The sequence below is a fragment of the Methylobacterium nonmethylotrophicum genome, assembly GCF_004745635.1.
GTDB classification, from domain to species: domain Bacteria; phylum Pseudomonadota; class Alphaproteobacteria; order Rhizobiales; family Beijerinckiaceae; genus Methylobacterium; species Methylobacterium nonmethylotrophicum.
In genome coordinates this window covers 57672-113936 of the sequence record NZ_SRLB01000009.1, presented here as the reverse complement: position 1 = coordinate 113936, position 56265 = coordinate 57672, and the positions used below count along the sequence as shown (strand labels likewise).

Genomic DNA, 56265 nt, shown 5'->3' with positions numbered 1-56265 from the left:
GACGTAGTAGTAGGGGATCGCCGCCTTCTTGGCCGAGCCCTCGGTGGCGTTGAGGCGCATGATGAAGCGCATCGCCTCGCTGGTCTGGGGCGAGAGCACCTGCGTGGCCTTCTCGCGCGCCTCGGCCTCGCTGCGCTTGAGGAAGGTCGGCGTCATCAGGAAGCCGCCGTTCGCGATCGCCGCCACCGCCGCGGAGGCCTGGAGCGGCGCCACCGCGAGGCCGTGGCCGAACGCGATCGTGATCGTGTTGATCTCGGTCCAGCGCGGCGGGATGATCGGCTCGGCGCTCTCCGGCAATTCGGTGCGCAGGCGATCGAGCAGGCCCATCTTCTTCAGGAAGGCCTTGTGGCCGGGCACGCCGATGCCGAGCGCCATCTTGGCCGAGCCGATGTTGGAGGAGTGGGTGAACACCTCCGGCATCGTGATGACCCGGTTGGTGCCGTGATACTCGTGGATCTTCTGGCGGCCCCAGTGCAGCACGCCGCCGCGGGTGTCGAAGGTCGAGTTGACGGTGAACTTGCCCGAGTCGAGCGCCATGGCGAGGGTCATCGCCTTGAAGGTCGAGCCCATCTCGTAGACGCCGACATTCATCCGGTTGATCCGGTCGGGATCGAGGGCGTCCTTCGGCTCGTTGGGGTCGAAGTCGGGCAGGGAGGCGAGCGCGATCACCTCGCCGGTGGTGACGTCGAGGATGAGGCCGGCCGCCGCCTTGGCGCGGTAATGCTCCATGCCCCAGGCCAGCTCGTCGCGCACGGCGTGCTGGGCGCGCAGGTCGATCGAGAGCTGGACCGGCGCGAGGTCCGCCGCCTTCTCGACGAAGCCGAGGCTGTTGAGGTCGCGCAGGCCCTGGCGGTCGATGTACTTCTCGATGCCGGCGATGCCGACATTGTCGAGGTTGGTCACGCCCAGGATGTGGGCGGCCGCCGTGCCGTTGGGATAGACCCGCTTGTGGTCGGGCAGGAAGCCGACGCCCGGGATGCCGAGACGGTGCACCTCGGCCTGCTGGCGCGGGGTGATCTCGCGCTTGACCCAGACGAAGCCCTTCTTCGAAGAGAGCTTCTCGCGCAGGTCGCGGGCGTTGATCTCCGGCAGGACCGCGGTGAGGAGCTCGACCGCCTCGTCCTTGTCGTAGATGTTCTTCGGCTCGGCGAAGACCGAGACGGTGCGGATGTCGGTGGCCAGGATCTCGCCGTTGCGGTCGATGATGTCGGGCCGGATCTGGGTCGTGCCGCCGGCCTCGGCCCGGCGGGCGGAGGCGGTGCCCGGATCGTCCGGCACCACGGCGAAGCTGACGAGGCGGCCGATCAGGGCCAGGAACACCCCGCCGAAGACCAGGCTGACGAGGCCGACGCGGGCGGCGCTGCGCTCCACCGAGAGGCGGAACATCGCCAGGACGCCGCCGCGCAGCAGGGCCGCGAGGCCGCGCCGCGGCGCCGGGACGGGCTCGTCCATGGCCTCGGCCGCCGGGCCCTCGGTGCCGGCTTCCGGTCCTGGAGCCTGGTGACGCGGGGTGTCGTGAGCCTGGAAGTCCTTGTCCTGGGTCACGGCGCCTACCTCTTGGCGGTCGGGGTGCGGGTGGAGGTGGAGCCGGTGGTGCGGGGCTCCTCGGCGCGGCCGGCCGTGGTCGAGGGCGCGCGCTCCTTGGCGGCCGGGGTCGCGGTGGCGCCGAGCCCCAGCGCCTCAAGCTTGCGGGCGATCTCGTCGCCGCGGTCGGCGCGGGCCGGCAGGTCGGCGAGCCGCCCGAGATGGGCCGTGCCGATCGGCTCAAGGGTCAGGTACTTGTCGACCGCGCCCTGCAGCCGGTCGGGCCGGGTGAGCAGCTGCCACTCGGCGCGCAGGACCGCGATCGCGTCGCGCTCCTTGCGCAGGCGGGTCTTCAGCTTGGCGACCTGCTCGGCCTGGTAGAGCGTGTCGTACTTGATCGAGTAGGCGTAGATGGCCGAGGCGATCAGCCCGGCGATCGCCGCGAGGTGCAGGAGGCGGATCACCGGCGCCCTCCCCGCGTCTGGGTCTCGGGCAGCGAGGCCAGGGCCTCGAGCGCCGTCAGGGGCGGCGGCGGGGGTGCGTCGGTGCGCTCGCCGGCCCGGAGCTTGGCCGAGCGGGCGCGGGGATTGGCCCGGCACTCCGCCTCGCCGGCGGCGACCGGCCCCTTGGTGGCGAGGGCGAAGCTGCGGGGCGCGGGCTGCGCGGCCATCGGCAGGTGGCGCGAGGCCGCCACCGCCCGGCCGCTGCGGGCCGAGAGGAACTGCTTGACGATGCGGTCCTCCAGCGAATGGAAGGTGACCACCGCGAGGCGGCCGCCCGGCCGCAGGGTCCGCTCGGCGGCGTGCAGCGCCCGCTGCAGCTCGCCCAGCTCGTCGTTGACCGCGATGCGCAGGGCCTGGAAGGTGCGCGTGGCCGGGTGGATGCCGCTGCCGGGCTCGGCCCGCACCACCCCGGCGACGATCTCGGCGAGCGCCGCCGTGGTCTCGATGCGGCCGCGCCGGCGCGCCTCGACCAGCGCGCGCGCCACGGCGCGGGCCCGGCGCTCCTCGCCGTAATGGTAGACGATGTCGGCGAGCGCGGCCTCGGAGGCCTCGTTGACGAGGTCGGCGGCGCTCTCGCCGTCGCGCTCCATCCGCATGTCGAGGGGGCCGTCGTGGCGGAACGAGAAGCCCCGCTCCGGCCGGTCGAGCTGCATCGACGACACGCCGATATCGAGCACGACGCCGTCGGCGTCGGAGAAGCCGTGGTCGCGGGCGATCGCGTCGAGGTCGCCGAAGCGGCCCTGGACCAGGGTCAGGCGCCCCTCCGCCTCCGTCACAAGGGCCTGGCCGGCCGCGATGGCGGTCGGGTCGCGATCGATGGCGAGCACGCGGTTGCGGGGATCGGCCGCCAGGATGGCCCGCGTGTAGCCGCCGGCCCCGAAGGTGCCGTCGATCACCGCCGCCGGCGCGTCCCCGAGGCGCAACGCCGCCAGGACCTCGTCCAGCAGGACCGGGATGTGCGGAGCGTCGGTCACGGCCGGCTCCTCAAGACGGCTGGGACGACGGCCCAGCTCCCGCGGCGGGCGCGCAGGGGCGCGTGACGATCCCGGGCGCGCAGGGGCGCGTGACGATCCATGGTGCTCCGCTGTCCGCACGAGCCGGGCCGAAGCCGGCCGGGTTCGACGCCAGGGCGCCGCGTTGCCCACGCCAGACATCGACGCGCGACCGGCACGCCCGCTCCCGCGGGGTGCGGCCGCCGAGGCTGGAATCGCCGTGGACGGGGTGGCTCGGGGTATCATGGGCCTCTGGGGTCGTCAACGCGAGGGCACACGCGGCGGGCAGCACCCGCCCCGGTGCCATCAGAGACCAGCAAGGTTAACGAAGGCTTGTGCCCGACGCAGCGACCACCGGAAAGTCGAGGCCTACCCGCCTGTTCGGATGCGGGACGGGGCTCTACGTCGAGATTGCCTCGCGCCCGCTGGATTCCCGCGAGAGCTGCCCTATGGCGACTGGCCGGAAATTGGGGATCAGCCGGCCTGTAAGCCGGGTTCTGTATGGCCCGAGGAATCCGCGAGGATCCTTCGGACGTGGCGGCCATTCCTCTGGGACGGCCGTTGCCGGCCGCCTCGAGCAACCAACCCGGGCGACGGGCCTGAAGAAGGCCGTGCGCGATTCCTCGCGCGTGCCGCCCCTATTCGGTTTTGCTCCCGGTGGGGTTTGCCGTGCCGTCCGCGTTGCCGCGTCCGCGGTGCGCTCTTACCGCACCCTTTCACCCTGACCGGTACGGGTCCTGCGGACCCGCCCGGCGGTCTGCTCTCTGTGGCACTGTCCCTGGGGTCGCCCCCGCCGGACGTTATCCGGCACCGTCTCTTCATGGAGCCCGGACTTTCCTCCCCGGCCCCGCGCGCGGGAGACCCGCGCGACGAGAACCGGAGCGGCCGCCCGGCCGGCTGACGGCGCCGATGTGCGACGGCAAGGGGCATGCCGTCAAGGCGGCGGCACCACGGCGGGTGCGGCTTGCCGCGCCGCCGCCACTCCCTACCTGCCGGTTCCAAGGCCGCCGCGAGCGGCCGCGAGAACGGAGGCAACCCTGATGAGCGAGACCAACGAGGCGGGCTGGACGCTCGAGACCGTGCAGCAGCTCAAGGCGATGGCGCGGGACGGCGTCTCGGCTTCGGTCATGAGCCTGAAGCTCAAGCGCCCGCTCACGGCGATCCACGCCAAGCTGGCCGAGCTCGGCATCACGCCGGCCGCCGAGGCCTGAAGGTTCGTGAGCGGGCGGGCCGTTCCCGGCCCGCCCGCCGGTCCTCACCAGCTGCCGGTGTTCTGCATCGAGGCCCAGGGCTCCTGCGGCGGCTTGGCCCCGCCCTTCTGCAGGATCTCGATCGAGATGCCGTCGGGCGAGCGCACGAAGGCCATGTGACCGTCCCGCGGCGGGCGGTTGATGGTCACGCCGGCCTCCTGCAACTTCTGGCAGGTCGCGTAGATGTCGTCGACCTGGTAGGCCAGGTGGCCGAAGTTGCGCCCGCCGGTATACTCCTCTGGATCCCAGTTGTAGGTGAGCTCGAGCAGCGGCGACTTGGTGTCCTTGGCCCGTGCTGCGTCGCCCGGGGCGGCCAGGAACACCAGGGTGTAGCGGCCCTTCTCGCTCTCGGTGCGGCGCACCTCCTGCAGGCCGAACTTGTTGCAGTAGAAGTCGAGCGCCTTGTCGAGGTCGGCGACGCGGACCATCGTGTGCAGGTATTCCATGACGCTTCGTCCTTCGTTCCGGGCCTGCGGCCCTGCCGTCGTGTCGGGCCCGCGGCCCCTGTCCGCCGCGCTAGCTAGGGCACTCCCGGCCGGAAGGGGAGGCCTCGATCGCGCGTTGCGCTGCGGCCGGCGCCGGTGCAAAGGCTCATCCTTTCCGCCGCCCGCGTGACCGAAGCCGGACCGCCGAGGGACACTCCATGCAGACGATCGTTCGCCTCGCCGATTATCGCCCGAGCGACTACCTGATCGACCGCGTCGACCTCGACCTGCGCCTGCATCCGACCGAGACCCGGATCACCGCGACGCTGGCCCTGCGGCCGAACCCCGCCGGCGCGCCCGGCGCCCCCCTCGTCCTCGACGGCGACGAACTGACCCTGCTGGCGATCGCCCTCGACGGCCAGCCGACCGGCCCCGGCGCGATCGCGGTCACGCCGCGGTCCCTCACCCTGCACCAGCCGCCGCAGCGCCCCTTCTTGCTCGCGATCGAGACGCAGGTGAACCCGAGCGCCAACACCAAGCTGATGGGCCTCTACCGCTCGAACGGCGTCTACTGCACCCAGTGCGAGGCCGATGGCTTCCGGCGCATCACCTACTTCCTCGACCGGCCGGACGTGATGGCGGTCTACACCACCCGGATCGAGGCCGATCGCGACGAGGCGCCGGTGCTGCTCGGCAACGGCAACCCGGTCGAGCAGGGCGAGGCGGGTCCGGGCCGGCACTACGCGGTCTGGCACGACCCTCACCCGAAGCCCGCCTACCTGTTCGCCCTCGTGGGCGGCCGTCTCGGCCGCGTGGCTTCGCGCTTCACCACCATGGAGGGGCGCGACGTCGAGATCGCCGTCTATGTCGAGCCCGGCAAGGAGGGCCGCGCCGGTTTCGCCCTCGACGCCGTCGCCCGCTCGATGGCCTGGGACGAGCGCAGCTTCGGCCGCGCCTACGACCTCGACGTCTTCAACGTCGTCGCGGTCTCCGACTTCAACATGGGCGCGATGGAGAACAAGGGTCTCAACATCTTCAACGACAAGTACGTGCTGGCGAGCCCCGACACCGCGACCGACGCGGACTATGCCAACATCGAGGCGATCATCGCGCACGAGTACTTCCACAACTGGTCCGGCAACCGGGTGACCTGCCGCGACTGGTTCCAGCTCTGCCTCAAGGAGGGCCTGACCGTCTTCCGCGACCAGGAATTCTCCTCCGACGAGCGCTCGCGCCCGGTCCACCGCATCGCCGAGGTGCGGACCTTGCGCGCGCGCCAGTTCCCGGAGGATGCCGGCCCCCTCGCCCACCCGGTACGGCCCCGGGCCTACCGCGAGATCAACAACTTCTACACCGCGACGGTCTACGAGAAGGGCGCCGAGATCGTCCGGATGCTGCGCACCCTGCTCGGCGCCGAGACGTTTCGGCGCGGCATGGACCGCTACTTCGCGACCTGCGACGGCACGGCCGCCACGGTCGAGGATTTTCTGGCCGCCTTCGCGGCCGAGAGCGGGCGCGACCTCGCCCACTTCGCCCGCTGGTACGAGCAGGCGGGCACGCCGACCGTCGCGGTCGCGGGCGCCTACGACCCGGAGGGTAAGACCTACACCCTGTCGTTCCGCCAGAGCCTGCCGGTGGTGGCGACGGAGGCCACCGCGGGCGCGACGCCCGAGCCCCTGGTGATCCCGGTCGCCCTCGGCCTCGTCACCCCGGAGGGTGGGACGGTCGAGGCCGCGAGCGAGCGGGTCCGGGACGGCGTGTTCGTGCTCGACCGGGCCGAGGACAGCCTCGTCTTCACCGGGGTCGCGGCGGCGCCGGTGCCGTCCCTGTTTCGCGGCTTCTCGGCGCCCGTGAAGGTCGAGCACGCGCTGAGCCATGGCGACCGCCTGACCCTGCTCGCCCATGACGGCGACGCGTTCAACCGCTGGCAGGCGGCCCAGAGCCTCGCCATGGAGGTGGTGGTCGGCCGCGCCCGCGCCGGCGCGCCGCTCGGGCCCGAGGCCGGGCCGGAGGGCGCCGGCCTGACCGCCGCGCTCGCGACCTTCCTCGACCGGGAGGCCCTTGACGGGGGCACCCTTGCCGATCCCGCCTTCGCGGCCCTGGTGCTGACGCTGCCGGGCGAGCAGGAGGTGGCGCAGGCGATCGGCGCCGGGGTCGACCCCGACGCGATCTGGCGCGCCCGCCAGACGCTCCGGGTGCAGCTCGGCCGCGACCTCGGGCCCCGGCTCCTCGCCCTGCGCGATGCGCTGGCCGAGCCGCGCGGGGCGCCGTTCAGCCCGGACGCCGCCAGCGCCGGCCGCCGGGCCCTGCGCAACGCCGCCCTCGACCTCGTCGCGGCAGCCGACCCGGAGGCCGGCACGGCGCTGGCAGTCGACCAGCTCGAGGCCGCCGCCACCATGACCGACCGCCTCGCGGCCTTGGCGGTCCTGAGCCTCGTCCCGGGCGAGGCCCGTGAGGCGGCGCTCGCGCGCTTCGGCGAGGCTTATCGCGGCGAGCCCCTGGTGCTCGACAAGTGGTTCGCCCTGCAGGCGATGATCCCGGAGGCCGCGACGCTCGACCGGGTCCGCGGGCTGATGCGCCACCCCGCCTTCTCGCTCGGCAACCCGAATCGGGTCCGCTCGCTGATCGCCAGCTTCAGCCTCAACAATCCGACGCAGTTCCACCGGCCGGACGGGGCCGGCTACGACCTGACCGCCGAAGTGGTGCTGGCCCTCGACCGCAAAAACCCCCAAGTCGCGGCGCGGCTGCTAACTGCTTTCAATACTTGGCGTATGGTCGAGGACGGACGCCGCCGGCACGCCGAGGACGCCCTGCGGCGGGTGGCCGGGACGCCCGGACTCTCCCCTGACGTCAGCGATATCGCGGGCCGATCGCTCGCGCCGCTCGGGTGATGTCCAAACCACTGAAAAGTCGGAGAGAATCAGCACGCGCCGGAATTTCCCGCCGCCACGCGCTCACAGGTTAACATTTCATTTCTGAGCCCGGAGCGCTGGACAAATTGCTTGTGGAAATGCCAGATTGAGCCTCGATTCGGAGGCTTGGCGGGAACCTCCGCGGTATCTTCTCTCTGTTCCGTTGGGGGTTTGGGTATGCTGGAGGCGGATCCCGCCCCCTTCTCTGCGCGTGCCGCCACGATCCTCGGGATCAGCCGGGCTTCGAAGGCCGCGCACCAGCGCCTCGCCCACGCGGAATCCTGGCTCCGGTTCGCCGTTCCGGCGATGCTCGCGGCCTTCCTGGTCTGCCTGGCGGCCGTCACGGCCCTGCAGCTCTCCGGGCACCGCGAGGAGGTGGTCGGCGACGCGCGGCGCGACATCGATCTCGTCGCCCGCCTGATGGCCGGGACCCTGCCGGCCGCCCTCGCCCAGCTCACCGGCCAAGCCAGCGGTCAGGTCACCAGCCAAGTCACCGGCGCCGCGCCGACGGAGGCGCCGGTGCAGGCGGCCCTGCTGCGCGAGCGGCTGGTGCGCCTCCTGCCGCCCGGCGGCCTGCCGGCCGGCCGCAGCGTGCTGCTGATCGGTCCCGACGACGCCATCCTGGCCGCGGTGCCGGAGCAGACCGGCCTGCCCCGCAGCTTCACCGAACTCGTCGGCGAGGTCCAGGTGCTCGGCATCATGGGCGAGCGCGCCGGCGTGCTGCCGGTCGTGCTCGGCAGCGGCGAGCGGGCGCTCGCGACGGTGCGGGGGGTGCCGGGCGGGGCCGGGATCGCGCAGGTCGCGGTGGTGCAGACCCTCGACTCGGTCACGGCGCTCTGGGCCGGGCGGGCGCGCATCGCCGCGGTGCTGGTCGGCGCCGTGACGCTCGTGGTCGTCTGCATCGGCCTCGCCTACGCGCTCCAGGCCGACCGGGCCCGCGCCGTCGACCGGGTCTGCGAGCAGGTGCGCCAGCGCCTCGACACCGCCCTCAGCCGCGGCCGCTGCGGCCTGTGGGACTGGGACATCCCGCGGGGCCGGATCTACTGGTCGGACTCGATGTACCAGCTCCTCGGCTACGGGCGGGAGCAGGAATTCCTCTCCTTCGGCGACGTCAACGCCCTCGTCCATCCGGACGACACCGACCTCTACGGGCTGGCCCGCCAGCTCGCGGCCCGCGACGCCACGGTCGACCACGAGTTCCGCATCCGGGCGGCGGGCGGCGAGTGGGTCTGGCTCAAGGCCCGGGCCGAGATCGTGCAGGACCTTGAGGACAATGGCCGCCATCTGGTGGGCATCGTCATCGACATCTCGGAGCAGCGGCGGCTGGCCGAATCGACCGCCACCGCCGACATGCGCCTGCGCGACGCCGTCGAGGCGGTGTCCGAGGCCTTCGTGCTCTGGGACGCCCAGAACCGCCTCGTCCTGTGCAATTCGAAGTTCCGGCGCCTGCACGCGCTGACGGCCGACGAGGCCCAGCCCGGCCGGCGCTACGACGCCATCATGGGGCGCGCCGCCCTGCCGACCGTGCGGCGCGAGATCCCCGCCGGCGAGTTCCCGGAAGCGGGAGCCCGCACCTTCGAGGCCGAGCTCGCCGACGGGCGCTGGCTGCAGATCAGCGAGCGCCGCACCAAGGATGGCGGCTACGTCTCGGTCGGCACCGACATCACGGCCCTGAAACGGCACCAGGAGCGGCTCGTGGAATCGGAACGCCAGCTCATCGCCACCATCGCGGACCTCAAGCGCTCGCGCCGGACCCTCGAGATCCAGACCCAGCAGCTCGCCGACCTCGCGGAGCGCTACCTCGACCAGAAAGCCCAGGCCGAGAGCGCCAACCGCTCCAAGTCCGAGTTCCTGGCCAACATGAGCCACGAGCTGCGCACCCCCCTCAACGCCATCCTGGGCTTCGCCGAGGTGATGGAGAGCGAGGTCTTCGGGTCCCTCGGCTCGGAGAAGTACCGCGAGTATTGCCGCGACATCCGATCGAGCGGGCACTACCTGCTCTCGGTCATCGACGACATCCTCGACATGTCGCGGATCGACGCGCGGCGGGTGAAGCTCGTCAAGCAGCCGGTGGCGGTGAGCGAGGCCCTCGAGCGCGCCCTCAAGCTGATCGCCGAGCCGGCCCGGACCAAGGGCCTGACCGTCAGCATCGAGATGAGCGCCGACACCCTGGTGATGGCCGACGAGCGGGCCCTGCACCAGATCCTGGTCAACCTCCTGCAGAACGCCGTGAAGTTCACCCCCGAGGCCGGCCGTGTGGCGGTGCGCACGCGCCGCGCGATCGACGCCGTGCACATCTTCGTCGAGGACAGCGGCATCGGCATCCCGAAGGCGGCCCTGCCGAAGCTCGGCTATCCGTTCGAGCAGGTCGAGACCAACTTCGCCCGCAGCTACAAGGGCTCGGGCCTGGGGCTCGCCATCGCCCGCTCGCTCGCCGAGCTGCATGGGGGCGGGCTTCGCATCCGCTCCGAGGAGGGCACCGGCACGATCGTGCTGGTCCGCCTCCCCCGCCCCGGCCTCACCCTCGCGGCCCAGACGGACGCCGCCGACCTCCACGCCTGACCGATCCGCGCGGGGGATGGAAGGTGGGCGGCGGCGCGCCTCAGGCGGCCCGCACCGTCGCGAGGAAGCGGGCGACCTCGCTCCCGAGATGCTCGGACTGGCGCGACAGCTCGGTCGCCGAGGCGAGAACCTGGGTCGCGGCGGCGCCCGTCTCCTCGGCCGCGCCGGCGACGCCCGCGATGTTGCCGGTGACCTCGCCGGTGCCGGTCGCGGCCTGGCTGACGTTGCGGACGATCTCCTGCGTCGCGACGCCCTGCTCCTCGACCGCGGCGGCGATGGCCACCGTCACCGCGTCGATCTCGCGGATCCGCGCCGTGATCGCGGCGATCGCCGAGACCGTCTCGCCGGTGGCGTCCTGCACCGCCGCGATCTGCTGGCCGATCTCGTCCGTCGCCCGGGCGGTCTGGGCCGCCAGCTCCTTGACCTCCGCCGCCACCACGGCGAACCCCTTGCCGGCGGCCCCGGCCCGGGCCGCCTCGATCGTCGCGTTGAGCGCGAGCAGGTTGGTCTGGCTGGCGATCGACGAGATCAGGCCGGCGACGTCGCCGATCCTGCCGACGATCCGGCTCAACGCCTGCACCCGGGCCCCGGTCTGGTCCGCCTCGGAGACCGCCTGACGGGCGAGCCCGGCGGAGCCGGCGACCTGGCGGCCGATCTCCTGCACGGAGGCGCCGAGTTCCTCCGCGGCGGCCGCCACCGTGCCGACATTCGAGGCGGCCTCCTCGGCCGCCGCCGCCACAGCGGCGGACTGGCTCGCGGTCTCGGTCGCCGTCCCGCTCATCTGGCCGGCGGTCGCCTGCAGCTCGGCGGCCGAGGCCGAGACCTGGCCGACGATGCCGCCGACCGCCTGCTCGAAGCCGTCCGCCAGCGCCACCATGGTGCGCCGGCGCTCCTCGGCCGCCGCCGCATCGGCGATCCGCCTGATCTCGGCCTGCTCGGCGGCCTTCTGGGCGACCATCGTCTTGATGCCCTCGACGGCGCGGCCGATGGCGCCGATCTCGTCGCCGCGGCGCGCCTCCCGGATCTCGGCGTCGATCTCGCCCCGGGCCATCCGCTCGAGCACCCCGACGAGCCGGCCGATCGGCCGCGTCACCCCGAGCACCGCCACGAGGGCGACCGCCGCGAGCCCCAGGAGCATCCCGAGGGCGGTCACCGCGACCAGCTGAAGGCGGGTGGCGTTGGTCGCAGCGGTCAGGGCGTCCGAGTTGGTCTCGACGTAGCTCTGGATGTCATTGCCGAGGTTGGTCGATTCCTGGATCAGGCCGCCCAGCACCGGATCGACGCTGCGGTGGAACAATGCCAGCGCGTCGGCATTGCGGTGGGCCATGCCGAGCTTGCGCACCTCACCGAGCTTCACGGCGAGATCGTCGATAGCGCGGGCGAGCGCATCGATGCGGCCCACGAAGGTCGGCGCCTGCCGGCGCATCTCGGTGGCTGTCGCCGTCATCATCGACAGGCCTTCGTCGAAATCGGCGCTGGCCCGGCGCATCTGCACCTCGTCCGTCTCGGCGATGATGCGGAACACCGCATAGTTCAGGGTGTAGAGCGTGCGGTTGAGGCGGCGGGCATTCGCCGGCGCCTGCGCCTCGCGGGCGATGAACAGGCTGTAGCCGTCGTCGATCGTGGTCATGCGCGCCTGAGCGTACCAGACGCAGCCGCCCACCAGGGCGGCGATCAGCAGGACGGCGGCGGTGAGCTTGTGGAGAATCTTGACTCTGGCGAGCACGGTCCCGCTCCATCGAGGAAATTTAGCGCGCCGGTTATGAAGCCAACTATCTTAATTTGATATGAAACACTATGCGGTCCCAGAGTAATCATTTAACTGTCTAATAAAATCGGATACGTCACCAAGAATTGGCGATAATATATTTAAGACCATAGGCATTTATTCCGCGCACCCGGGGATTGCGCGGAAACTCACCACAATGCAGCAGGTCGCGATCGGGCAGCAGCGGGACGGGCCTCGGCTGCCGCCGTCTCGTCAAGAAGCCGGGATCCCGCGGGATGTCCCACAAGGGCCGGGCAACCGTGCCGCCTCCCTCGACGGAGGGCGGGCGGGGCGTGACCTCACCCCCGGATTACCTCGCCAGGATGACCTCGAAGGCCTCCCGCACGCCGGCCCGGGTCTCGGCGAGCTGCGCCGTCAGCGCCGCCTCGTCGGGCTGGCCCATCGCGGCGGCGAGCCGCGCGCGGGCAGCGGGCGGGGCGGTACGGGCGAAATCGCCCTCGACCATCAGGCGCTGCCAGTGATGGACGTCGTCGAGGAGCCGGTAGGCGGTGACGAGGCGGCCGGAAAGCCCGGTCTCGATCAGGCCGTGGGCGCCGGCGCGCTCCAGCACCCCCGGCGCGTCGAGGCCGACGAGGTCGGGATGCGTGGCGGCGTGGGACAGGACCAGGGCCTGGCTCAGGAAATCGAGGTCGAGGAGACCGCCGGGGGCGAGCTTCAGGTCGAGGGGGCCGTGGTCGCCCTTCTCCCGCGCGACGAGGGCGCGCATCGCCCTCACCTCCCCGGCGACGAACCCGGCGTCGCGGGGCTGGCGCAGGACCGTGGCGACGGCGGCGCCGGCCTCGCGCATCAGCCCCGCGTCGCCGGCGAGGGCGCGAGCGCGGGTGAGCGCCATGTGCTCCCACAAGGCCGCCTCCTCGCGCCAATAGGGCAGGAAGCGGTGCCACTGGTTGGCGATCGGCCCCTGGCCGCCGCTCGGGCGCAGGCGCAGATCCACCTCGTAGAGCCGGCCGCGCCTCGTCGGGACGGTGAGCGCCCCGACGAGGCGCTGGGTGAGGCGGTTGTAGTAGACCGCGGCGTCGAGGGGGCGCGGGCCGTCGCTCTCGCGCCGCTCCTGGTCGAAATCGTACAGGACCACGAGGTCGAGGTCGGAATCCGCCGTGAGCTGGCGCGAGCCGAGGCGCCCGAGGCCCAGAACCGCGACGCGGCCCCCCGGCACCCGTCCGTGCTCCGCCGCGAAGGCCGCCTCCACGGCGTGAAGGGCCGCCGCGACGGCCGCCTCGGCGATGCCCGCATAGGCCCGGCCGGCGCCCGCCGGCGGCAGGATGCCGGAGAGGAGCCGCGCCCCGGTGACGAAGCGCAATTGCCGGGCGGCGTCGCGGCTGCGGTCGAGGACGTCCTCGAGGTCGCGGGGCTGGCCGAGGCTCAGGCGGAACTGCCCGGAGAGCGCGTCGGCCTCCGTCACCGGCGCCACGAAGGCCGGGTCGATCACCGTGTCGAGGACGTGGGGGCTGAACGCCACCGTGTCGGCGAGCCGCGGCACGGTGCCGAGGAGGTCGGCGAACAGGAGCCGCAGCCGCTCGTGCGAGCGCAGGATGGTGAGGAGCTCGACCGAAGCGGGCATCCGCGCGAAGGCGCGGTCGAGGGCGGCGAGCGCCCCGTCCGGGTCGGCGGTGCCGGCGAGCGCCTGGATCAGGGCCGGGACCAGCTCGGTCAGGACCTCGCGGGCGCGCGGGCTCGTCACCGCCGCGCGGCGGCCGAAATGCCAGCCCCGCACCGTCTCGGTCGCCTGTTCGGGGTTGCGGAAGCCGAGGCGGCGCAGGGTGGCCAGCGTCTCCGGATCGTCCTCCGAGCCGGTGAAGACGAGGTCGCCGACCTCCGCCGCGAGGTCCGGCTCGGCCTCGAACAGGAGCGCGTAATGCCCCTGCACCCGGCGCGCCTCGGCGGTGAGCGCCGCCCCGAAGGCGGCCTCGTCCGGGTAGCCGAGGAAGCGGGAAAAGCGCGCGAGCCGGCCCGGCTCCTCCGGCAGGCGCTGGGTCTGCTCGTCGGCCACCATCTGCAGCCGGTGCTCGACGGTGCGCAGGAAGCGGTAGGCGGCGCGCAGCTCGTCGCGGGCCTCACCGGTGATCCAGCCCTCGTCGTGGAGCGCCCCCAGCATCTCGAGGGTGCGCCGGCCGCGCAAGGAAGGGCGGCGGCCGCCGAAGACGAGCTGCTGGGTCTGGACGAAGAACTCGACCTCGCGGATGCCTCCGCGCCCGAGCTTGATGTCGTGGCCGGCGACCGCGATGGCGCCGTGGCCGCGCACGGCGTGGATCTGCCGCTTCATCGCGTGGACGTCGGCGATCGAGGCGAAGTCGAAGTATTTTCGCCAGATGAACGGGCGCAGCTCGGCCAGGAAGGCGTCGGCCCGCGCCCGGTCGCCGGCCACCGGCCGCGCCTTGATGAAGGCGGCGCGCTCCCAGTTCTGGCCCAGCGTCTCGTAGTAGGTATAGGCGGAAGGAAGCGAAAGGGCGGTCGGGGTCGATCCCGGATCGGGCCGCAGGCGGTAATCGACCCGGTGGACGTAGCCGTCGGCGGTGCGCTCCTGCAGGAGCTTGGCCACGCTTTGCGCGATCCGGCTGAAGAACGGCGTCGCCTCGACGCCCTCGCGCAGGGGCGCGGCGTCGGGATCGAACAGCACGATCAGGTCGACATCGCTCGAATAGTTCAGCTCGCCCGCCCCGAGCTTGCCCATGCCGAGCACGATCAGGCCCGAGCCCTCCTGCGGCCGGCCGGGATCGGCCAGGCGGAAACGGCCGGTGCCGGCAGCCTGGATCAAAGCCGCGTCGACGGCGGCGTTCACCGAGGCGTCGGCGAAGTCCGAGAGCGCCGCCGTCACCTCCTCCAGCGACCAGGCGCCGCCGATATCGGCGAGCGCCACCAGGAGGGCGTGGGCGGCGCGGTTGCGGCGCAAGGCCCGGGCGACGTCGCCGCCGGCAAGGCCGGCCCGGCGCTGGTCGGCCAGGATCGCGGCGTTCGCGTCTTCCGGCGATCGCTGAAGCAGGCCGGCGAGCCGCGCGGGGTCGCGGGCGGCAAGGCCCCACAGGAACGGCGAATGATCGGCGAGGCCGAGGAAGAGGTCGCGGGCCGGGCCGCCCTCGCCGACGAGGGGGGCGAGTTCGGGCGCCTCGGCCAGGAGGTCGCCGAGGCGGGCGCGGGCCCGCTCGGGCTCGGCGAGGCGGGGCGCCAGGGTCAGGCGCGCGGCGAGCGAGGCGGTCATGCCGACGGTCCCCGCAAGGCCGGCAGCCGGAGCGTCGCGCGCAGGCCCGGGGCGTTGTCATCGAGGGAGAAGCTGCCCTGATGCAGGCGGGCGACCGCGTTGACGAGGCTCAGGCCCAGGCCGAAGCCCGGGCGCGAGCGGGCGGTCTCGAGGCGCACGAAGCGTTCCAGGACCCGGCCGCGCTCGGCCTCCGGGATGCCCTCGCCGCGATCGGCGACCGACAGGACGACGCTGCCGTCCTCCCGCCGCGCCGTCACGCAGACCACCGACGCGCCGCCGCCCGCATCCCGGGCGTCGGACCCGCATTTCAGGGCCCCGTATTTCAGGGCATTGTCGATCAGGTTCGCCATCGCCTGTCCGATCAGCTCGCGGCTGCCGTGCAGGACGAGGCCGTCCTCGACCTCGGTCCGCAAGCCCACGCCGCGTTCCTCCGCCACCGCTTCGTACAGCTCCGCGACCTCGCGGGCGACCGCCCCGGCGTCGAATTCCGCCAAGCCCTCGCGGGCATTGCCGGCCTCGAGCCGGGCGATCATCAGCAGGGCGTTGAACACCCGGATCAGGTTGTCGCTCTCCTCGATGTTGGCCTCGAGCGCCGCCCGTAGGGAGTCCGGGTCGCTTCCCGCGCGGAGCGCCGCGTCGGCCTTGTTGCGCAGGCGGGTGAGCGGGGTCTTGAGGTCGTGAGCAATATTGTCCGAGACCTCGCGCATGCCGCGCATCAATTCGCCGATACGGTCGAGCATCGCGTTGAGGTTGCTCGCCAGCCGGTCGAGCTCGTCGCCGGTGCCGGCGAGCGTCAGCCGCCCGTCGAGGTCGCCCGCCATGATGCCGCGGGTGATCTCCGTCATGTGGTCGACGCGCTTGAGGACGCGCTGGGCGATGAACCAGCTGCCGAGGAAGCCGAGCCCGACCACCAGCATCAGGGACCAGCCGAAGGCGCGCCCGATCACCGCCCGCAGGCGGTCGCGCTCCTCGACGTCGCGGCCGACGAGGAGCCGGAAGCCCCCCGGCAGGGTGAAGATGCGCACGATCGCCCGGTGGTCGAGGCGGTCGCCGTCGGTGCCGCGGCCATACGCCGTCTCGGTCTGGCCGGGCTCGTTCAGCACGCCCGGGGGCAGCGCCTCGACATTGCCGACGACGTGCTCGCCCGCCGGCGTGGTGACGAGGTAGAGCGAGGCGCCGGGCTCGCGCGAGCGGCGCTCGACCACGCCGACGAGGCGACGGATGCCGCCCGAGGCGTACTGGTCGGACAGGCCGTTGATCTCCGCCTCGATCGTCGAGACGATCTGGTCGTCGAGGACGCGCCGGGCGTTCCAGGCGACGTAGCCGAGGGCGAAGAACGCGAAGGCGGCGAAGACCAGGAGGTAGGCGAGGGAGAGCTTGAAGGCGGTGGTGCGACACAGCGCGCCGAGCCGCGCCAGCACGCCGTCCTGCCCCGCCGGGGCGGAGGCCAGCGTCGGCGCGCTCACGTCTCGCCGCCGGCCCGGACCATGTAGCCGGCGCCCCGCACGGTGTGGATCATCGGGCGGTCGAAGCCCTTGTCGACCTTGGCGCGCAGGCGGGAGACGTGGACGTCGATGACGTTGGTCTGCGGGTCGAAGTGGTAGTCCCAGACGTGCTCGAGCAGCATCGTGCGGGTGACGACCTGGCCGGCATGGCGCATCAGGTACTCGAGCAGCCGGAACTCCCGCGGCTGGAGCGGGATCTCCTGGCCGGCCCGGGTGACCCGGTGCGACAGCCGGTCGAGTTCGAGGTCGCCGACGCGGTAGCTCGTGACCTCCGCCCCGCTGCTCCCGCCGCGGCGGCGGGCCAGCACCTCGATCCGGGCCATCAGCTCGGAGAAGGCGTAGGGTTTCGGGAGATAATCGTCGCCGCCGGCCTTGAGTCCCTTCACCCGGTCGTCGACCTGGCCGAGCGCCGAGAGGATCAGGACCGGCGTCTCGACGCCCTGCTCGCGCAGGGACCGGATCAGCGACAGGCCGTCGAGCTTCGGCAGCATCCGGTCGACCACCAGGACGTCGTAGCCGCCCTCCCGCGCGAGCGCGTAGCCGTCGAGCCCGTCATCGGCGGTGTCGGCGACGTGGCCGGCCTCGCGAAAGGCCTTGGAGAGATAGGCGGACGCCTCGCGGTCGTCCTCGATGATCAGGAGGCGCATGTCGGGCATTCTAGGGCGGATCCGGGGCGCGCGGGAGGTTCATTCCCGGATCCTGCCCGGGTCCTGGCGCCGTGACCGCGGGCGGGCCGGGCCCGACGCGTCGCGGTTGGGGGGATGGGCCGCTTCACGTCGGGCATCGCCGCCGGGGTCGGCAGGCCGAGCCCGTTCTGGACTCGGCCTGCCGTGGCACGTGGCGCAGGGTCGTCTGGGGGGCGACGATGATGACCCGGCGCCTCGGCCCTCGGGGCCTGCGGCGCGGCGCCGCCCTGGGGGTGAGCGGGCGACGTCGCGTCCGGCGACCCTGCCGGTATGGACCCGCCCGGCTTACGCCCGTGTCTCCGCTCCATGAACTCGGCGTAATCTTCGATCTCGGCGCAGCCGTCGCCGGAGCGGGCGGGATCCGCTCCGGCCTGGCGGCCTCACACCACCGGCGGCGCGGTGGCGGCGGCGTCGGGGGCCGGCGATCGGGTGCCCGAGACGAGCGGGCCGTCGCCGTGGACGAGCGTCATCACCAGGGCGATGCCCGCCAGCAGCGCCGCCACCACCGCCGGCACCAGGAAGGCGCGCTCGCCGAAGGCGCCGTGCAGCAGGCCGCCGGCGATCGCCCCGACCGTGAGGGCGGCCCAGAGCGGCGCCTGGATCCAGAACGACGGCGAGGGGTGGCCGAGGAGCAGGTTGGCGAGGCCGGTGCCGAAGCGCACCACGGCGCCGGTCACGTAGGTGAGCGCCAGGCTGCGCCCCTCCTCGTCCTGCAGCACCGCGTTCTGCATGCCGAGCGCCAGCACGATCGGGTAGGCGTGGAGCGGGAACTCTTCCGGCCCGCGCGGCATGATCAGGCCGACGCAGAGCAGCAGCGCCTGGAGGCCGAGCAGCACCGCGAGCCGCCAGTAGCCGACCGCGGCCGCCAGCAGCGTGCCGAGGAACGCCCCGAAACAGAACAGCGCGATCGTGCTGCCGACCCGGGTGACGTTCCCCCACTCCCCCAGGCTGACCGCGGCGCCGAGCCGGGTGGTGTTGCCGCTCATGAACGACATGAACAGCTGCGAGAATTCGAGGAACCCGATCGCGTCCGCGCAGCCGGCCAGCGCCGACAGGGCCAGCGCGAACGGCACCCGCGTGTTCGCGGCGGCCGGAAAGGCCTTGGTTTCCTTCTCCGCTGGCATTCAGCCTCTCTCCTGTGCTGCCGTCGGGGCAGATATCGCACCGATGCAGAACAGGAAGGGAGCGTGACGGTTCCGCTGCACCGCACGCACGGTCGGTTCGGGCCCGTCCGGGCGCGCCCCTCAGGCGCGGCGCAGGCCCGGCAGCGCGTCCGCGAGGACGTTGTAGTCGAACGGCTTCGACCAGGCCGGGATCGCCCCGTAATCGGCCGGGATCGCGCGGGTGTCGTAGCCGGTGGCGAAGATCATCGCGACGCCGCGCCGGCTCAGCTCGGAGACGAGGGGGTAGACGAGCTCGCCGCGCAGGTTGATGTCCAGCACCGCGAGGTCGAGGACCTGCGACGACATGAGCGCCCAGGCCTCCCCGACCGTCGGCACCGGGCCGACTACCTCGACGCCGTGCCGGGTCAGCGCCCGCGAGATGTCGTCGGCGATGAAGTACTCGTCCTCGACCACGAGTACCCGGAGGGGATCGGACCTCTTGTGTTCGGTCATCGGTCGGTCCTCGCCTCGGCCGGCATGCCCGCGCGGGTGCCCGCGAGCCGGGATCCTATCACGATCCGGCGAGTTTCGTCGCTCATGCAACTCGCGGCTGCGGAACGGCTGGGGATGAGGCCTGCTTGTCCCGCCTCAATAGAGGCGGGTGCGGTAGGCTTCCTCCATCAGCCGCTCGGCCTCGGCGACGCCGATCGCCTCGGTCTGCTCGGCGAGCACGCGGCCGAGGCTCGGAAAGCTCTCCCGCGGCACCTGCGCCTCCGGGTCCCAGAGCCGGGCGCGCATCACCGCCTTGCCGCAATGAAAGAAGGCCTCGCGCACCGACACGACGAGCCCGGTCTGGGGCACCTTGCCCTGGGCGGCGAGCGGCGCCAGCAGGGCGGCCTCGGTCGTGATGCGGGCGGTGCCGTTCACCCGCAGGGTCTCGGTGATGCCCGGCACCAGGAAGATCAGCCCGATGCCCGGCGCCGCCAGGAGGTTGGCGAAGCTGTCGGCGCGGTTGTTGCCGCGCCGGTCCGGGATCAGCAGGGTGGCGTCGTCGAGGACCTGGACGAAGCCCGGCGCGTCGCCCCGCGGACTGGCATCGGCGCGGCCCTCGGCATCCGCGGTGGCCACGACCAGGAACGGCGACAGCGCGATGAAGGCGCGGGCGTGGCCGTCGAGCCGGGGCAGCACCTTGTGCTCGGCCAGGCGGCTGACCGGGCCCATATGGCCGCGCAAGGTCGCCGCGTCGCGAATCTCGTCCATCCGCCCCCTCCGCCCGTGCGGCCTGTTGTCAGCCGCGCCCACCTTGCGCGGAACCGCCCTATGTCGCGCAAGGGTGAGGTTTTCGGGCGCGCGAAGCAAGCGATGACATTCCACGGCCTCATGCGGCCCCGGCGGGCCGGGCGCCTCGTCCTCGCGGCCCTTCTCCTCGGCCTCGCCGGGCCGGCCGCGGCGGGGCTGACGCAAAACGACCTCTCGGGCGTCCGCCTGGCGCCGCCCCCGGGGGCGCGGGCTCCCCTCGACGCGAGCCTGACCGACGCCGCCGACGGCCGGCACCTCAGCCTCGGCCAGGCGCTGGCCGGGCGGCCTTCCCTGCTGATACCCCTCGACTATGCCTGCCGCAACGTCTGCGACCCGATGCTCGCGGTCGCCGGCACGGCGCTCGCGGCGACCGGGCTCGCGCCCGGGACGGATTACCGGCTCGTCACCCTCGGCATCAACCCGCGGGCCGATGCCGGCACCGCCCGCGCCATGGTGGCGGCGCAGCTCGGCGCCGGGCCGCTCTTCGCCAGCGCCGTGGTGCTGACCGGGGCGCCGGGACCCGTCGAGGCGGTGACCCGGGCGGTCGGCTACGCCTACGCGTATGACCGCGACACGGAATCCTACGCCCACCCGGCCGGGGCGCTCGTGCTCGCCGGCGACGGCCGGGTCGCCCGGGCGCTGTCGCCGCTCGCCATGACCGCCCGCGACCTGCGCCTCGCGCTCGTCGAGGCCGGCGAGGGCCGGGTCGGGGCGCTCTCCGACCGGCTGCTGCTGCTCTGCTACGGCTACGACCCGCAGACCGGGATCTACACCCCCCTGATCCGCCGCATCCTCGCGGGGTCCGGCGCCGCCACGGTGGCGGGCATCGCGCTCCTGGTGCTGTGGCTGCACCGGCGCTCGCGCCGGGCGGGGCCGGCTTGACGACGGGACGCGATGACGCCGGTCCCGCCTGGGCGGGCGGGCGCCGGCGGTGCAGAGTGCGCGGCCGACAGGAGCGGGCGCCTCGACCGCGCCCTCATCGACCTCCCGCAGGTCCGCCACGTGGCCGCCGAAGAGGACTCGAGAGCCAGGATGATTGCCCCCCTCGTCATCACGGTGGCGCCCAACGGCGCCCGCCGCACCAAGGCCGACCACCCGGCCCTGCCGATCGACCCGCGGGAGATCGGGCTCACCGCCGCCCGCTGCCGCGAGGCCGGCGCCGCGATGATCCACCTGCACGTGCGGGACGCGGAGAACCGCCACACCCTCGACCTCGACCGCTACCGGGCGGCGCTCTCCGCCGTGCGCCGGGAGGCGGGACCGGAGATGATCTGCCAGGTCACCACCGAGGCGGTCGGCCTCTACGCCCCGGCCGAGCAGATGGCGGCGGTGCGGGCGCTCAAGCCCGAGGCGTTCTCGGTCGCCCTGCGCGAGCTCTTCGCCGAGCCGGAGGACGAGGCGGCGGCGGCCGCCTTCCTCTCCGAGCAGGCCCGGGGCGGGGTGCTGGTGCAGCACATCCTGTACGATGCCGGCGACGTCACCCGCTTCCAGGGCCTGGCGGCGCGGGGGCTGATCCCGCTCGAGCGGGCGAGCGTCCTGTTCGTGCTCGGCCGCTACGCGGTCGGCCAGCGCTCGGACCCGGCGGACCTGCTGCCGTTCCTCGGCGCCTGGACCTCCGAGCATCGCCTCGACCTGCCCTGGGCCCTGTGCGCCTTCGGACCCCGGGAGGCGGCCTGCCTGATCGCCGCGGCGGCGCTCGGCGGGCACGCGCGGGTCGGGTTCGAGAACAACCTCTGGCGGCCAGACGGGAGCCTCGCGCCCGACAACGCCGCGCAGGTCGCCGCCCTCGCCGCCCTGGCGCAGTCGGTCGGCCTCGCCGTCGCGACGCCGGTGCAGGCGCGGGCGCTGTTCGCCGGGGACGCCTGAGGGGCAAGGCGGTGGCGTGGACGCGCGCCCTGCCCGTCGTCACTCCCGTCGCGCGGCCGTGTCAGACCCTGGACCATCGCCTATGGTCGGACGCAGCCCAGCCGACGCGGAGCATCCCCCCGTGAGCCGTTATCGCCTCCATTACTTCCCGGAATCGGGCAACAGCTACAAGCTGGCGCTGATGCTGACCCTGTGCGGCGAGACGTTCGAGCCGGTCTGGACCGATTTCGGCGCGCGGGTGACGTGGACGCCCGAGTGGCGGCGGACCGTCAACGCCATGGGCGAGATTCCGGTGCTGCAGGACGAGGGCGAGAGCCTGACGCAGACCGGCCCGATCCTGCTGCGCCTCTCCGAGCGCTACGGCCGCTTCGGCGGCGACGGCGAGGCCGGGCGGTTCGAGGTGCTGCGCTGGCTGTTCTGGGACAACCAGAAACTCTCCGCCCACATGGCCACCTACCGCTTCATGCGCACCTTCAGCCGCGCGGCCGATCCGGCGGTGCTGCGGTACCTGCGGGCGCGTGTGGACGATTTTCTGGGCATCCTCGCGCAGCAGGTCGCGGATCGCGCCTTCGTCACCGGCGAGCGGGCGACGATCGCCGACCTGTCGCTCTGCGCCTACCTGTCCTTCCCGGCCGACGAGACCGGCGACGACCTCGCGACCAGCCATCCGGCGATCCATGCGTGGCTCGGGCGCATCGCGGCCTTGCCGGGCTGGCGCTCGCCCTACGACCTCCTGCCCGGGCCGAGGCTGCCCCGCTTCGACGGGCCGAAGGGCGGCGAGCGGTAGGGCGGCTCGGCCCGGCCGGTCGCGGGACGTCAGCCCGGCGCCGGGCCGCCGCCGCCGCGGGCCTCCGGGGCGGGGCTCGCGCCCGCGGCAGGGTTGGCACCCGCAGCGGGGCTCGCCTCCGGCTTCGGGCGCTCGGGGGCGGCGCTCTCGGGGTAGCGGACGCGGTAGGCGCGCAGGAACTCGGTGAGCGTCTCGGCGCTGGTCGCCTGGCGGACGAGGCTGCGGAAGGCGGCGGTGCCGGAGGCGTTCGGGGCGGCGACGAGGCCGAAGGTGCGGGCGTCGGGGCTCTCGGCCATCTTCTGGGTGTACTTCGTGCGCAGCCGGTCCAGGCTCAACGGATCCTCGGCGAGCGCGTAGGCGATCGCCGCCCGCATCACGGCGGCGCGCTCGCCGTCCGCGAGCGGGCCGGGATCGCGCCAGCGTGTGCCGAGCAGGGCCTCGTGCGCCTCCCCGGCCTCGCGCCAGCGCCGGGCGCCCCACAGGATGTCGCCGCGCAGATGCGCGATCTCCGGGCCGTCGCTGCCCTCGAGCATCTCGAGGGCGAGGTCGGTGCGCGACAGGTCGGAGAGGGCGCGAGCCTCGAGGAGCAGGCGCGCGTCGCGGATCTGCGCCGGCAGTTCCGGCAGGCGGGTATTCTGCAGCACCTTGAGGGCCTTGAGCGGCTCGCCGGCCATCAGCCGCACGGTCGCGAGCCGCGCCGCCACGCTCGCCCGCGCGGCCCCGGTGAGGCGGTTGTCGACCTGGTGCTGCAGGAGGTCGCCGGCGGCGTCGAGGAGGTCGAGGGCGACGAGGCGGTCGGCCAGGCGCCGCACGATCTCGTCGCCCTGGCGGCCGACCGGGGTGAATTCCTTGAAGTCGTAGAACAGCGCCAGGGCCTCGATCCGCCCGAGGCTCGCGCCCCGGTCCGACAGGAACAGGGCGGCGAACAAAGCCACCGTGTCGTCGTGCAGGCCGCGGGTCGCCGGATGGTCGGGATAGAGGCGGTTGGCGTTGCGGGCGGCCACGAAGGCGTCGCGCCAGCGGCCGACGGCGGCGTAGAGCCGGCCGAGCCGGGCCAGGGTCTCGGGCTCGGCCTCGGCCCGCCAGGTCAGCGACAGGCGCTCGAGACGGTCGATCGCCGCCTCCGGCGTCATGGTGCCGGCGGCCCGCCCGAGATCGACCATCCGCAGGGTCGCCTGGGCGGCCACCGGCGGCTCGCCGGCCTCGGCGAGACGCTGGTAGGCGCGCCGGGCCTCGCCGTCCTGGCCGATCGCCTCGGCGAAGCGGGCCTTGAGGAAGGCCAGGCGGTCGCGCTCGAGCGGCCGCTCGGGCAAGGCCGGCGCCGCGGTGAGCGCCCGCTGGGCGAAGGCCGGGTCCTTGGCGTCCAGCGCGGCTTCCGCGGCCGCGAGGTAGAGCGGCAGCTGCAGGTCCTCCGGATAGGCCTCGATCAGCGGCAGCCCAGCCTTGAAGGCGGCGAGCGCCGGGCCGCTGCGCCGGGCCCGCGCGTCGAGCACGCCGCGCCAGAGCCGCAGCTCGGCGTCCTGGACCTGCTTGCCGTCGGGGCTGAGGATCGCGGCCGCCCGCGCGTCCTGGCCGAGGCGCAGGGCCGCGATGGCCGAGAGCAGCCGCACCGGCCGCTCGGCCGCGAGCGCCGCGTCCTCCCGGGTGGCGTAGGCCAGGACCCCGACCGCCTCGGCCGTGAAGCCGTTGGCGAGGAGCACCCGGGCGAGGTCGAGCCGCGCGGCGGACCGGGCCGGCCGCTCCGCCGCAGCCGCAGCCAGCTCCGCCGTCCGGATGCGGGCGCGCACGTCGCCCCGCTGGTCCTCGCTCCAGCGCTCGGGCTGGATCATCAGGCCGGCGGCGGCCTGCGCCGCCGCCTGGGCCGCGACCTCCGGCGATTCCGCCACCATCGGGGAGACCGACAGGCCGCCGGGCCGGGTGATCGTCACCTCGGCGAGGCCCGGGCGCACCACGAGGTCGTCGGCCGCGGCCAGCACGGCGACGCCCTGGCGGCTCGGCAGCAGCTCGAACTCGACGAAGCGGCCCCGCTTCGGCATTCCGGCGATGCGGGGCCCGCGGGCCGTCACCACGGCGACGCGCTCGCCGTCGCGCTCGAGCCAGAGCGCGCCGCCGGGGCGCGCGAGCGGCACCGCCACGGCGGGTTTGCCCGCGGGATCGGCGCTGCGCTGCGGGGCGAGCAGGTCTCCGCCCGGCGCGCTGCCGTCGCCGAGCACCAGGTCCCAGCCCTGCCCCTCGCCGGCGGCGAGCTGCGCCAGCGTGCCCGCTTCGAGGCGCAGCCGCAGGACCGTGAAGGCCCCCTCCGCCCTGGGTCCCTCGGCGACGCTCACCGGCGCCCCCGCCGGCAGGACGGGCAGGCCGATTCCGGCATTCGTCTCGAACACCAGGGTGGCGAGGCCGGCGCGCTCGAACAGGGCGGCGGGCGGCCGGGCCGAGAACGGGAAGGTGAGGCGCAGGCCCTGCCCGGCCCGGGCGATCCGGGCCTGGACCGGCCCGGCGGGGGCGGGCTCCGGTTCCGCCGGGGCGGGCGCCGGGGCCTCGGCCTGGGAAGCGGGCTTCTGCGGAGGCGCCGGCGCGGGCGCAGAGGGCGGGGCCGGCGCCGGGGCAGGCGGCAACGCCTCCGTCTGCGCGCCGGCCCCGGGCTTGGCGGCCGGCTTCGTCAGGTCGAGGATGTAGGCATCGTCCTCCCGGTAGCCCTCGGCCGCGTAGCCCTCGGCGAGCTTCAGGGTGATGCGGGCGGCGTCCGGACCGGTCTCGGCGCCGAGCGCCGTCACGGCCGGCTGCAGGCCGGCCCGGGCCTCCGACGCCTCGATCGCGTAGGTGCCGGGGAGGCGCAGGCGGATCTCGGAGCCCAGCCGCTCCAGGCTCACCTCGGCCTCCCGCGGCAGCCGGATCGAGAGGCGGGTCAGGGTCGGCAGGGTCGCGGCCTCGAGGCGCAGCGGCACCGTACGCTGAGCCCGGGCGGCGTCGCGGCGCAGGCGCGCGCTCAGCTCCTCGGCCCGGCGGGAGAGGTCGGCGAGCACCTCCGGCGGCAGGCCCGGCGGCAGCCCGGTCCAGCTCTCCGGCAGGAGGTCGATGAAGACCCGCTCGCCGGCCTCCAGCACGTTGACCCGGTAGGAGGCCTGGAGCGCGACCCGCAGGCCGGCGCCGTCCGGGTCGCGGCGAACCTGCGCCACGTAGGCCGGCATCTCGGCGGCCAGGCGCTCGCGCTGGCCCGTCACCGGCTCGCGGAAGCTCACCACCAGCACGCCGCCCGTGACCTTGGCGGCCACCTTGACGCCGTGGTCGAAGGTGAGCGCGATGCGGCCGAAATTCTTCTGCTCGCTGCCCTGGATCGCGACGAGCTGCGCCGCGGCAGCCGCACTCGCCCCGGCGGTCCATCCCGCCAGCGCGATCAGCGCCGCGAGCCAGCGGCTCCTGCCCGTCGAACCCATCGCGATCCGCCCGTAAACCCCGAGCCCGCACCATGCCGGCACACGGCTAACGAGGGCTTAAATCCGGGATGCACCGTCGGTGGAGGGGCGCCCGAGGAGGCCCGGGCGCTCGCTCAGCGCACCCCGTCGATCGCCGGCAGCTCGCCCGGCGGCAGGCCTGGCGCAGCCGCGGCGGATTTCGGCGTGCCGGCGCCGCGGGCGCGCTGGGCGAGCGCCACGGTCAGGCGCTCGGCGGCCTCGGGCTGCATCACCGCCAGCACCTCGGCCATCTTGCGCGGGTTCATGCCCACCACCACCGGCACCAGCACGTCGAGCTTCAGACGGTCGAAGACCCGGGCGGCCTCCTTGGGCTTCATCGTCTCGTACATCGTCACCAGGGACTTGAGCCCCGCGGCCTCGGCTTCGGCGCGCCGGGCCGCCGCGTCGTCGCCCTTCTGCTCCAGGGTCCTGAGGTCGTTGATGCGGCTCTCGAGCTTGCGCTCCGCGTTCTCGATCAGCTGCTCGCGGGTCTCGAGGTCGCGCGAGCGCTGCTGGAGGGCGTCGCGCCTCTGGCCGAGCTTCTCGAGGATCGCCCGCTCGGACGACGAGACCGGCTCGGCGGCCGGGCGCGGCGCCTCCGGCGGCGGCGCGGCGGACGGCTCCTTGGAGGCTTCCTTGGGCGAGACCGAGCCGGTGATCGCCGGGTCGGCGGGCTCGTAGCCGGAACGGGCGTGGATCAGGAGCTCGGCGAAGCGCATGCCGGTGGACGGCCCGGCCGAGAGCAGGGCGAGCACCTTCAGCAGCAGCAGCCCCGAGGCCGCCACCGCCACCGCATCGACGAGGCGCAGGCGGATCATCGGCCCGCGCCAGGCCTTCGACGCCGCGAGGCGCCGCACCAGGACCGCGAGGGGGACGGGCGGCTGCGGGACCGTGGCCGGCAGCGCGGCGGCCGTGCTCGTACCGCCGGCGACGGCAGCGCCGGCCTTGGGCTTCGCGTCCCCGGCCGTCGCCGCTGGCGGTGCGGCCGCGGCCGGCGGCGCGCCGGTCGCGGCCGCCGGCAGCCCGGCGAAGCGGCGCAGGAGCAGCGCGAGGGTCATGCCGCCTGGGCCTGGAGGCGGCTCAGGGCCCGCTCGCTGAGGGCGCGGGCGGCGGCGGCGGCGGCGCCGAGGCGCTCGCCGGTGGAGACCGGCCGCGGCTCGGGCGCGGGCGGCGGGACGGGAGCGGCCGGCGCCGGGGCGACGGGCGCCGGGGCCTGCACCGACGCCTGCGCCGGCACCGGCGCTTGCGCCGGCGCGAAGGCGGCCTGGACGTAGGCGGCCTGCGCGGCCGGCGTCATGCCGACCGAGGCCATGTCGGCGGGCGCCGTCGCCCGGGCCTGGGACACGATGCGGCCGATGCGGGAGAGGACCTCGTCGCCGGCCTTGAGCTGGGCGGCGAGATCGGCATTGGTGCGCTCGGCGAGGCGCAGGCGCTCGGCCAGCGTGCGGTCGCACTCGGCGAGCGTGCTGCGCAGGCCGGCGATCGCCCGCTCGGCGGATTCGGTGGCGCCCATCAGGTCGCCGATGGTCTGGCGCATCGCCGCCTCGTCGCCCTTCAGGCGGGTGATGCGGCGGCCGAGGCTCACCGAGGTGGCGATGCAGGCGGCGAGCAGGATCGCCACCAGCAGGTCGGCCAGGATGCTGACGATCAGGCTCACGACGCGGCCTCGCTCCGGGACTGGGAAAGGGACATGCGGTTTCAGCCGTCCTTGCGGTTCTGCATCGAGGCCTCGAAGGCCGCGAAGGTGGTGCGGGCGCGGCGTAGCGGTCGGGTGACCTGCACGGCGATGCTGTCGTCGAGCCGCCCGATCCGGCCTTGCGTCATCGCCCAGTCGCCGCAGCGCAGGGTGATGAGGTCGGCGGGCTTGGCGTCGAACATGATGGTGTCGCCGACCTCGAGCGAGAGCACCCGGCGCAGGGGAAGCGACATCTCGTGCAGCACCGCCTCGACCGCGACGTCGGCCTGGAAGATCTCGGTGGCGAGGTGGCCCTCCCAGATGTGGTCGCGGCCGAGCTTCTCGCCCATGAAGCTCTGGAGGAGCAGGTCGCGGATCGGCTCGATCGTGGCGTAGGGAAAGAGGATCTGGAGGAGCCCGCCGCGGCCCTCCATGTCGAGCTTGAGGTCGATCAGGATCGCGGCGTTGGCCGGCCGCGTGATGGTGGCGAAGCGCGGGTTGGTCTCGATCCGGTCGATCTGGAAGCGCACCGGCGAGAGCGGCTGGAACGAGGCCTCGAGGTCGCCGAGGATGATCTCCACCATCCGGCGCACCAGCTGCATCTCGATCGGCGTGAACGGCCGGCCGTCGAGGCGGATGCTCGAGCCGCCGCGCTTGCCGCCGAGCAGCAGGTCGAGGGTCGAGTAGGCGAGGTTCGACTCGACCGTCACCAGGCCCGAATTCTCCCAGGCATCGGCCCGGAAGACGCCGAGCAGCGTCGGCAGCGGGATCGCGTTCAGGTAGTCGCCGAAGCGCACCGAGGTGATGTTGTCGAGCGTGACCTCGACGTTGTCCTGGAAGAAGTTGCGCAAGCTCGTCGACAGCAACCGGATCATCCGGTCGAAGACGATCTCGAGCATCGGCAGGCGCTCGTACGAGACGACGCCCGAATCGACGATGGCCCGGATGCCGCCGGCGCCCGAGGCCGACAGCTCCCGCAGCGAGAAGCCGAGGACCTGGTCGATCTCCTCCTGGTTCAGGATGCGGTCGTTGCCGGCGAGCTCGGGGAGGTTCTCGGTCTCGCCCTCGTCGATCATGTTGGCCCATTCGGCCGCCATGTCGCTTCCCTGGGTGGCGGTGCCCTGCTCCGCCAGCGCCGCGCCCCACTCCTCCGCGAGGGAGGCGTCGCCGCCCCCGCCCTGCTCCATCAGGGCGGCGGCCCAGTCGTCGTCGTCGATCGTGTCGTCAGGTCCGGCCACGGAAGCACCAAATCCCGCTCGAGGATGCTACTGGATGATGAAGTCCTTGAAGAGCACCGCGTCGACCTTGGCGGGGTAGACCGCCACGTTGACCCGGCGCAGCAGCTCCTCCCGCATGCGGTAGGTGCCGCCCGCCGCCTCGAAGTCGGCGGCGCGCAACTCGCGCAGGAAGACCTGGAAGGTGTCCTCGACCCGCGGCATCAGCGGCTGGATCTCGGACGCCACCTTGGCGTCCCGCACCTCGAGGGCGAGCTTCAGACGCACGAAGCGCAGCTGGGACTGCCCGGGCGCCGGCATCAGGTTCAGGGTCATCTCGCGGACGTCCATGAACGCGACCGGCAGCGTCTGCTCGACGGCCGGCTTGTCGGCATGGGCGCGGCTGCGCATCACCAGGAACCCGCCGCCGCCCGCGCCCGCGACCAGCAGCACGCCGGCGGCGATGAGGATGACGCGCTTCTTCGTCGAGCCGCCGGTCGCGGGGGCTGCCTCCCCCTCCTCGCCCTCGGCTTCCGGAGCCGGGGCCTTCTTGGGCTTCTTGGCCATCGCGCCCGCCGTCCAAACCTTCGCTACCCGCCATCGGGACCCATGCGGAGAGTGTGGGAGCTTGGTTAACGTGCCGTTAAGGCGGCAAATTCTGCCCGGTCGAAACTGCCGGGTCGGCACGGAACGCCCCCTCGCGGCGGCGGCGTCGATTAACCAAGCATTTGCCATAACAGCAGAAATCCCGGTGCATCGGCCTGGCACGGGCCCTGCGATCAACCGTGCACGGGTCCGCCGCTGGGGAGCGGGGTGGCCCGGATCCAGGCCGCATCGTCGGGGAGCGTCAGGACCGATGCAGAACTCTCAGTTGATCGGGCTCTCGGCCCAGATGGCCTTGAGCCGCGAGCTCGAGGTCATCGCCAACAACATGGCCAACGTCACCACGACGGGCTTCAAGGCGCGGAACACGCGTTTCCAGGAATACCTGATGCCGAAGGCGAGCGCGGAGAGCTTCCAGCGCCCCGACCGCAAGCTGTCCTACGTCATCGACGCGGCCACGCCCCTCGACCTGGCGCAGGGGCCGGTCGAGACCACCGGCAACCCGCTCAACGTGGCGGTCCGGGGCGAGGCCTTCCTGGCGGTCCAGACGCCGCAGGGCGAGCGCTACACCCGCAACGGCGCTTTCGAGATGAACCCCCAGGGGCAGATCGTGACGAGCGACGGCCATCCGGTGCTCGGCGACGGCGGCCCGATCCAGATCGGCCAGCAGGAGACCGGGCTGACGATCGGTCCGGACGGCACCGTGTCGACCAACCAGGGCACCCGCGGCAAGATCCGCCTCGTCACCTTCGCGGACCCGCAAGGGCTGACGAATGCCGGGGCGAACCTCTACGCGTCGAACGCCCCGCCGCAGGCCGCCGGCCCGCAGGCCCGGGTGGTGCCGGGGGCGCTCGAGCGCTCGAACGTCCAGCCGGTCCTGGCGATGACCCGGATGCTGGAGGTGAGCCGGGTCTACCAGCTCGTCTCCGACACGGTCTCGCGGCTCGATTCCCTGCGCGGCACGGCGATCCAGCGCCTCGCCGACGTCGGCAACGCGTAAGGGGAGCTCCGACGATGCGCGCGCTCTACGCCGCCGCCACCGGCATGGCGGCCCAGGAACTCAACGTCCAGGTCATCTCGAACAACATCGCGAACCTGCGCACCACCGGCTACAAGCGCCAGCAGGCGCATTTCCAGGATCTGCTCTACCAGAACCTGCGCCGGGCGGGCTCGGCCACCTCGGACCAGAACAACCAGCTGCCGGCGGGCCTCGCCCTCGGCTCGGGCGTCAAGACCACCTCGACCGCCCGGGTGATGTCGCAGGGCACCCTGACCTCGACGGAGAAGACCTACGACATCGCCGTGCGCGGCGAGGGCTTCTTCCAGATCACGATGCCGGACGGCCGCACCGCCTATACGCGGGACGGCTCGTTCGACCTCGACGCGCAGGGGCAGATCGTCAGCCGCGACGGCTACCTGATGAACCCGAACATCACGGTGCCGAACACCGCCACCAGCGTCACCATCAGCGCGTCGGGCATCGTGCAGGCGACGATCCCAGGCCAGACCGCGCCGCAGAACCTCGGCCAGATCCAGATGGCCCGGTTCATCAACAAGGTCGGCCTGGAATCGATCGGCGACAACCTGTTCACCGAGACCCTGGCCTCGGGCCCGCCGATCACCGGCAACCCCAATACCGACGGGTTCGGCTCGCTGCAGCAGAGCTACCTCGAGGAGGCGAACGTCAACGCCGTCTCGGAGATCTCCTCGCTGATCGCCGCGCAGCGCGCCTACGAGATGAACTCGAAGGTCGTGACCGCCGCCGACCAGATGCTGTCCACCACCTCGCAGATGTTCCGCGGATGAGCGCCCCGATGACCCGACCCGTCGCTTCCGCCCCGGCGGCCCGGCGCGCGCTGCTCGGCGCCGGCATCCTGTCGCGCACCGCCCTCGCGCTGCTCGCCCTCGGCCTCCTGACCCTGCCGGTGCTGGCCGAGGGCCCGCGCCTGACGCTCAAGGGCGACATCACCGCCGAGCGCGACGTCATCACCCTCGGCGACCTCGTCGCCGGGGCACCGCCGGCGCTGGCCCAGAAGGCCCTGTTCCGGGCGCCGGCGCTGGGCTCCTCCGGCACGATCCAGGTGCGCCGCATCGTCGAGGCGGCGGCCGGCCTCGGGCTCGACGCGCCGGAGAGCGGCGGCCGCCTGCAGGTCTCGGTGCAGCGCGCGGCCCGCCGCATCGGCGCGCCGGAGATCGAATCCGCCGTGAAGGCGGCCCTTGCCAAGCAGCGCGGGCTCGATACCGGCTTCGTCACCATCGCGTTCGAGGGCGATTCGCCGGTCCTGACGGTGCCGCCGGACCTCGTGAGCCCGGTCGTGGCCCAGGACGTGACCTACGATCCCCGCGGCCGGCGGGTCACCGCCCTGGTGATGGTGGGCGAGCGCCAGGCCTCGCTCCGGATCGCCGGGCAGGTGATCGAGATGGCGGACGTGGCGGTGCTCACCCGCGCGGTCAACCGCGGCGAGACGCTGGCGGCGACCGACGTCGCGGTCGAGCGCCGGCCCCGCGAGGGCCTGCCGGCCGACAGCGCGGGCGATCCGGCCGCCTTCGTCGGCCAGGTGGCGCAGAAGGCGCTCGGCGCCGGCACGGCTTTGCGCGGCGGCGACCTCGGCCGGCCGGACCTCGTCGCCCGCGGCGAGGCGGTCACGATCGTGTACGAGACCCCGGGCGTGGCCCTGGCCCTGCGCGGCCAGGCCCGCGACGGCGGCCCCCTCGGGGCGGTGATCGGGGTGATCAACCCGGTCTCCAAGAAGGTGATCCAGGCCACCGTGATCGGCCCCGGCCGCGTCACCGTGGCGCCGATCGTGCCGGTGACGGCCGCCGCACCCGCCCGGGTCGCCGCCGCCTCGCCGGCTGCCTTGCCGGCCGCTCTCCCGGTCCGGCCGTGAGGAGGCGCGCGATGCCCGTCACCCGCCTCGCCGCTCCCGTCATCGCGGCCCTGCTGCTCGCCGGCTGCAACACCGTCGACCGCCTCACGAATATCGGCGCGACGCCGGTGCTCTCGGCGATCGAGGATCCGACCGCCCAGCCCGGCTACCGCCCGGTGCGGCTGCCGATGCCGGACGTCCAGCCGGTCTCCTACGCGTCGAACTCGCTCTGGCGCACCGGCTCGCGGGCCTTCTTCAAGGACCAGCGCGCCGCCAAGGTCGGCGACCTCGTGACGGTGAAGATCAACGTCACCGACAAGGCCAACCTCAACAACGAGACCAAGCGCTCGCGCTCGAACAGCGAATCGTTCGGGATGCCCAACGCCTTCGGCCTCGAGACCAAGACCAAGCTCCTCGGCGGCATCGACCCGGCGAAGATGCTGACCACCGATTCCACCACCAGCAACGACGGCGCCGGCTCGGTCCAGCGGGCCGAGACCGTGACCACCAACGTGGCGGCGATCGTCACGCAGGTGCTGCCGAACGGCAACCTGGTGCTGGAGGGCCGCCAGGAGATCCGCATCAACTTCGAGGTGCGCGAGCTGATCGTCGGGGGCGTGGTGCGGCCGGAGGACATCGAGTCCGACAACACCATCGATTCGAGCAAGATCGCCCAGGCCCGCATCGCCTATGGCGGCCGCGGCCAGATCACCGACGTGCAGCAGCCGCGCTACGGCCAGCAGTTCCTGGACATCGTGCTGCCGTTCTAGCGAACGGTTGCCGTTCTGACGAAAGGGGGCCGTTCTGGCGAACGGCCTCATGGCAGGATCCCGCGCCGGGCGGCGCGCTCCCCCCTGAGCCGCCCGCACGCGGCGCGGCCCCGGCACTCCCCGCCGGGGCCGCTCTCGTTTCCGGTGACGACACGTCACGGGCCAAGATGCCGGGTGACATCACGCCTGAAGGAGAAAACGTCTCGCGACCCGTGCATGAACCCTCCCCCCTCTGCGGCGGAGGGTGGCCTACGGAGTAGGCCGGGAGAGGGGCAGCGCGACGGTGAAGGCTGTGGCGCCCTTCATCGCGGCGCGACCTCTCCGGAAGCGTGGTCCCCTCTCCCACCTCACTGCGTGAGGCACCCTCCCCCGCAGAGGAGGGAGGGTCGAGGGGAGAGCCCTTCGGCGCGGGGGCGCGACGAACCCGCCCCCTCAATCGTCCCGGTACACCCGCTCCCGGCGCTCGTGGCGCTCCTGGGCCTCGAGGGACAGGGTGGCGATCGGACGGGCCTCGAGGCGCTTGAGGGAGATCGGCTCGCCGGTCTCCTCGCAATAGCCGTAGGATCCGTCCTCGATGCGGGCGAGCGCCGAATCGATCTTGGCGATCAGCTTGCGCTGCCGGTCTCGCGCGCGCAACTCGATTGCCCGATCGGTTTCCGACGAGGCTCGATCAGTCAAGTCGGGGTGGTTCTCGTTCTCGCTCTGCAACGCCACCAGGGTGTCCTGGGCTTCGCGGAGAATGTCTTGCTTCCAACTCTGGAGCTTGCGGCGGAAATACTCCCGCTGCCGCTCGTTCATAAAGGGCTCGGCGTCATTGGGGGCGTAGCCCTCCTCGATCACGATCTTCGCCATCGCGCCCCTCGGATAACCGATGTTGTCATGACCGCGGCCGATGTCATGGCCGCGGCCCACTTGGCGCAGCCCTATAATAGAGCCTGGACGCCACCACAATGTCCCTGCGGCGACACGCAAGGTCCGGACCAGGGGACGGCGGCAATCTGCTGCAATCGTGTCACGGTGGCGGGCCATCTGCGCCGGCCTCCCCGGGGGGCTTCAGCGCCGCGGCGATGTCGGCCTCGAGGCGGCGGGCGAGCGGCTGCCGGTAATGCGTCGCGTCGAAGAACAGGGCGGGGTCGTGCCGCTCGGGCCGATCGCCGGACCAGTCGACGATGCGGCCCCGCGGCGCCACCGCCTGCCCCAGGGCGGCCCGGCAGGCCTGCGCGGCCGCCGCCCGGGGGGTGCCCGGCCGCGCCGCCGCCTCGGCATAGACCGGGGGGAAGACCAGCACCAGCGCCGCGCCGGGCGGGAGGCTTTCGGCCAGGGCGCGCAGGCGGGCGGCCGCCGGGAAGTCGGGCCCGCCCTCCCCCGGATCGGGATCGGCCGGGGCAGGCCGCGCGAGGCTGGCCGTTCGCTCCGGCGCGTCGGGGTCGCCGAGGCGGCGGTAATCCGGCTCGTAGTCCCAGTAGCCGTCCGGCGCCGCCCGGCGCGGCGCCGCGCGCGCCGCCCAGCCGATGCGGTTGACCACCTCCGCGGCGACGGTGAGACGCAGGAGGCCAAGCAGGTAGTCCGCCCAGTCCTCGGCGAGGAGCCAGTCCGGGAACGGCCGCAACGGCGGCAGCGCGGGGTCGCCGGTGCACCAGGTCGCATCGGCTCCGATGACCAGCGCCGCCGCCCGCGGGTGGTGGCGCAGGAAGTACCCCGCGACGCGCAGCTGCTCGCCCGGGCCGGTGCCCGGCACCGAGAGCTGCACGAACGGGATCCCGGTGGCCTCGCTGAGCCGCGCCGGCGAGACGAGCTGGATGTGCGAGTTGCCGACGATCGCCGCCGTGAAGGCGGGGTCGCGCCCCCGGCTCGCCGCGGCGGTGCGGGGGCCCTGCGGGCGCACGCCGTCGCGGGCGAGCAGCCGGGGCCGGCCGGTGTCGTAGGGGTCGATCGCGAGCGCCAGGGCGAGGTGGCCGGCAAGCAGCAGGGCGGCCGCCGCGACGAGGCGGATCGCGAAGCGGCGCCACGCCACCTGGCCAGGAACGGCCCCGGGCGGGGCGGGCGGGTCAGCGCGCATCGGGTCGGCCCCCGCTCAGAACTGGAAGTAGATGAACTCGTAATTGGCGTCGTCGCCGATGCGCAGCAGCACCGCGACGAGGAGCACCGCGAAGGCGATCGCCAGAGCCGGCCGGGGCGGCAGGCGGTGGACCGCCGCCCAGGCGGTCGGCCCGACGAGCGCCACCAGGGCCGCCGGCACGAAGGCCCGCCACTTGAAGCCGTGGCCGACCGGCGCAAGGCCGATGAGGCCCTTGAACACCGCGAGCGCCGCCTCGAAGCTGGTGGCGCGAAACAGCACCCAGGTCAGCGCCACGAAGGTGAAGGTGAGCGCCCAGCCGAGAAGGGCCGGCATCGGAAGGCCCGCCCGGCGCCACAGCACGCCGAGCCCGAGCCCGGCGCCGTGCGCCGCCCCCCAGGCCACGAAGGTGAGGCCGGCGCCGTGCCAGAGGCCGCCGAGGGTCATCGTGGCGAACAGGGCCGCGAGTTGGACGGGAAGGCCCCGGCGGTTGCCGCCGAGCGGCACGTAGAGGTAGTCGCGCAGGAAGCGCGACAGGGTCATGTGCCAGCGCCGCCAGAACTCCCGCAGGGAGGTGGCGCGGTAGGGCACGTCGAAGTTCTGCGGCAGCACGATCCCGAACAGCAGCGCGAGGCCGAGCGCCATGTCGGTGTAGCCCGAGAAGTCGAAGTAGATCTGGAACGTGAAGGCCAGCGTGCCCTGCCAGGCCTCCGCCACGCTCACCACCTTGCCCTCGGCGGCGGCCTGGAACACCGGGTTGGCGTAGGCCGCCAGCGGATCGCCGAGGAAGACCTTCTTGGCGAGGCCCAGACAGAGCAGCATCAGGCCGCGGCCGATCCGCTCGGCGGCGTCGGGCCGGGCATAGGGCTTCTCGTCGAACTGGTGGAGGATCTCGCTCCAGCGCACCAGCGGCCCGGCGAGCACCTGGGGCCAGAACGCGATGTAGAGGGCGTAGCGCGTCAGGCTCATCGGCGGCGCCCGACCGGCGCGCAGGTCGCTCAGGTACATCACGTGGTGGAAGGTGAAGAACGAGATGCCGAGGGGCAGGGCGAGGCTCGGCCGCGTCAGGTCGTGGAGCCCGGGCAGCAGCGCGGCGAGGCCGGCCAGGAAGCCCGCATACTTGAACACCGCCAGCACCGCGAGGTTCGCCGCGATGGCGAGCGGGATCAGCAGGCCTGCGCGGCTCGTCGCGAACCAGCGGGCGACGAGCCAGTTCAGCCCGATCGAGGCCACGAGCAGCGGCACGAAGCGCGGGTCCCACCAGCCGTAGAAGACGAGCGACAGCCCGACGAGGAGCGGCAGCCGCCAGCCCGGCCGGTGCAGGGCCACGACGGCGTGGAGACCCAACGCGACGGGCAGGAAGCCGAGCAGGAACGGGAAGGAGTTGAACAGCATCGTGGCCGGAGTGGCTCAGGTCTCCGGCGGCCGCAAGGCCGCTCGTCCGCAAACGGGCGCCGTCGTGTCGGATCGGCCGCATCAACGGCCGGTGGCCGCCCCCTCCGCCAGCCGCGCCTTGGCGGCGGCCACGAGGATGCCGGACCGGGTCTCGCCCCGGAGGGCGGCGGCCTGGCCGATCCGGCGCAGGACGCTCTCCTCGACCGAGACGCTGACCCGCACGGCTCTGCCGGTGCCGGCCTGGATCGTGCCGACCTGCGCGGCGATCACCTGGATGGATCGCGCCAGGCTCGCATCGCGACGTGCGGCGCTCCGGCCCAGCGTCAGCCTCCCGCCATCCCGAGCTTGGCCAGCTCCACCTGCGCCCGCAGGTCGATCTGGGCCAGAAGGTCGTCGAGGCGGGGATCTCCGGTGCCGCCGCCGCGCTCGGCGAGGCGGCCGGCGATCGCCTGAAGCTCGGCCGCGGCGACGCGGCCGCCGAGCAAGGCGGCCTTCAGGCGGTCGAGGGCGTCCAGGATGTCGTGGCCGCGCTTGGTCGCCCGGCGGCGGCGCTCGGCCGGCACCTCGTCCTGGCTCTGCAGGGTCAGGATGGCGCCCAGGCCCGCGAGCGGGACGGCGCTGCCGGCGCTGGTCGGCACCCGGGTGGCCTCCGCTCCGAGCGTGAAGAGGCCGCCTGCCTGCAGGGAGCGCGGACCGGCCCCCGACAGGGGGGCGGCCGCGAGGCGGGTATCGACGCGCATGAGGGGTGTCCGGGTCACGGGGGCGGTGAAGACCCGTCGAACCTCGCCCCAGTATGGTGAACGGGCCGTAAACGAGGCGGCAGAACTTGCCGCCGGGCCAAAACGACCGGGTCCTGACCGCCCCCCGGGCCGCCCGGCCGGAAACGGATCGGTAACCTTACCAGACACTTACGCCCGGCTTCGGGCCTGGCACGGTCCTGGCAGCAGGACGCCCGAGTTTCGGGACCCCATCATGCGCCTCCGCCTCCTCGTCCTCATGCTTCTCGCCCTCCTTCCCGTCCTGGCGGCCCGGCCCGCCCTCGCCCTGTCGCGGGTGAAGGACCTCGCCAGCGTCGAGGGGATGCGGACCAACCAGCTCATCGGCTACGGCATCGTGGTCGGGCTCAACGGCACCGGCGACACGCTCAACAACGCGCCCTTCACCAAGCAGTCGGTCCAGGCGATGCTGGAGCGGCTCGGGGTCAACACCCGCGGCGCCACCATGCGCACCGCCAACCTCGCCGCCGTGATGGTGACGGCGAACCTCCCCCCCTTCGCGGCGCAGGGCACGCGGATCGACGTCACGGTCTCCTCGCTCGGCGACGCCAAGTCGCTCCAGGGCGGCACGCTGCTCGTGACGCCGCTGCTCGGCGCCGACGGCGAGGCCTACGCGGTGGCGCAAGGGTCGCTCGCCATCGCGGGCTTCCAGGCCGAGGGGGACGCGGCCAAGATCACCCGCGGCGTGCCGACCAACGGGCGCATCGCCAACGGCGCGGTGATCGAGCGCGAGATCGCGTTCAAGCTCAACGAGCAGAAGTGCCTGCGGCTCTCGCTGCGCAACCCGGACTTCACCACCTCGAAGCGCATCGCCGCGGCGATCAACGACTTCATGGGCGCCGACACCGCCGAGCCGACCGACCCCTCCACCGTCACCCTGCAGGTGCCGGCGCGCTACCAGGGCAACATGATCCGGCTGCTCACCGAGGTCGAGCAGCTCAAGGTCGAGCCGGACCAGACCGCCCGGGTGGTGATCGACGAGCGCTCCGGCATCATCGTGATGGGCCGCGACGTGCGGGTCTCCACCGTGGCGGTGGCGCAGGGCAACCTCACCGTCACCATCACCGAGACGCCGCAGGTGAGCCAGCCGGCGCCGTTCTCCAACGGCGAGACGGTGGTGGTGCCGCGCACCGCCCTCAAGGTCGATGCCGGCGAGAAGAACAAGCTCGCCCTGGTCAAGGAGGGCGTGACCCTGCGCGAGCTGGTCGACGGGCTCAACGCGCTCGGCATCGGCCCGCGCGACCTGATCTCGATCCTCCAGGCCATCAAGGCCTCCGGCGCCCTCCAGGCCGACATCGAGGTGATGTGACGCCGGTCAGCCCTGCGCCCCGCCCCCTCGCCACTCTTCCTCGTCCCTCCCGATCCCGAGGTCATTGCCGATGATCCCACTCGCTCCCCTCGCGGCCTCCGCCGGCCTGGCGGCCGGCCAGGCCCTCGCCGGCGCCGTCACCTCCGGGCTGTCGGCCCTCACCGGCGACAAGTCCAAGATCCAGAAGACCGCCAAGGACTTCGAGTCGATGTTCCTGGAGCAGAGCCTCGACGTCCTCAACCGCTCGCAGGGCACCGACGGCCCGCTCGGCGAGAACGGCACCGGCGGCGGGATCTACCGGTCGATGCTCAACAAGGAATACGCCCAGTCGATCGTGCAGAGCGGCGGCGTCGGCATCGGCGACCAGGTGATGCGCGAGATGCTGCGCCTGCAGGGAGGCGCCGGTGCCTGAGGCGGGCCCGTCCGCTCCCGTCCGGGTCGCCGACGCCGAGGGCGCCGAGCGCCTGGTCGCCGAGACGCTGAGCGTCATGCGGGACCTCGAGGTGCTGCTCGGGCGCGAGAGCGACCACATCCGGGTCGGGCGCCTCGCGGAGGGCCTGGCCGAGGCGCCGCTGAAGACCGCGCTGTCGGGCGCCTACCTGCAGGGTCTCCAGGCCGTGAAGGCGAACGCCGTGGCGCTCGCCCGCTTCGCCCCCGAGGGCCTCGCCGCCCTGCGGGAGGCCCACGGGCGGTTCTCCGACGCGGTCGCCGCCAACCAGGCGGTCCTGGGGACCGCCCGGGCGATCTCGGAGGGTCTGTTGCGCAGCCTCTCGGCCGAGCTCACCCGCAGCGCCGAGCCCCAAGGCTACGGCATCGGCTACGGCACTCGTCCGGCCCCGTCGCCCTACGGCCATCGCCGGAGCGTGCCGCTGGTGCTCTCGCGCAGCCTGTGAGGCGCGGTGTCAGCGCCCGGTGCCGAGGCGGATATAGGCCCGGGCCGGGCCGTAATCGGTCTGCGTCCGCGTGTCGATCGCGACCTGGCCGGCGCCGCTGACGACGCCCCTCGGCGCCCCGTCGAGCGCAAGCCCCGGCCGGGCCGGCACCGGCGTGCCGGCCTCGGCCCGCACCCGGCCGCTGATGCGCGTGCACGGCCCTCCGGGCACGAGGCGGGTGAAGCCGGGCCCCTCGTGCGGGCAGGCCTCGGGCGCCTTGACGACCGGCAGGTCGCGCAGGTCGAGGGCGCGGGCCGGCAGGGCGGCGAGCAGGGCGGCGGCCGCCAGGATCATCGGTGTGGTGCGCATGGGGCCGGCTCTCCCTGTCCGGCGGAGAGAAGCATGGCGGGAGCGGCGGCGCCAGGGCGTCGGCGACACGCTCGCAGACCGGGTGGTCCGGCGACCGCTTGACCCAAAGCAGGGAGCCTGCGCGCGTCAGCCTCCGGCGCTCAGCATCCGCGCCAGTTCCTCGGACAGCCCCACGCTCTCGGTCGCCGGCAGCGCCGGCCGCGCCCCGGCGAGCCCCGCGGCGGCGACCACCGCCCGTGCCCCGGCCTCGACCGAGCAGATCACCGGCACCGGCACCTGCGGCTGCACCCGCTCGGCGAGGCCGGCCAGCGCCGCGCCGCCGAGCACCACCACGTCGGCCCCGTCGATCTCGGCACAGTCGCGGCAGGCGGCCGCGAGGCGGCCGAGGGCGGCGTCGGGGTCGCGGGCGATCTCGCCGCCGGTCGGCGCGACGGTGCGGATGGCGGCCAGACGCTCGGAGAGGCCCAGCATCGCCACGAACTCGGCGAGCATCGGCTTCCACAGGACGCCGCCGGTCACGATGCCGATCCGCCGCCCCCGGGTGCAGGCGAGGTGCAGCGCCCCTTCCGCCATGCCGACGACCGGCACCGGCGAGACTTCCTTGAGGGCGAGCAGACCGGGATCGCCGAAGCAGGCGAGGTAGACCGCGTCGCATCCCGCGACGTTGGCCGCCAGCGCGTCGAGGGCGGCGTGGCCGGCGATCGCGGCCGCCGCGCGGCTCGCGATGTAGCGGGCGCCGAACCGGCCCGTGACCGGCACGATCTCGCCCGGGATCAGCCGTCGGACATGCGCCGCCGCCTGCTCGGTGACGGCGGCCGTGGTGTTGGGGTTGATGAGCAGGATGCGCAACGAAACGGTCTCCTCGGCGCATCCCGCGCGCGGCTACTTCTCGACGAAGGCCTTCTCGATGACGTAGTGGCCGGCCTCGCCGTGATTGCCCTCGACGTAGCCGGCCCCCGACAGGAGGTCGCGGGTGTCGCGAATCATGTCCGGGCTGCCGCAGAGCATGAAGCGGTCGTCCTCCTTCGTCATCATCGGCAGGCCGATGTCGGAGAAGAGCTTGCCCGAGGTCATGAGGTCGGTGATGCGGCCGCGGTTGCGGAACGGCTCGCGGGTCACGGTCGGGTAGTAGACCAGCTGGTCGCGGACCATGTCGCCGATCAGCTCGTGGTTCGGCAGCGTCTCGGTGATCGTCTCGCCGTAGGCGAGCTCCTGCACCTGGCGGCAGCCATGGACGAGCACCACCTTCTCGAAGCGCTCGTAGGTCTCCGGATCCTTGATGATCGCCAGGAACGGCGCGAGTCCGGTGCCGGTGCCGAGCAGGTAGAGGTGCCGGCCGGGCATCAGGTTGTCGAGCACCAGGGTGCCGGTGGCCTTGCGGCTGACCACGATCGGGTCGCCGACCTTGAGGTGCTGCAGCTTGGAGGTGAGCGGGCCGTTCGGCACCTTGATGGAGAAGAACTCCAGCTCGTCCTCGTAGTTGGCGCTCACCACGCTGTAGGCGCGCAGCAGCGGCTTGCCCTCGGCCTTGAGGCCGATCATCGTGAACTCGCCGTTGCGGAAGCGGAACGACGGGTCGCGGGTCGTGCGGAAGCTGAAGAGCGAGTCGGTCCAGTGATGGACGGACAGGACGCGCTCCTCGTTGAAGTTGCTCATCGTGCCAGGAATCCTGAAGGCGGTCGACGGGTCGGCAATCGTTTGGGAAGGGTCATCTCGCAGGTGCGGCATCGCCGTCAAGGCATCGCCGCACAAGCGAGGTCTGCGTGGCCGTCAAGCCGCAGGGAAGGCCGGTTGTTCTTCGGAATGCTTCCAGGGCGCCTTCCGGCGACGTGGATAACGGTTCGTTGCAGAAAACGCGGCAGAATCAAGGACCTAGCGTAATACGCGGCCGAGCCGTGGGCGGATGCCAGCCGACCGGCCCGGGTCGGCCCTGCCGGGGGCCCTGTCCGGGCCGGTCCTGCCAGCCACGTCACACGGGATCCCTGGCAGCTGGTTGATGGCGGAGGATGAGGGACCGGCCGACCAGCGTCACGGTCAGCGTGACCGCAAAGGTCACGAGCCAGGCCTGGCCCGCATGTCTGAGGGGCAGAGTGCGCACGACAAGTTCGGTCGCCGCCGCCGCCAGCAGCCCGACATAGGACCACGAGATCCACAGATAGTGTTTCTCGCGCCAGTCAGGGCACCGGGGTGAGCGCAGTACCGGCCACATGCCTGCAGCCATGCAGGCAAGGCTTGTCAGCGCGCCGAAATGCAGGATGTTCCACGCACCCGTGAACTGGAAGACGAGCAGGGCGGCGCAATCCGCGATCAGCATGGCATAGACGAACGCGTAGCCGACGGCCCGATGCAGGCTGCCCCGCTTGCGGGTCAGGAATTGCACCAGACCGAGCACGATCCCGGCCGCAGCCAGCACAGTATGAATGATTCCCGGCATGGTGAGGCTGGACACGTCATCCACTCCTTCCCTCGGAATTTTCCGTGATGATGGCCTGGCGGGTGAAGATCAGCCTCGCAATCGATCACCAGGGGAGCGTCGAAAGCGATGCGCGTTCGCGTCTTCTCGCTGATATGCTCGCTTGGGGTCGAGACATAATCAGCTTGACCTTGCGGAGGGCCGTTGAGGGTGGCGAGCGAGCTGTGCCATCGCGTCCCGAAAGCGGACGTTCACGCCGGCGGTGACTGGTTCCGGCCGAGCGCTCCCACATCCGACTGGCGCAAGCAGCCGGCGAGGTCAGCCGACATCACCTCCGTCGAGGATGGCGCGCAGAGCCGCGACATGCGCCAGGTAGGCCGTATAGCCCGCCTTTGTCACAGCGATCCGTGTTCGTGGACGCTTCCCCTCAAAATCCTTGGTCACCGCAACATAGCCCGCGCCTCCGAGCGTGGCGATGTGGGCACCGAGGTTGCCATCCGTAAGGCCGAGCAGAGCACGCAGCCGCTTGAACTCCAGCAAACTCCCCTCGGGACTGGCGGCGAGGGCAGCCATGATCCGCAGCCGTGCCGGCGTATGAATGATCGCATCGAGGTCGCCAGGCATCTGTGCAAGCATCAGGTTGGGTCACGCCGGGCCAACAGCAGGCCGGCAGCGACGAGGCCGCCGCCGCCGAGCAGGCCGGCATAGAGCAGGAACCCCGTGGGCGGCATCGCAAAACCGGCCAGGAACAAGACTGTCAAGGCGCCGCCGAGGACCGCCAGCAACCGCCCGCGCCAGAGGCCGGCGATGAGGTAGGCGAAGCCGGTGACGGTGCCTGCGTAGATGCCGAGGGCATTCGCATGCCCGGACAGCAGGATGAAGGCCCAGAGCGCGGCATAGGCGCTCATGAGCATCGCCGAGCAACCGTAGCGAATTCCAAGCCCGAAGCGCCGCGCCCGGCTGATGCGGCGTTTCACAAGAACAAAAAGCATCGTCGTTGCCCAACCCAGGGCCGTTACGGCCGACCAGATGGTGCCCGTGCGCTCCGGCGCGAGAAAGGTGCCGACGAACCCCGCCATCCAGGCGACACCCCAGAGTTGAGGTAGGGGCTGGCCTGACCGTAGAGGAGAGCGGCGAGCAGGCGGCTCTCGCCATCTTCCGCCGCAGCGAGAGCGAGACGGGCATCGTCACGCGCATGGAACGGGTTTGGAGCCGTCATCACAAATCTCTTCATCACAGAGAACTCTGTAACGTAGAGTAATCAGCTGTTCAAGGGCCATCGTGTGCACGATGGCTCGCGCTTCGGTTGCAATGTCTGCGAGGCCATCCAGGAAGAGCCGTCCGGATCGAGTGCTGCGAAGCGGCCGTCGTGAACGTCCGCTCCCGTTGGAAACAGCCCCTCGCATGATCTAAGCATCATTCCGCCGGTCGCGAACGACCGGTGCCGAAGTGGTCACCGGTTCGGCGGCGAAAATGATGCAAAAGCAAAAAACCAAGCAGAGTTGCGCCATCCAACTCTGCTTGGTTGATTGGATCTCGACACGGCTCACGCCATCCCGGTCGCGTCCGCCACGAGGTGCAGGGTGGCGCGCAGGCCGGTCATCAGGCCGGCCTCGTCGACGCGGAAGCGCGGCGAGTGGTTGGGCGCGGCTTTGGCGGGATCGGTGCCCGGAGCCGTGATGCCGACGAAGTAGAAGAAGCCGGGCGCCTCACGCGCAAAGTAGGGAAAGTCCTCGCTCGCCATGGCGGGGTCGACGACCCGCGCGTGCTCGCCGAACAGGCGCGCCAGCGTCGGGGCGGCCTGGGCGGTGAGCTTCGCGTCGTTCTGGAGCGGCGGATAGCCGTTCTCGTCCCAGATCACCTCGGCCCGGCCGTTCATGCCGGTCGCGATCGACTGGGCGATCTCGGTGACCCGGCGCTTGGCGGTGGCGCGCTGCGCCTCGCCGAAGGTCCTGAGCGTGCCCTCCAGCTCCGCCGTCTCCGGGATGATGTTGTTGCGCAAGCCCCCCTTGAAGATGCCGACGCTGAGCACCGCGGGGCTGCGGGCGATGTCTGTCTCGCGGCTGACCACGGTCTGCAGCGTCGTGACGATGGTCGAGCCGATCACGATCGGGTCGACGCCGTTCCACGGCATCGCGCCGTGGGTCTGGCGCCCGGTTACCTTGATCTGGAAGCGGTCCGCCCCCGCCATGGCGGCGCCGGGCCGGTAGCCGATGCTGCCGACCGGGAGCGCGCTCGAGACGTGGAGGCCGAACACCATGTCGGGCTTCGGGTCGCGCATCGCGCCCTCGTCCACCATCAGGCGGGCGCCGCAGACGCCCTCCCCGACCGTACCCTCCTCGGCGGGCTGGAACAGCAGCTTGATCGTGCCGGGCAGGCGGTCGCGGTGGGCGGAGAAGACCTGGGCCGCCGCCATCAGGATCGCCACGTGGCAATCGTGGCCGCAGGCATGCATCACCCCGACCTCCTGGCCGCCCCATTCGGCTTTGGCCTTCGAGGCGAAGGGCAGGTCGACCTCCTCGCGCACCGGCAGGGCGTCCATGTCGGCCCGGAGCGCCACGACCGGCCCGGGCCTGCCTCCGCCCTTGAGCACCGCGACGACGCCCGTGCGGCCGACGCCCTCCCGCACCTCGTAGCCGAGGCCCTTCAGATGCTTGGCCACCAGGGCCGCGGTACGGCGCTCGCGGTTGCCGAGTTCCGGATTGGCGTGGATGTCGCGCCGCCAGGCGAGCATCGCCGCCTCGACCTCCCGCGCCGCGGCGTCGAGGTCGCCGTGGACCGGCCGGACGGGGGCGGGAGCGGCGCCGACTTGCGCCGCGGCGGCGCGGGGCAGGAAGGCCAGGCTCGCGCAGGCGCAGGCGCCCTTCAGGAGCGCGCGGCGCGCCGGCTCGACAGCGTCCGCCGAGAACCCTTCCGCCCGAAAGCCTTTGGCCGTGCGCAATCCAATGCGAAGCATGGCACCCTCCCCGACTCGGCCCGCGCGCCGCGGCGCCGTCGATGTGACGTCACGATATGCCGGGCCCGAGGTCCGGGCCAGCGTCCCGAAGTGACGCGCCGCCCGCCCCCGCTTGCGCCGCGCCCGCCCTGCCGCCATGACGGGCCATCATACCCCCTGCCTGTTTGAGCCCGAGGTCCGCATGATCGAAGCGGCGATGATCTGGAACGAGCCCAACAACAAGTCGCACTGGGACCCGGAGATCGACCCGGGCTGGGCCCTGTTCGCCGACACGCTCGACTGCGCGGCCAGAGCCGTGAAGGCGGAGGCCCCGCACCTGCCGACGGTGCTGGGCGGCATCTCGCCGATCGACCCGTCCTTCATCCGCCTGCTCGACGGAAGGCGCGCCCTCGACCACGTCGACGTGGTGGCGGTGCACGGCTTCCCGCTCGACTGGAACCTGTGGCAGATCAACGAGTGGCCGGACAAGCTCGCGGAGATCCGGGCGGTGACGGACAAGCCGATCTGGGTCACCGAGGTCGGCGTCTCGACCTTCGGGGCCGAGGAGGTGCAGGTCTTCGGCGTCGACCGCACCGCCGCCTTGCTGGTCGGCCGGGCGCCGCGGATCCACTGGTACAGCCTCTACGACCTGCCGCAGGCCTGGGGCGCCACGACCCGGCACCGGGAGGCGGAGGGCTCGTCCTATTACCGGCACTTCTACATGGGGTTGCTTCGCGAGGACGGCACGCCCAAGCCCGCGCTGGAGCACTTCGCCCGCCACACCCCGGCGCTCGGCCTGTGCCAGTGGTTCCACTACCAGGATCACCGCCTCGACGAGGCGGTGGCCTGGATGCGGCGGCTCGGCGTGACGTACTTGCGCACCGGCCTGTCCTGGGCCGATTCGTTCCGGCCCGATGCCCTCGACTGGTTCGACCGGCAGATGGAGGCCCTGGCGGAGTTCGACGTGACCGTGACCTTCTGCTTCACCCCCGAGCACCGGGGCATCGCCCCGCATCACACCAGCCCGCCGCAGGTGAAGGAGGAATTCGCGGAATTCTGCGCCGCGATGATCCGGCGCTACGCCGGGATGATCCGGCCCGGGCCGGCCCTCGGACCGCAGCCGGCGATCTGACGCCGATGCCGCGCCTTGCCCCGACCTCGCCGGCCGCTGACGCTTTCCTCGCGGCCCTCGCCGACCCGGCCTGCGGGCCGGTGGCGGCGCACCAAGTCGCCCTCGTGGTGGCGCACCCGGACGACGAGAGCATCGGCTGCGGCGCGCAGCTGCCGCGCCTTTCCGGGCTGACGGTGGTCCACGTCACCGACGGCGCGCCTCGCGACGGGCGGGACGCGGCCCGGCGCGGCTTCCCGGATGCCGCCTCCTACGCGGCCGCCCGGGCGGGCGAGCTCGACGCGGCCCTGACGCTGGCGGGGATCCCCCCCGAGCGGCGCATCGGCCTCTTGCATCCCGACCAGGGCGTGGCCGCGATCATCGCGCCGCTGGCCCGGCACCTCGCGGCCCTGTTCGCGGAGCGCGGCATCGGGGTGGCGCTGACCCACGCCTACGAGGGCGGCCACCCGGACCACGACGCGGTGGCGCTGGCCGTCCAGGGCGCCCGGCGGCTTCTGGGGCATGAGCGCCTCGCGGTGATCGAGATGCCGTTCTACCATGCCGGCCCGGACGGGCTGGAGGCCGGCAGCTTCCTGCCCACGGACCCTCCCCGCCGGGCGATCGCGCTGCACCTCGACCCGGAGGATTGCGCCTTCAAGGCCGCGCTCTTCTCCGCCCATGCCAGCCAGGCCGCAACCCTGAACCTCGTCCCGATCGCCCTCGAGCGCTTCCGCGAGGCGCCGGAGGACCGGTTCGACGCCCTGCCGAATGGCGGGCGGCTGCTCTACGAGGCGTGGGGCCTGGGGCTGACCGGCGCGCGCTTCCGGGCGCTGGCGGAGGCGGCGGGACGGGAGATCGGCGGCGGCTAAGCGTCTCTCGCACAACTCCCGATCGCCGGCCTTGCTCAGTGTGGCGGCCTCGGCGCAGCGGGAGTCGTGTGAGGTGCACGAAGCCTCATTCCGCCGGTGGCGAGCGACCGGTGCCGAAGTGGTCACCGGTTCGGCGGCGAAAATGATGTAAAAACAAGAGCCTCAGCAGAATTGCGCCATGCAGTTCCGCTTAGTGCCCGCTGCCCGCCGGCATCGCACGGTAGAATGCGATCACGTCGCGATAATCCTGGTCGACCGGCGCGACCGGCAGGGCGAGGCGCAGGCCGAGGCCCGCGAGGCCGGTGACGAGGGCGAGGACGAGGCAGGCGCGCAGCGACATGTCCGGGCGGTGCCAGAAAGGCGGCTCGGCGTAAAGCGGAACTGGTGCCGACCCACGGCTCCGAACGCGGGTTGACGGCGGATTCCGGTTTGAGCGGAGGCCGGCTCGGTCACCCGGGAGGGGGAGCCCTGCCGATGAGCCTGACGGTCCGGGAGAGCCTGCCGGGGATCGGTCCCGCCCGCGCCAGGGCCGGGGCTCCCCGACGAAGCGAGGCCCCTCTCCAGGCGGCGCTTGAGGCCCGGCAGCGCACCGACGCCCAAGAGCCTCTGGCTGCGCCGCAGGATCGCCGGACGGAGCGCCGACTGTCTCGACGCCGCTCTCACGGCTGAACCGCGTCGACCACGATTCGAAGCACTGCACGATTCGAAGCACTGGAGGAGCCGCGGCGGCGATTGATTTCGCGTGACGTTTGCGGTCTTCTGTTGCCCGCGGGCGCTCGATGGTTGCTGGCCGGACATGAGACTGCGCAACCTCCTGCTCATCCTCGCGACGGCCGCCGCGGCCGGCGTGACGGCTCTCCTGATCGCGGGCGAGGCCCTGGTCGCGCGCGCTGCCGCCGATCGTCTCGAGGCGGCGACCGGACGACCCTGGACGGTGGGGGGCGCCGGGCTGTCGCTTGAGCCCCTGGGCGTGACCCTGCGCGACCTGGCGACGGAGACGGATCTCGGATCGGCGGGCCGGGCCCGCCTGACGATCGAGGCCGTGCGCCTCGGCGGGACGGCGTCCGGCCTCCTGGCCGGCGAGGTGGAAGAGGCGGAGCTCGTCCGCCCGGCCCTGCTCTGGCCGGCGCAGTGGTGGCGCGGGGCCGAGGCGGCGCGGGGCGGGTCCCCGCCACCGGCGCGTCCGCCGCTGCCCCGGCGCATCACCGTGCGCGACGGCAGCCTCGCGCTGACGGAAGGCGAGCGCGTCGTCGCGGCGCTCGAGGCGCTCGAGGCCACGGCGGAGCCCCGGGGCGACGGCCACGCCGTCACGGTGGCGGGCCGGGGGGCCGGCCTGCAGGGCACCTGCGACCTGACCGTCGCGCCGGCCCTCGCGGCGGCCAGCCCGCCGGGCGAAGCGGCGCCGGTCGCGGTCGCCTTCACCTGCCGGGCGCCGCAGCTCGCGGGGGCGCCGCTCACCGGCACCGCCGATGCCGCCCTGGCGGGCCCGGCCCTGAGCCTCTCGCGCCTTGCCGGCAGCCTCGGCCCGGACCGCTTCGGCGGCAGCGTCGTGGTCGACCTGGCGCAGAAGCCGTTCGTGCGGCTCGACCTCGGCTTCGACGCCCTGTCCCTCGCGGCGCCCTCGGGCGCCGGCGCGGTGCCGGACGTCGCGATGCTGCGCCTGTTCGACGGCCGGGTGCGGCTGCGGGCGGGCTCCCTCGCGGTCGGCCAGACCCGCCTCGGCGAGGCCGACCTCGACCTGCGGCTCACCGAAGGCGCCGTGGAGGCGACGCTGGCGCCGGCCGCGCTGCAGGGCGGGCAGGTCCGGGGCCGCCTCGCCACCACGGTGCCGGCCGCCGCGGGCGACGTGCCGCGCCACGCCCTGCAGCTCGAGCTGACGCGGGCCCGGGCCCTGCCGCTTCTGTCGGGGCTTGCCGGCTTCACCCTCCTCGACGGCACCGCGAGCGCGTCCCTCGACCTGCGGAGCATGGGGCGCGACCTCGACGGCATCCGGCGCGGCCTGTCCGGCAAGGCCTCGCTCCTGGTCGAGAACGGCCGCCTCGTCGGCATCGACATCCCGGGCGTGGTGCAGTCCATGGCGGCGCAGGTCTCCTCCGCCGACACCACCTCGTTCGACCGGCTCTCGTTGCGCTTCGATCTTCAGGACGGCCGGGCCGCCACCCAGGAACTCGCCCTCGCCGGCCCCCTCGTCACCGCGGGCGGCAGCGGCGTGGTCGACCTCACGGCGCAGCGCATCGCCTTCCGCATCGAGCCGCGCCTGACCCGCGCGGCGGCCCGCAACCTGCCCCGCATCCTCGACGTGAGCCTGCCGGTGCTCATCAACGGTCCATGGGATGCCCCTCAGATCCAGGTCGACCTGGCGGGGCTGATGGGCGATGGAAAGCTGTCGCGGGAGCTCGGCGCCGTCGGCGGCGGGCTCCTGGGAGGCCGGAACGGCGGCGGCCTCGGGGGGCTGCTCGACGCGCTGATGCCGGCGGACGGGGGAGGACGGCCGGGGGCGCCCCGGGGCCGGCCGCGACCGTGACGGGAAACAGGGGCGGGCCGCGGGCGGCCCGGCCATACAGGCGGAGCGGACGAGACGTGTCGCGACCAAGACTTCCGATGCCGCGGGTCCTGAGCGGGTTTCGCAAGAGCGGCCGCTTTCGCAAGAGCGGCCGCCGGTTCGGCGATAACGACCTGCGGCTCGCGGCCTACGCGGTGCTTGCGGGCTGCGCAGCCTTGGCCCCCGGGCTCGCCGCCGCGGCGGGCGATCCGGCGCCGGCCCAGCCCGCCGGCCCCGCTGTGAGCGTGGCCCGCACGAAGGTCCGCTGCTTCTCCGACCGGGTCGACGTGACCGGCGTGCTGGTGCCGCGGCAGGAGGTGCAGGTCCGTCCCGACCGGGACGGGCTGCGGGTGACCCAGGTCTACGTCAAGGCCCTCGACGAGGTACGGACCGGGCAGGCCCTGGCGCAGCTCGCGCCCGAGGACGGCCAGCCGGGCGGCCCGGTGACGCTGCGCGCCCCCGTCTCCGGCCTCGTCGGCCGCAGCACCGCGATGGTGGGCGTGCAGGCGCCGGCCCGCCGGGACCCGCTCTTCGTGATCGCCGCCCAGGGCGAGATGGAACTGGCGGCCGAGGCGCCGCTCGCGAAGCTCGGCCGTCTCGCGCCCGGCCAGGCGGTGAGCGTGAAGCCGATCGGCCTCGCTCCGGTCAGCGGCAAGGTGCGCATCGTCTCGCCGGTCGCCGACCCGGCAACGCAGCTCGGCCAGGTACGCATCCAGCTCGCCTCGGCGGGCGATACCCGGCTCGGCCTGTTCGCCCGCGGCACGGTCTCGGTGGGGGAGAGCTGCGGCATCGCGGTGCCGTTCTCCGCCCTGGTGAACGGACCCGACGGCCCGGCCGTCTACGTCTCCACCGGCCGCACCATCGAGGCGCGCCCGGTCACGATCGGGCTCTTCTCCGAGGACGAGGTCGAGGTTCGCACCGGCTTGTCCGAGACCGACGCGGTCGTGGTCCGGGCCGCTCCGTTCCTGCGCGAGGGCGACACCGTCCGGCCCGTCGAGAGCACCGAGGCACGCAGCCGGAACTGAGCGGACCGCAAGCCGCGGCGCGCGATCCGCCTGCCCCGGGCTGCGGCGGCGCGGCGGTCGCCCGCGGAGCGGCCGCGATGCCGGAGGGATCACGTGATCCAACCGACCCGACCGGCCTCCCCCACCGGCGGCGGACGACGCGGCGGCACCCCGCCGCAACGGCGACCATGGGAGAGGCTGGCGGCGCGCCGTGCCGATCCGGGCCGGAGCCTGCCCCCGGGCCGGCGCTGGATGCCTCGGCCGACAGGTGATGCGTCGCATGGAGCAGCGATGTGATCAGGATCGCATCACGCGATCGAACACGCCCGTCCCGACGCAACGCCGGAAGCCGGCTTCGGGGCCCCTCGCAGACCGCCACGCCGCCGCTGACCCGCGGTCCCCCGCCCGCAACCGGAGCCCGCTCCCGGCTTGAGGCGAGTGCCCTCGCCGGGCGGGCTTCTGCCGTTGCCAGCGCGGAGGCGAACGGGTCTCGCGTCCCTGAAGCAGCCGTCCGGCGGGCAGGTCGAACCTCGACGATGCCAAGACGAGCGGCGCGCCCGCCAAGACGGCCGACCGGGACCCCATCGTCTGCCTGCCCACGCGGACGACGAGGTCTTGACGGCGCTCGGCCTAAGCCAGGCGCCGCGCGAGGGATCGACTGGCGCTGTACCCCGCTGTGCTGGCGCTGGCGTGCCGGGCGCGGCGCGCGGTCCGCACGACAGGTGGGTTCGCCCTGTCCGACACGCGATCGCCCGCGGGAGGCCGCGTCGGGCGCGGGCTCGCTTCGGCCGATGCCGATAACGGCAGCAATGCGGCCCATGAAATGACCTGCTATTGTCTCCGGACGGAGCAATGGAGGGAATTTATGGACAACAGCGAGCGCATGTCCGCCTCTGACTGCACACGGCACAACTTGTCGACCAGCCACATGGCCCCGATTCATTGTTCCAGCGCGTTGTGTCCATGTTGACGGTCTAGGCCTTACAGGCTAGTCCACATCATGACAGTTTGAGACGGAAGCCGATGTCGCTCACAGTGCCAAAAACATGCGTGGTAGAGCTGCCAGAGAAGGTAAGATCTTTATGTCTAGTTTTTACAGATGCCTATGACCCGACCCAGGAACTCGCGTTCAGGCGCATATTTGCGCACGATTTGGTGAATCGTGGCCATGGAATTTGCTTTATTAGCCACAACGACATCGTCAGAATTGTCGCCGATACATCATATCCCTCGCTCATGCTAATGCAGACATTTAGCAAATATCCGATTAGTTGTATCATCTTGAGTCGATATACCGGTAGATACTGGCCAGAAATCTTGGAATTGAGCCAGAAACTTTCCGTCCCGTCCTGCGTGTTTATGGATGATAATTTATTGGAAGTGCCGGCCGAAATTGGGCAGGCCGCTGTCGATGTCTATAATCATGTGTCGCGACGCGAAGCGCTGTTGAAAACCATGAGCGAGGCGACCGGTGTCGTCGCGTCGACAGCCGCCCTCGAAAAGCAACTCGCCCGCTATGAGCACAAGACGATCTCGCACACACCTATCTATTGCTCGGTTAAACAAGACGAATTGACACATCACAAGAATAATAGCGATTACGTGAAAATCGGCTATATGGCCAGCCGGTGGCATGCACACGATTTGGATTACATCTCAAATTTCGTAGAAGAAATACTGCTTGATTATCCTAATGTTGTGTTTAATGTTCTGGGATTTGAGTGGAAAACACAGTTAAAGCAAAAATTTAACGACCGCATCATCGATCATCCGCCAGTTCCAGGCAATTATTACGCATTTCGGCATAAGCTGAGCATGATCGAATGGGATATCGGCATCGCTCCTTTGCGACCGATCTCTTACAACCGCTGCAAAGCAAATACAAAATGGATCGAATATACTTGTGCCAACATTGCGGTCGTGGCGTCTGCGTTCGACCCGTATAATGACTTGCCGCAATCGGTAGTTGCATTATGCGGTCACAATGACTGGCCCACTGCGATCGGCGAGTGGATAAAACATCCGACCTTGCGAGAAGAAGTACGAGACTCTGCCCGGGAATACGTAGTTAGAACATTCTCGATAGCTGCTCATGCTGAACAATTCGTTCGGATGGTGCATGACCTCGGCGGAGAGATGTAGGCACAATGACACTCACTCCACTCATCGTGTGTCCGACACGCACCTCCATCGAGCTGGCGCTCACGCTCGCAGGTGGGATGCCGCATGCGCGTTTCGGCCTTTGCACGGAATATATGCCGAAAAAATACAAAAAGCCTTTCCGGAACGCAGGAAACATTCATCTTTATGACAACGAAGGTGTGGCTGTCTCGAACTTATACAGACATTCGCATGTGATCACTTTTGGCTACAGCGAAGCCGAGCCGCACCGGCTGTCCAAGCGCCTCGCTGAAGCCGCGGCGCAAAGATCCACTCCGTTGATCGATATTCAGCATGGCTTGCTGCAAGAGGGTTACACACTCGATCATGATGATTACCGGCCTCGGATCGCGCCGGATCAGCTTTGCAGTTGGGACCAGTATGGAATTCTGATACCGCAAGACAATCAACAAAATCGCCGCATCGGCAACAAAATCGGAGTGACTTCCAATCTTCATTGGAAGAGATATTCCGACCAAGAGCGGATATTGTTCATACAATCCGTGAGAGAGATTTGTCGGTCGTTTCCGGAATACTTGGTATTTTGGCGGCCTCATCCCGGAGAATATAAATACGACGAGAAGATCGGGTCGATTTTTCACTCGCCCCATCTCGTCGAGAAAAATTTGCGAATCTTGAGCTTTAACGATGTCGATCGGAGCACGATAACGGATTTTCTCAGCGGTATGACCGTCTTGTTTACGGCACCGTCGACCACGATCGTCGATGCTCAACGAATCGACCTGCCGACCATCGTGTTCAACGCTGGACCATTCGATTTAACGACCATCGGTGTCATCAACACGGCTCGCACGCCCGACCAGGTTGCAAAGGCCATATCCTATGCGATGGCGTCGCCGAGCGCATTCGTCCCCAAGCTGAGAATGTTCAAGCCCTTCGATTTCTCATCATTCGAGGCATATTTGAACGATTCGATGTCAAGACAACCTTTGATACAAGCATGAACTGCTGCGCGCAACGCTATTCATCCACAGACGATCGCTAGGGATACGGGATATGACGAGTGTTTCCGCGAGATTGGCCTTTGTCGGCAACGGATCGGTGCTGGGCCATTTGTTTTTTCAGGACGCGCACAATCATCAGGTAACGATCCGTTTGGAAATCGACGGGATTGATTTGGGTGAAAATCTCGTCCGCCAACGTGGCGGAAATTCGTCGGTCTGGTCCTTTCGCATTCCAAGTCGTTTCTGGGATGATGAGACACATCTTTTACGCGCAATTTATTGTGCGGACGATTCCGAGTCGTCCGAAGATATTCAAGTGCATTTGCCAGCCCAGCGGTATTTCTATCATGTCGACGAAGTAAAAAGAAACGAGATTGTCGGCTGGGTGCGGCGGAACGATGACACGTATACTCGAGCCGTCGTGGCTTTGCGGGTCAATGGGGTGATTGTTTCGCGTGCAACCGCCAATCAGTATCGCGGCGAACTCGTCGAACATGGCCATCTTGATGGAAGGTTCGGCTTCAATATTCTTATACCTTACCAATATCGACACATTGGCGCCATCGCCGAGTTCGGAGTGATTGATGATGATGAATTCATTCCTCTATCCTCAATTCATATCATGCGAAGCGATGTCAAGGTTCTGATCGTAACCGATACCAAGGATACAAATAACGCTTCTCGCTATTATCGCGCCGTCGTTCAGGGACGGCACCTCTGGCAGGCCGGGGCCGAGGTCGCGGTCGTCGACAAGTCGGAGGTTCACCCGAATTCCAGCTCGAGTTTCGATATTGTCGTGCTTCAGCGCACGCCTCTGACCCCGCAGCTCGAGAAGCTGGTCCGAGCCGCCAAGGCGGAGAGATCGCTGGTACTCTATGAAACCGACGATTTAAACGTATTTTCTGAAATTGCCGATCAGATCAGTGCCGTTCGGTCTGGCTTTCGGTACCTCGACGATCCGGAATTTCAAGTCGAGATGCAGCTGCGCTTTCAGAGCGCGACGGTGGCGGACGCGATCCTGGTACCAAACAATTTCATGAGTCGCTATTTCAAGCAACGGGGTTTTCAAACGATCACCTCGCGCTTTTCACTTGAACGTCGGTTTATCAAAGAACGTCCGCTTACAAAATCGGCCAGATGGAAAATTCTGTACATGTCAGGGAGCCCTACTCATAAAAATGATCTCAAGGAGATGATCTCGGATTTATACGAATTTCACCGAGACCATGAAGATTGTGACTTGACGGTCCTCGGCCACGTTGATGCGGACAGTTTCAGCGGGTGGGATAGAATTTTTTTCAAGCCGGCTGTCACTTACGATGCGATGATTGATGAAGTGTCGGACCATGATCTGGTCCTTGTTCCTTTCGAGAAAACTGTGTTTAATTTTGCAAAATCAGCGACGAAGGTTTTGGAATCTGCCGCGGCTGGTGTTCCCGTCATGGCATCCGCGGTACCCGATTACGTGAAGACGATCGGTGATCTCGGCGTTGGTTACATCGTTCCGTGGCATGGCAGTTGGTACGCGGCTCTGGAGAACGCTTACAGGCAGCGGCATGCCGATCACGCTGCCTTTTCGAAGATGCAGCAATTCGCATACTTGCAGGCAGACGGCCTGCAGAAAGGCCTTGAACTGCTATCGGAAATATCTGATCTGCAGAAAAATCGCCTGTGCAACGTCGCCTGATGATCTGACCGGCGTGAGGTCGGATCGGTCATCCCGGTGCTCGGTCCAGGCCGCGAGCCGGTGCGACGCCATCGATCCGGACAAGGCCGGCAGCGAGGCGTGGTGGTGCCCGATCCGCGGACCCCGCTGTTCCGGCGAACGCATCGGCCGGACCTGGGTGAGGCGATGACGCGGAGGGTTCGCGTCCTCGACGGCGGCGGGCCGGTCGCCACCGAAGTGCAGCGGCGCGCCTGGAGCGAGGATGCGGCCATCCACGCTCCCGCCCGGGAAGCCGCCGATCGGGCGACCGCGGATGGGGCAGCGGGGCGCGTGGCTGGTTCGTCGAACGATGCTCGCGTGCACCGCGTGCTTCAGGCCGAAGCGTTGGCGCGCGCGCTGATATGTCAGTATTGCCGGAATTGTCCGATGCCACGCGCGCCAAATGACCGTGATGCTCTCATGTTGTCGCCGACATGTGCTCCATGTCGCATCTCGGTCAGATTTCCTATATGTTACCAAACGGCCCGATCCGGCAACGTTTCATATCATGAACGCGGAACGCCGATGAAAGAACAAAGAAGCACCGCCATTCGGTTTGACGATCTGTCGCTGGGCGATTGGCGCGCCGTCATACGCTTTGATCCCGCGATCTGCGTCATGGTCAGATTCTCACAAGACGGTGGGCTGGCTGGCTTGCCGGAGCGCTTCGGAACCCGTTGGGATGTCGACGAATTTGGAAAATTGCTTTTCCTGGATGAGAACGGTCACCGGACGGTCCGCTTTTATGAAAGTTTTTTATTTGCCGATGAGGGCCTGTGCCTCGGCGAGTACCGGACCAATGCCCAGGAT

Annotated in this window: 50 protein-coding genes and 1 other RNA gene (2 of these 51 running past the window's edge); 21 read left to right on the top strand and 30 right to left on the bottom strand. The window is 71.2% G+C overall.

Going from position 1 to position 56265, the window contains the following annotated elements:
• The 4 genes from EU555_RS13785 to rnpB form a co-directional block, all read right to left on the bottom strand.
• A protein-coding gene (locus tag EU555_RS13785) for a peptidoglycan D,D-transpeptidase FtsI family protein (protein WP_135415360.1) crosses the window boundary here: on the bottom strand, nucleotides 1-1452 show its 5' portion. 321 nt of this gene lie to the left of the window's left edge; the window shows 1452 of its 1773 coding nt (coding positions 1-1452); the start codon lies at nucleotides 1450-1452; its stop codon lies off the left edge, out of view.
• Nucleotides 1453-1550: 98 nt separating this feature from the next.
• Nucleotides 1551-1988, bottom strand: a complete 438-nt coding sequence (ftsL, locus tag EU555_RS13780; RefSeq protein WP_135415210.1) for a cell division protein FtsL — start codon at nucleotides 1986-1988, stop codon at nucleotides 1551-1553.
• Nucleotides 1985-3181: a 16S rRNA (cytosine(1402)-N(4))-methyltransferase RsmH gene (gene rsmH, locus EU555_RS13775; RefSeq protein ID WP_425375113.1), complete on the bottom strand. Its 1197-nt coding sequence runs from the start codon at nucleotides 3179-3181 to the stop codon at nucleotides 1985-1987. Before rsmH ends, ftsL begins: the two co-directional genes overlap by 4 nt.
• Before the next feature lie 308 nt (nucleotides 3182-3489).
• Nucleotides 3490-3920, bottom strand: an RNA gene (rnpB, locus tag EU555_RS13770) — RNase P RNA component class A.
• Between the two features lie 139 nt (nucleotides 3921-4059).
• Between rnpB and EU555_RS36155 the strand changes: the two genes are divergently transcribed.
• A complete protein-coding gene (locus EU555_RS36155) occupies nucleotides 4060-4230 on the top strand; it encodes a hypothetical protein (protein WP_167858542.1) in 171 nt (56 codons plus the stop codon).
• A gap of 44 nt (nucleotides 4231-4274) precedes the next feature.
• Here EU555_RS36155 and gloA read toward each other — a convergent pair whose 3' ends face one another.
• Complete coding sequence (gene gloA, locus EU555_RS13765) at nucleotides 4275-4715, bottom strand: lactoylglutathione lyase (RefSeq protein WP_135415208.1); 441 nt, start codon at nucleotides 4713-4715, stop codon at nucleotides 4275-4277.
• 197 nt (nucleotides 4716-4912) lie between these two features.
• Here gloA and pepN point away from each other — a divergent pair, with 197 nt between their 5' ends.
• Both pepN and EU555_RS13755 read left to right on the top strand, forming a co-directional pair.
• Nucleotides 4913-7585 (top strand): aminopeptidase N, encoded by a 2673-nt coding sequence (gene pepN / locus EU555_RS13760; RefSeq protein ID WP_135415207.1) that lies wholly within the window; start codon nucleotides 4913-4915, stop codon nucleotides 7583-7585.
• Between the two features lie 198 nt (nucleotides 7586-7783).
• Nucleotides 7784-10168, top strand: coding sequence for a PAS domain-containing sensor histidine kinase (locus EU555_RS13755; protein ID WP_135415206.1), 2385 nt, complete (start codon nucleotides 7784-7786; stop codon nucleotides 10166-10168).
• A 40-nt stretch (nucleotides 10169-10208) separates the two neighbouring features.
• Here EU555_RS13755 and EU555_RS13750 read toward each other — a convergent pair whose 3' ends face one another.
• The 7 genes from EU555_RS13750 to EU555_RS13720 all read right to left on the bottom strand — a co-directional run bounded on the left by EU555_RS13750 (nucleotide 10209) and on the right by EU555_RS13720 (nucleotide 19707).
• Nucleotides 10209-11798, bottom strand: coding sequence for a methyl-accepting chemotaxis protein (locus EU555_RS13750; protein WP_245524304.1), 1590 nt, complete (start codon nucleotides 11796-11798; stop codon nucleotides 10209-10211).
• 448 nt (nucleotides 11799-12246) lie between these two features.
• Complete coding sequence (locus EU555_RS13745) at nucleotides 12247-15153, bottom strand: bifunctional [glutamine synthetase] adenylyltransferase/[glutamine synthetase]-adenylyl-L-tyrosine phosphorylase (RefSeq protein WP_135415204.1); 2907 nt, start codon at nucleotides 15151-15153, stop codon at nucleotides 12247-12249.
• Entirely contained in the window at nucleotides 15150-16619 is a 1470-nt protein-coding gene (locus EU555_RS13740; RefSeq protein WP_167858541.1) for a sensor histidine kinase, read from the bottom strand. Before EU555_RS13740 ends, EU555_RS13745 begins: the two co-directional genes overlap by 4 nt.
• Nucleotides 16616-17305, bottom strand: a complete 690-nt coding sequence (locus tag EU555_RS13735) for a response regulator transcription factor (protein ID WP_135415203.1) — start codon at nucleotides 17303-17305, stop codon at nucleotides 16616-16618. The genes EU555_RS13740 and EU555_RS13735 overlap by 4 nt, the downstream gene beginning before the upstream one ends.
• Nucleotides 17306-17724: 419 nt before the next feature.
• Nucleotides 17725-18468, bottom strand: a complete 744-nt coding sequence (locus tag EU555_RS13730; protein ID WP_135415202.1) for a YoaK family protein — start codon at nucleotides 18466-18468, stop codon at nucleotides 17725-17727.
• A gap of 120 nt (nucleotides 18469-18588) precedes the next feature.
• Entirely contained in the window at nucleotides 18589-18960 is a 372-nt protein-coding gene (locus tag EU555_RS13725) for a response regulator (RefSeq protein WP_135415201.1), read from the bottom strand.
• 135 nt (nucleotides 18961-19095) lie between these two features.
• The gene (locus EU555_RS13720; protein WP_135415200.1) at nucleotides 19096-19707 is read right to left on the bottom strand and encodes a pyridoxamine 5'-phosphate oxidase family protein; all 612 of its coding nucleotides are present in this window, start codon (nucleotides 19705-19707) and stop codon (nucleotides 19096-19098) included.
• A 102-nt stretch (nucleotides 19708-19809) separates the two neighbouring features.
• Between EU555_RS13720 and EU555_RS13715 the strand changes: the two genes are divergently transcribed.
• The 3 genes from EU555_RS13715 (at nucleotide 19810) to EU555_RS13705 (ending at nucleotide 22399) form a co-directional block, all read left to right on the top strand.
• Nucleotides 19810-20628, top strand: a complete 819-nt coding sequence (locus EU555_RS13715) for a thioredoxin domain-containing protein (protein WP_245524296.1) — start codon at nucleotides 19810-19812, stop codon at nucleotides 20626-20628.
• Between the two features lie 150 nt (nucleotides 20629-20778).
• Complete coding sequence (locus tag EU555_RS13710; RefSeq protein WP_135415199.1) at nucleotides 20779-21612, top strand: beta-keto acid cleavage family enzyme; 834 nt, start codon at nucleotides 20779-20781, stop codon at nucleotides 21610-21612.
• 121 nt (nucleotides 21613-21733) lie between these two features.
• Entirely contained in the window at nucleotides 21734-22399 is a 666-nt protein-coding gene (locus EU555_RS13705) for a glutathione S-transferase family protein (RefSeq protein WP_135415198.1), read from the top strand.
• 29 nt (nucleotides 22400-22428) lie between these two features.
• Here EU555_RS13705 and EU555_RS13700 read toward each other — a convergent pair whose 3' ends face one another.
• The 5 genes from EU555_RS13700 to fliL all read right to left on the bottom strand — a co-directional run bounded on the left by EU555_RS13700 (nucleotide 22429) and on the right by fliL (nucleotide 29304).
• On the bottom strand, nucleotides 22429-25830 hold the full coding sequence (locus tag EU555_RS13700) for a hypothetical protein (RefSeq protein ID WP_135415197.1): 3402 nt from the start codon (nucleotides 25828-25830) through the stop codon (nucleotides 22429-22431).
• 113 nt (nucleotides 25831-25943) lie between these two features.
• Nucleotides 25944-26906, bottom strand: a complete 963-nt coding sequence (locus EU555_RS13695; RefSeq protein ID WP_425375112.1) for a MotE family protein — start codon at nucleotides 26904-26906, stop codon at nucleotides 25944-25946.
• Nucleotides 26903-27505: a DUF6468 domain-containing protein gene (locus EU555_RS13690; protein ID WP_135415196.1), complete on the bottom strand. Its 603-nt coding sequence runs from the start codon at nucleotides 27503-27505 to the stop codon at nucleotides 26903-26905. The genes EU555_RS13695 and EU555_RS13690 overlap by 4 nt, the downstream gene beginning before the upstream one ends.
• 41 nt (nucleotides 27506-27546) lie before the next feature.
• A complete protein-coding gene (gene fliM, locus EU555_RS13685; protein WP_135415195.1) occupies nucleotides 27547-28761 on the bottom strand; it encodes a flagellar motor switch protein FliM in 1215 nt (404 codons plus the stop codon).
• Between the two features lie 27 nt (nucleotides 28762-28788).
• A complete protein-coding gene (gene fliL, locus EU555_RS13680) occupies nucleotides 28789-29304 on the bottom strand; it encodes a flagellar basal body-associated protein FliL (protein ID WP_135415194.1) in 516 nt (171 codons plus the stop codon).
• 289 nt (nucleotides 29305-29593) lie between these two features.
• Here fliL and flgF point away from each other — a divergent pair, with 289 nt between their 5' ends.
• The 4 genes from flgF to flgH are packed head-to-tail and all read left to right on the top strand — an operon-like array spanning nucleotide 29594 to nucleotide 32977.
• Complete coding sequence (gene flgF / locus EU555_RS13675; protein ID WP_135415193.1) at nucleotides 29594-30340, top strand: flagellar basal-body rod protein FlgF; 747 nt, start codon at nucleotides 29594-29596, stop codon at nucleotides 30338-30340.
• Nucleotides 30341-30354: 14 nt separating this feature from the next.
• Complete coding sequence (gene flgG, locus EU555_RS13670) at nucleotides 30355-31146, top strand: flagellar basal-body rod protein FlgG (RefSeq protein WP_135415192.1); 792 nt, start codon at nucleotides 30355-30357, stop codon at nucleotides 31144-31146.
• Nucleotides 31147-31154: 8 nt separating this feature from the next.
• The gene (gene flgA / locus EU555_RS13665) at nucleotides 31155-32228 is read left to right on the top strand and encodes a flagellar basal body P-ring formation chaperone FlgA (protein ID WP_245524295.1); all 1074 of its coding nucleotides are present in this window, start codon (nucleotides 31155-31157) and stop codon (nucleotides 32226-32228) included.
• Nucleotides 32229-32239: 11 nt separating this feature from the next.
• Nucleotides 32240-32977 (top strand): flagellar basal body L-ring protein FlgH, encoded by a 738-nt coding sequence (gene flgH, locus EU555_RS13660; protein WP_135415190.1) that lies wholly within the window; start codon nucleotides 32240-32242, stop codon nucleotides 32975-32977.
• Between the two features lie 432 nt (nucleotides 32978-33409).
• Here the strand turns inward: flgH and dksA are convergent, their stop codons facing one another.
• From dksA to EU555_RS13635, 5 genes are all read right to left on the bottom strand, one after another.
• Nucleotides 33410-33829 (bottom strand): RNA polymerase-binding protein DksA, encoded by a 420-nt coding sequence (gene dksA / locus EU555_RS13655; protein ID WP_048444005.1) that lies wholly within the window; start codon nucleotides 33827-33829, stop codon nucleotides 33410-33412.
• Nucleotides 33830-33989: 160 nt separating this feature from the next.
• Nucleotides 33990-35036, bottom strand: coding sequence for a hypothetical protein (locus tag EU555_RS13650; protein WP_135415189.1), 1047 nt, complete (start codon nucleotides 35034-35036; stop codon nucleotides 33990-33992).
• Nucleotides 35037-35051: 15 nt separating this feature from the next.
• Nucleotides 35052-36428 (bottom strand): MBOAT family O-acyltransferase, encoded by a 1377-nt coding sequence (locus tag EU555_RS13645; RefSeq protein WP_135415188.1) that lies wholly within the window; start codon nucleotides 36426-36428, stop codon nucleotides 35052-35054.
• An 81-nt stretch (nucleotides 36429-36509) separates the two neighbouring features.
• Nucleotides 36510-36698 carry a type II toxin-antitoxin system HicB family antitoxin gene (locus tag EU555_RS13640; protein ID WP_205820923.1) on the bottom strand — a complete coding sequence of 63 codons (189 nt, stop codon included), beginning with the start codon at nucleotides 36696-36698 and terminating at the stop codon, nucleotides 36510-36512.
• A gap of 53 nt (nucleotides 36699-36751) precedes the next feature.
• Nucleotides 36752-37168, bottom strand: coding sequence for a flagellar assembly protein FliX (locus EU555_RS13635; RefSeq protein ID WP_135415187.1), 417 nt, complete (start codon nucleotides 37166-37168; stop codon nucleotides 36752-36754).
• 232 nt (nucleotides 37169-37400) lie between these two features.
• Between EU555_RS13635 and EU555_RS13630 the strand changes: the two genes are divergently transcribed.
• The 3 genes from EU555_RS13630 to EU555_RS13620 all read left to right on the top strand — a co-directional run bounded on the left by EU555_RS13630 (nucleotide 37401) and on the right by EU555_RS13620 (nucleotide 39406).
• Entirely contained in the window at nucleotides 37401-38513 is a 1113-nt protein-coding gene (locus EU555_RS13630) for a flagellar basal body P-ring protein FlgI (RefSeq protein ID WP_135415186.1), read from the top strand.
• Between the two features lie 70 nt (nucleotides 38514-38583).
• Nucleotides 38584-38925, top strand: a complete 342-nt coding sequence (locus EU555_RS13625) for a rod-binding protein (protein WP_135415185.1) — start codon at nucleotides 38584-38586, stop codon at nucleotides 38923-38925.
• A complete protein-coding gene (locus EU555_RS13620) occupies nucleotides 38918-39406 on the top strand; it encodes a hypothetical protein (RefSeq protein ID WP_135415184.1) in 489 nt (162 codons plus the stop codon). Before EU555_RS13625 ends, EU555_RS13620 begins: the two co-directional genes overlap by 8 nt.
• A gap of 9 nt (nucleotides 39407-39415) precedes the next feature.
• On the opposite strand, the gene EU555_RS13615 is transcribed toward EU555_RS13620, so the two are convergent.
• The 7 genes from EU555_RS13615 to EU555_RS13585 form a co-directional block, all read right to left on the bottom strand.
• The gene (locus EU555_RS13615; protein ID WP_135415183.1) at nucleotides 39416-39754 is read right to left on the bottom strand and encodes a hypothetical protein; all 339 of its coding nucleotides are present in this window, start codon (nucleotides 39752-39754) and stop codon (nucleotides 39416-39418) included.
• A gap of 126 nt (nucleotides 39755-39880) precedes the next feature.
• On the bottom strand, nucleotides 39881-40603 hold the full coding sequence (locus tag EU555_RS13610) for an aspartate/glutamate racemase family protein (protein WP_135415182.1): 723 nt from the start codon (nucleotides 40601-40603) through the stop codon (nucleotides 39881-39883).
• A 33-nt stretch (nucleotides 40604-40636) separates the two neighbouring features.
• On the bottom strand, nucleotides 40637-41410 hold the full coding sequence (locus EU555_RS13605) for a ferredoxin--NADP reductase (protein ID WP_135415181.1): 774 nt from the start codon (nucleotides 41408-41410) through the stop codon (nucleotides 40637-40639).
• Between the two features lie 313 nt (nucleotides 41411-41723).
• Nucleotides 41724-42203, bottom strand: a complete 480-nt coding sequence (locus EU555_RS13600) for a DUF2306 domain-containing protein (RefSeq protein WP_135415180.1) — start codon at nucleotides 42201-42203, stop codon at nucleotides 41724-41726.
• 282 nt (nucleotides 42204-42485) lie between these two features.
• Nucleotides 42486-42791: a transcriptional regulator gene (locus EU555_RS13595; protein WP_135415356.1), complete on the bottom strand. Its 306-nt coding sequence runs from the start codon at nucleotides 42789-42791 to the stop codon at nucleotides 42486-42488.
• Between the two features lie 11 nt (nucleotides 42792-42802).
• Nucleotides 42803-43246: a hypothetical protein gene (locus EU555_RS13590; protein WP_135415179.1), complete on the bottom strand. Its 444-nt coding sequence runs from the start codon at nucleotides 43244-43246 to the stop codon at nucleotides 42803-42805.
• A 467-nt stretch (nucleotides 43247-43713) separates the two neighbouring features.
• A complete protein-coding gene (locus tag EU555_RS13585) occupies nucleotides 43714-45123 on the bottom strand; it encodes an amidohydrolase (RefSeq protein WP_135415178.1) in 1410 nt (469 codons plus the stop codon).
• A gap of 181 nt (nucleotides 45124-45304) precedes the next feature.
• Here EU555_RS13585 and EU555_RS13580 point away from each other — a divergent pair, with 181 nt between their 5' ends.
• The gene (locus tag EU555_RS13580) at nucleotides 45305-46234 is read left to right on the top strand and encodes a glycoside hydrolase 5 family protein (protein WP_135415177.1); all 930 of its coding nucleotides are present in this window, start codon (nucleotides 45305-45307) and stop codon (nucleotides 46232-46234) included.
• 5 nt (nucleotides 46235-46239) lie between these two features.
• A complete protein-coding gene (locus EU555_RS13575; RefSeq protein ID WP_245524294.1) occupies nucleotides 46240-47079 on the top strand; it encodes a PIG-L deacetylase family protein in 840 nt (279 codons plus the stop codon).
• Between the two features lie 190 nt (nucleotides 47080-47269).
• Here the strand turns inward: EU555_RS13575 and EU555_RS36150 are convergent, their stop codons facing one another.
• Nucleotides 47270-47419, bottom strand: a complete 150-nt coding sequence (locus tag EU555_RS36150) for a hypothetical protein (protein WP_167858540.1) — start codon at nucleotides 47417-47419, stop codon at nucleotides 47270-47272.
• Nucleotides 47420-47875: 456 nt separating this feature from the next.
• Between EU555_RS36150 and EU555_RS13570 the strand changes: the two genes are divergently transcribed.
• The 6 genes from EU555_RS13570 to EU555_RS37490 all read left to right on the top strand — a co-directional run.
• Nucleotides 47876-49603 (top strand): AsmA family protein, encoded by a 1728-nt coding sequence (locus tag EU555_RS13570; RefSeq protein ID WP_135415176.1) that lies wholly within the window; start codon nucleotides 47876-47878, stop codon nucleotides 49601-49603.
• Nucleotides 49604-49680: 77 nt separating this feature from the next.
• The gene (locus tag EU555_RS13565) at nucleotides 49681-50646 is read left to right on the top strand and encodes an efflux RND transporter periplasmic adaptor subunit (RefSeq protein ID WP_135415175.1); all 966 of its coding nucleotides are present in this window, start codon (nucleotides 49681-49683) and stop codon (nucleotides 50644-50646) included.
• 1002 nt (nucleotides 50647-51648) lie between these two features.
• Nucleotides 51649-52767 carry a glycosyltransferase family protein gene (locus EU555_RS13560; RefSeq protein ID WP_135415174.1) on the top strand — a complete coding sequence of 373 codons (1119 nt, stop codon included), beginning with the start codon at nucleotides 51649-51651 and terminating at the stop codon, nucleotides 52765-52767.
• Between the two features lie 5 nt (nucleotides 52768-52772).
• Entirely contained in the window at nucleotides 52773-53750 is a 978-nt protein-coding gene (locus tag EU555_RS13555) for a glycosyltransferase family protein (protein WP_135415173.1), read from the top strand.
• A 52-nt stretch (nucleotides 53751-53802) separates the two neighbouring features.
• Nucleotides 53803-55437, top strand: coding sequence for a glycosyltransferase family 1 protein (locus tag EU555_RS13550; protein ID WP_135415172.1), 1635 nt, complete (start codon nucleotides 53803-53805; stop codon nucleotides 55435-55437).
• Between the two features lie 543 nt (nucleotides 55438-55980).
• Nucleotides 55981-56265, top strand: the 5' end (the start) of a protein-coding gene (locus tag EU555_RS37490; RefSeq protein ID WP_281041287.1) for a CatB-related O-acetyltransferase. The gene runs 609 nt beyond the window's last position; the window shows 285 of its 894 coding nt (coding positions 1-285); it begins with the start codon at nucleotides 55981-55983; its stop codon lies off the right edge, out of view.

What these genes read in the sequence shown, in the direction of transcription:
- EU555_RS13710 (WP_135415199.1), top strand. Translation starts at nt 20,779, where the DNA reads ATGATTGCCCCCCTCGTCATCACGGTGGCGCCCAACGGCGCCCGCCGC.
- EU555_RS13720 (WP_135415200.1), bottom strand. Translation starts at nt 19,707, where the DNA reads ATGGACGAGATTCGCGACGCGGCGACCTTGCGCGGCCATATGGGCCCG.
- pepN (WP_135415207.1), top strand. Translation starts at nt 4,913, where the DNA reads ATGCAGACGATCGTTCGCCTCGCCGATTATCGCCCGAGCGACTACCTG.
- EU555_RS13745 (WP_135415204.1), bottom strand. Translation starts at nt 15,153, where the DNA reads ATGACCGCCTCGCTCGCCGCGCGCCTGACCCTGGCGCCCCGCCTCGCC.
- EU555_RS13565 (WP_135415175.1), top strand. Translation starts at nt 49,681, where the DNA reads ATGCCGCGGGTCCTGAGCGGGTTTCGCAAGAGCGGCCGCTTTCGCAAG.
- EU555_RS13730 (WP_135415202.1), bottom strand. Translation starts at nt 18,468, where the DNA reads ATGCCAGCGGAGAAGGAAACCAAGGCCTTTCCGGCCGCCGCGAACACG.
- EU555_RS13570 (WP_135415176.1), top strand. Translation starts at nt 47,876, where the DNA reads ATGAGACTGCGCAACCTCCTGCTCATCCTCGCGACGGCCGCCGCGGCC.
- EU555_RS13700 (WP_135415197.1), bottom strand. Translation starts at nt 25,830, where the DNA reads ATGGGTTCGACGGGCAGGAGCCGCTGGCTCGCGGCGCTGATCGCGCTG.
- EU555_RS13750 (WP_245524304.1), bottom strand. Translation starts at nt 11,798, where the DNA reads ATGACCACGATCGACGACGGCTACAGCCTGTTCATCGCCCGCGAGGCG.
- EU555_RS36155 (WP_167858542.1), top strand. Translation starts at nt 4,060, where the DNA reads ATGAGCGAGACCAACGAGGCGGGCTGGACGCTCGAGACCGTGCAGCAG.
- flgH (WP_135415190.1), top strand. Translation starts at nt 32,240, where the DNA reads ATGCCCGTCACCCGCCTCGCCGCTCCCGTCATCGCGGCCCTGCTGCTC.
- flgG (WP_135415192.1), top strand. Translation starts at nt 30,355, where the DNA reads ATGCGCGCGCTCTACGCCGCCGCCACCGGCATGGCGGCCCAGGAACTC.
- EU555_RS13590 (WP_135415179.1), bottom strand. Translation starts at nt 43,246, where the DNA reads ATGGCGGGGTTCGTCGGCACCTTTCTCGCGCCGGAGCGCACGGGCACC.
- flgF (WP_135415193.1), top strand. Translation starts at nt 29,594, where the DNA reads ATGCAGAACTCTCAGTTGATCGGGCTCTCGGCCCAGATGGCCTTGAGC.
- EU555_RS13615 (WP_135415183.1), bottom strand. Translation starts at nt 39,754, where the DNA reads ATGCGCACCACACCGATGATCCTGGCGGCCGCCGCCCTGCTCGCCGCC.
- EU555_RS13555 (WP_135415173.1), top strand. Translation starts at nt 52,773, where the DNA reads ATGACACTCACTCCACTCATCGTGTGTCCGACACGCACCTCCATCGAG.
- EU555_RS13735 (WP_135415203.1), bottom strand. Translation starts at nt 17,305, where the DNA reads ATGCGCCTCCTGATCATCGAGGACGACCGCGAGGCGTCCGCCTATCTC.
- EU555_RS13575 (WP_245524294.1), top strand. Translation starts at nt 46,240, where the DNA reads ATGCCGCGCCTTGCCCCGACCTCGCCGGCCGCTGACGCTTTCCTCGCG.
- EU555_RS13715 (WP_245524296.1), top strand. Translation starts at nt 19,810, where the DNA reads ATGACATTCCACGGCCTCATGCGGCCCCGGCGGGCCGGGCGCCTCGTC.
- fliL (WP_135415194.1), bottom strand. Translation starts at nt 29,304, where the DNA reads ATGGCCAAGAAGCCCAAGAAGGCCCCGGCTCCGGAAGCCGAGGGCGAG.
- EU555_RS13630 (WP_135415186.1), top strand. Translation starts at nt 37,401, where the DNA reads ATGCGCCTCCGCCTCCTCGTCCTCATGCTTCTCGCCCTCCTTCCCGTC.
- EU555_RS13650 (WP_135415189.1), bottom strand. Translation starts at nt 35,036, where the DNA reads ATGCGCGCTGACCCGCCCGCCCCGCCCGGGGCCGTTCCTGGCCAGGTG.
- EU555_RS13560 (WP_135415174.1), top strand. Translation starts at nt 51,649, where the DNA reads ATGTCGCTCACAGTGCCAAAAACATGCGTGGTAGAGCTGCCAGAGAAG.
- EU555_RS13550 (WP_135415172.1), top strand. Translation starts at nt 53,803, where the DNA reads ATGACGAGTGTTTCCGCGAGATTGGCCTTTGTCGGCAACGGATCGGTG.
- EU555_RS13605 (WP_135415181.1), bottom strand. Translation starts at nt 41,410, where the DNA reads ATGAGCAACTTCAACGAGGAGCGCGTCCTGTCCGTCCATCACTGGACC.
- dksA (WP_048444005.1), bottom strand. Translation starts at nt 33,829, where the DNA reads ATGGCGAAGATCGTGATCGAGGAGGGCTACGCCCCCAATGACGCCGAG.
- EU555_RS13585 (WP_135415178.1), bottom strand. Translation starts at nt 45,123, where the DNA reads ATGCTTCGCATTGGATTGCGCACGGCCAAAGGCTTTCGGGCGGAAGGG.
- EU555_RS13755 (WP_135415206.1), top strand. Translation starts at nt 7,784, where the DNA reads ATGCTGGAGGCGGATCCCGCCCCCTTCTCTGCGCGTGCCGCCACGATC.
- EU555_RS13725 (WP_135415201.1), bottom strand. Translation starts at nt 18,960, where the DNA reads ATGACCGAACACAAGAGGTCCGATCCCCTCCGGGTACTCGTGGTCGAG.
- EU555_RS13645 (WP_135415188.1), bottom strand. Translation starts at nt 36,428, where the DNA reads ATGCTGTTCAACTCCTTCCCGTTCCTGCTCGGCTTCCTGCCCGTCGCG.
- EU555_RS13625 (WP_135415185.1), top strand. Translation starts at nt 38,584, where the DNA reads ATGATCCCACTCGCTCCCCTCGCGGCCTCCGCCGGCCTGGCGGCCGGC.
- EU555_RS13635 (WP_135415187.1), bottom strand. Translation starts at nt 37,168, where the DNA reads ATGCGCGTCGATACCCGCCTCGCGGCCGCCCCCCTGTCGGGGGCCGGT.
- flgA (WP_245524295.1), top strand. Translation starts at nt 31,155, where the DNA reads ATGACCCGACCCGTCGCTTCCGCCCCGGCGGCCCGGCGCGCGCTGCTC.
- EU555_RS13595 (WP_135415356.1), bottom strand. Translation starts at nt 42,791, where the DNA reads ATGCCTGGCGACCTCGATGCGATCATTCATACGCCGGCACGGCTGCGG.
- gloA (WP_135415208.1), bottom strand. Translation starts at nt 4,715, where the DNA reads ATGGAATACCTGCACACGATGGTCCGCGTCGCCGACCTCGACAAGGCG.
- EU555_RS13695 (WP_425375112.1), bottom strand. Translation starts at nt 26,906, where the DNA reads ATGACCCTCGCGCTGCTCCTGCGCCGCTTCGCCGGGCTGCCGGCGGCC.
- EU555_RS13580 (WP_135415177.1), top strand. Translation starts at nt 45,305, where the DNA reads ATGATCGAAGCGGCGATGATCTGGAACGAGCCCAACAACAAGTCGCAC.
- rsmH (WP_425375113.1), bottom strand. Translation starts at nt 3,181, where the DNA reads ATGTCTGGCGTGGGCAACGCGGCGCCCTGGCGTCGAACCCGGCCGGCT.
- EU555_RS36150 (WP_167858540.1), bottom strand. Translation starts at nt 47,419, where the DNA reads ATGTCGCTGCGCGCCTGCCTCGTCCTCGCCCTCGTCACCGGCCTCGCG.